At 60.5% G+C, this 57,671-nt stretch carries 52 protein-coding genes (2 of these 52 running past the window's edge); 38 read left to right on the top strand and 14 right to left on the bottom strand.

Translation table 11 applies throughout. The annotated features are described in order from the left end of the window. The 3 genes in view from EYD00_RS15435 to EYD00_RS15425 are tightly spaced (each overlapping or abutting the next) and all read right to left on the bottom strand, a layout consistent with a single transcriptional unit that may run on beyond the window. On the bottom strand, positions 1–580 hold the 5' portion of the coding sequence (locus EYD00_RS15435; RefSeq protein WP_034496879.1) for a FecCD family ABC transporter permease. It extends 485 nt beyond the left edge of the window; 580 of the gene's 1,065 nt are visible here — the first part of the coding sequence; its start codon is at positions 578–580; its stop codon lies off the left edge, out of view. After that, complete coding sequence (locus tag EYD00_RS15430; RefSeq protein WP_034496876.1) at positions 577–1,590, bottom strand: FecCD family ABC transporter permease; 1,014 nt, start codon at positions 1,588–1,590, stop codon at positions 577–579. Before EYD00_RS15430 ends, EYD00_RS15435 begins: the two co-directional genes overlap by 4 nt. Then, positions 1,587–2,387: an ABC transporter ATP-binding protein gene (locus EYD00_RS15425; protein WP_034496875.1), complete on the bottom strand. Its 801-nt coding sequence runs from the start codon at positions 2,385–2,387 to the stop codon at positions 1,587–1,589. Before EYD00_RS15425 ends, EYD00_RS15430 begins: the two co-directional genes overlap by 4 nt. A 214-nt stretch (positions 2,388–2,601) precedes the next feature. Between EYD00_RS15425 and EYD00_RS15420 the strand changes: the two genes are divergently transcribed. Continuing rightward, on the top strand, positions 2,602–3,909 hold the full coding sequence (locus tag EYD00_RS15420) for an NtaA/DmoA family FMN-dependent monooxygenase (RefSeq protein ID WP_034496872.1): 1,308 nt from the start codon (positions 2,602–2,604) through the stop codon (positions 3,907–3,909). Here EYD00_RS15420 and EYD00_RS15415 read toward each other — a convergent pair. Next, the gene (locus tag EYD00_RS15415) at positions 3,906–4,682 is read right to left on the bottom strand and encodes an IclR family transcriptional regulator (protein ID WP_034496869.1); all 777 of its coding nucleotides are present in this window, start codon (positions 4,680–4,682) and stop codon (positions 3,906–3,908) included. The genes EYD00_RS15420 and EYD00_RS15415 overlap by 4 nt on opposite strands. A gap of 293 nt (positions 4,683–4,975) precedes the next feature. Between EYD00_RS15415 and EYD00_RS15410 the strand changes: the two genes are divergently transcribed. Then, positions 4,976–7,042 (top strand): TonB-dependent receptor, encoded by a 2,067-nt coding sequence (locus EYD00_RS15410; RefSeq protein ID WP_081859425.1) that lies wholly within the window; start codon positions 4,976–4,978, stop codon positions 7,040–7,042. A gap of 87 nt (positions 7,043–7,129) precedes the next feature. Here the strand turns inward: EYD00_RS15410 and EYD00_RS15405 are convergent, their stop codons facing one another. Next, the gene (locus tag EYD00_RS15405) at positions 7,130–8,317 is read right to left on the bottom strand and encodes an acyl-CoA dehydrogenase (RefSeq protein ID WP_034496866.1); all 1,188 of its coding nucleotides are present in this window, start codon (positions 8,315–8,317) and stop codon (positions 7,130–7,132) included. A 96-nt stretch (positions 8,318–8,413) separates the two neighbouring features. Here EYD00_RS15405 and EYD00_RS15400 point away from each other — a divergent pair, with 96 nt between their 5' ends. From EYD00_RS15400 to EYD00_RS15365, 8 genes are all read left to right on the top strand, one after another. Further along, entirely contained in the window at positions 8,414–9,334 is a 921-nt protein-coding gene (locus EYD00_RS15400) for a LysR family transcriptional regulator (protein ID WP_034496864.1), read from the top strand. 133 nt (positions 9,335–9,467) lie between these two features. Further along, positions 9,468–10,529 (top strand): LacI family DNA-binding transcriptional regulator, encoded by a 1,062-nt coding sequence (locus tag EYD00_RS15395; RefSeq protein ID WP_004445307.1) that lies wholly within the window; start codon positions 9,468–9,470, stop codon positions 10,527–10,529. Continuing rightward, on the top strand, positions 10,526–11,548 hold the full coding sequence (locus tag EYD00_RS15390; RefSeq protein ID WP_034496863.1) for an ABC transporter substrate-binding protein: 1,023 nt from the start codon (positions 10,526–10,528) through the stop codon (positions 11,546–11,548). Before EYD00_RS15395 ends, EYD00_RS15390 begins: the two co-directional genes overlap by 4 nt. A 172-nt stretch (positions 11,549–11,720) precedes the next feature. After that, positions 11,721–12,548 carry an ABC transporter permease gene (locus tag EYD00_RS15385; protein ID WP_004445303.1) on the top strand — a complete coding sequence of 276 codons (828 nt, stop codon included), beginning with the start codon at positions 11,721–11,723 and terminating at the stop codon, positions 12,546–12,548. After that, positions 12,545–13,324: an ABC transporter permease gene (locus tag EYD00_RS15380; RefSeq protein ID WP_004445302.1), complete on the top strand. Its 780-nt coding sequence runs from the start codon at positions 12,545–12,547 to the stop codon at positions 13,322–13,324. Before EYD00_RS15385 ends, EYD00_RS15380 begins: the two co-directional genes overlap by 4 nt. Beyond that, positions 13,317–14,342, top strand: a complete 1,026-nt coding sequence (locus tag EYD00_RS15375) for an ABC transporter ATP-binding protein (RefSeq protein ID WP_004445301.1) — start codon at positions 13,317–13,319, stop codon at positions 14,340–14,342. The genes EYD00_RS15380 and EYD00_RS15375 overlap by 8 nt, the downstream gene beginning before the upstream one ends. A gap of 2 nt (positions 14,343–14,344) precedes the next feature. Then, positions 14,345–15,277: a nucleoside hydrolase gene (locus tag EYD00_RS15370; protein WP_034496862.1), complete on the top strand. Its 933-nt coding sequence runs from the start codon at positions 14,345–14,347 to the stop codon at positions 15,275–15,277. Then, the gene (locus EYD00_RS15365) at positions 15,274–17,070 is read left to right on the top strand and encodes an adenine deaminase (RefSeq protein ID WP_034496859.1); all 1,797 of its coding nucleotides are present in this window, start codon (positions 15,274–15,276) and stop codon (positions 17,068–17,070) included. The genes EYD00_RS15370 and EYD00_RS15365 overlap by 4 nt, the downstream gene beginning before the upstream one ends. 45 nt (positions 17,071–17,115) lie before the next feature. On the opposite strand, the gene EYD00_RS15360 is transcribed toward EYD00_RS15365, so the two are convergent. Both EYD00_RS15360 and EYD00_RS15355 read right to left on the bottom strand, forming a co-directional pair. Next, a complete protein-coding gene (locus EYD00_RS15360; protein WP_034496855.1) occupies positions 17,116–17,817 on the bottom strand; it encodes a DNA helicase in 702 nt (233 codons plus the stop codon). Between the two features lie 216 nt (positions 17,818–18,033). Then, positions 18,034–19,206, bottom strand: a complete 1,173-nt coding sequence (locus tag EYD00_RS15355; protein ID WP_034497568.1) for a M20 aminoacylase family protein — start codon at positions 19,204–19,206, stop codon at positions 18,034–18,036. A gap of 209 nt (positions 19,207–19,415) precedes the next feature. Between EYD00_RS15355 and EYD00_RS15350 the strand changes: the two genes are divergently transcribed. The 14 genes from EYD00_RS15350 (at position 19,416) to EYD00_RS15285 (ending at position 34,075) form a co-directional block, all read left to right on the top strand. Further along, a complete protein-coding gene (locus tag EYD00_RS15350; RefSeq protein WP_034496852.1) occupies positions 19,416–20,126 on the top strand; it encodes a phosphoribosyltransferase in 711 nt (236 codons plus the stop codon). A 204-nt stretch (positions 20,127–20,330) separates the two neighbouring features. Continuing rightward, entirely contained in the window at positions 20,331–21,386 is a 1,056-nt protein-coding gene (locus EYD00_RS15345) for a dipeptidase (protein WP_034496850.1), read from the top strand. 50 nt (positions 21,387–21,436) lie between these two features. Next, positions 21,437–23,077: an ABC transporter substrate-binding protein gene (locus EYD00_RS15340; RefSeq protein ID WP_004445293.1), complete on the top strand. Its 1,641-nt coding sequence runs from the start codon at positions 21,437–21,439 to the stop codon at positions 23,075–23,077. An 18-nt stretch (positions 23,078–23,095) separates the two neighbouring features. Then, positions 23,096–24,163 carry an ABC transporter permease gene (locus EYD00_RS15335; RefSeq protein ID WP_004445291.1) on the top strand — a complete coding sequence of 356 codons (1,068 nt, stop codon included), beginning with the start codon at positions 23,096–23,098 and terminating at the stop codon, positions 24,161–24,163. Further along, positions 24,160–25,092: an ABC transporter permease gene (locus EYD00_RS15330; RefSeq protein WP_004445289.1), complete on the top strand. Its 933-nt coding sequence runs from the start codon at positions 24,160–24,162 to the stop codon at positions 25,090–25,092. The genes EYD00_RS15335 and EYD00_RS15330 overlap by 4 nt, the downstream gene beginning before the upstream one ends. Next, positions 25,089–25,925: an ABC transporter ATP-binding protein gene (locus EYD00_RS15325; protein WP_034496847.1), complete on the top strand. Its 837-nt coding sequence runs from the start codon at positions 25,089–25,091 to the stop codon at positions 25,923–25,925. The genes EYD00_RS15330 and EYD00_RS15325 overlap by 4 nt, the downstream gene beginning before the upstream one ends. Next, on the top strand, positions 25,922–26,671 hold the full coding sequence (locus EYD00_RS15320) for an ABC transporter ATP-binding protein (protein ID WP_034496845.1): 750 nt from the start codon (positions 25,922–25,924) through the stop codon (positions 26,669–26,671). The genes EYD00_RS15325 and EYD00_RS15320 overlap by 4 nt, the downstream gene beginning before the upstream one ends. A gap of 259 nt (positions 26,672–26,930) precedes the next feature. Continuing rightward, positions 26,931–27,833 (top strand): LysR family transcriptional regulator, encoded by a 903-nt coding sequence (locus tag EYD00_RS15315; protein ID WP_034496843.1) that lies wholly within the window; start codon positions 26,931–26,933, stop codon positions 27,831–27,833. A 211-nt stretch (positions 27,834–28,044) separates the two neighbouring features. Beyond that, complete coding sequence (locus tag EYD00_RS15310; RefSeq protein ID WP_034496840.1) at positions 28,045–29,580, top strand: ABC transporter substrate-binding protein; 1,536 nt, start codon at positions 28,045–28,047, stop codon at positions 29,578–29,580. 194 nt (positions 29,581–29,774) lie between these two features. Then, the gene (locus EYD00_RS15305) at positions 29,775–30,725 is read left to right on the top strand and encodes an ABC transporter permease (RefSeq protein ID WP_004445279.1); all 951 of its coding nucleotides are present in this window, start codon (positions 29,775–29,777) and stop codon (positions 30,723–30,725) included. Next, positions 30,722–31,543, top strand: coding sequence for an ABC transporter permease (locus EYD00_RS15300; RefSeq protein WP_034496838.1), 822 nt, complete (start codon positions 30,722–30,724; stop codon positions 31,541–31,543). The genes EYD00_RS15305 and EYD00_RS15300 overlap by 4 nt, the downstream gene beginning before the upstream one ends. A 53-nt stretch (positions 31,544–31,596) precedes the next feature. Beyond that, a complete protein-coding gene (locus tag EYD00_RS15295) occupies positions 31,597–32,991 on the top strand; it encodes an amidase (RefSeq protein ID WP_034496836.1) in 1,395 nt (464 codons plus the stop codon). Positions 32,992–33,088: 97 nt separating this feature from the next. Continuing rightward, entirely contained in the window at positions 33,089–33,655 is a 567-nt protein-coding gene (locus tag EYD00_RS15290) for a DJ-1/PfpI family protein (RefSeq protein ID WP_004445273.1), read from the top strand. 69 nt (positions 33,656–33,724) lie between these two features. Next, positions 33,725–34,075 (top strand): ribbon-helix-helix domain-containing protein, encoded by a 351-nt coding sequence (locus EYD00_RS15285; RefSeq protein ID WP_004445271.1) that lies wholly within the window; start codon positions 33,725–33,727, stop codon positions 34,073–34,075. Between the two features lie 163 nt (positions 34,076–34,238). Here the strand turns inward: EYD00_RS15285 and EYD00_RS15280 are convergent, their stop codons facing one another. From EYD00_RS15280 to EYD00_RS15270, 3 genes are all read right to left on the bottom strand, one after another. Further along, on the bottom strand, positions 34,239–35,159 hold the full coding sequence (locus tag EYD00_RS15280; protein ID WP_004445269.1) for an ABC transporter permease: 921 nt from the start codon (positions 35,157–35,159) through the stop codon (positions 34,239–34,241). Beyond that, positions 35,152–36,162, bottom strand: a complete 1,011-nt coding sequence (locus EYD00_RS15275; RefSeq protein ID WP_034496833.1) for an ABC transporter permease — start codon at positions 36,160–36,162, stop codon at positions 35,152–35,154. The genes EYD00_RS15280 and EYD00_RS15275 overlap by 8 nt, the downstream gene beginning before the upstream one ends. Before the next feature lie 142 nt (positions 36,163–36,304). Continuing rightward, on the bottom strand, positions 36,305–38,014 hold the full coding sequence (locus tag EYD00_RS15270; RefSeq protein WP_004445265.1) for a peptide ABC transporter substrate-binding protein: 1,710 nt from the start codon (positions 38,012–38,014) through the stop codon (positions 36,305–36,307). Positions 38,015–38,319: 305 nt separating this feature from the next. Here EYD00_RS15270 and EYD00_RS15265 point away from each other — a divergent pair, with 305 nt between their 5' ends. The 10 genes from EYD00_RS15265 (at position 38,320) to EYD00_RS15220 (ending at position 50,934) form a co-directional block, all read left to right on the top strand. Continuing rightward, a complete protein-coding gene (locus tag EYD00_RS15265; RefSeq protein WP_004445263.1) occupies positions 38,320–39,483 on the top strand; it encodes a M20 aminoacylase family protein in 1,164 nt (387 codons plus the stop codon). 49 nt (positions 39,484–39,532) lie between these two features. Then, positions 39,533–41,383: an ABC transporter ATP-binding protein gene (locus EYD00_RS15260; protein WP_022562770.1), complete on the top strand. Its 1,851-nt coding sequence runs from the start codon at positions 39,533–39,535 to the stop codon at positions 41,381–41,383. Positions 41,384–41,666: 283 nt separating this feature from the next. Continuing rightward, positions 41,667–42,620: a sugar-binding transcriptional regulator gene (locus EYD00_RS15255; protein ID WP_034496830.1), complete on the top strand. Its 954-nt coding sequence runs from the start codon at positions 41,667–41,669 to the stop codon at positions 42,618–42,620. A gap of 144 nt (positions 42,621–42,764) precedes the next feature. Next, positions 42,765–44,078, top strand: coding sequence for an ABC transporter substrate-binding protein (locus EYD00_RS15250; protein WP_034496827.1), 1,314 nt, complete (start codon positions 42,765–42,767; stop codon positions 44,076–44,078). 166 nt (positions 44,079–44,244) lie between these two features. Then, on the top strand, positions 44,245–45,117 hold the full coding sequence (locus EYD00_RS15245) for a carbohydrate ABC transporter permease (RefSeq protein WP_034496826.1): 873 nt from the start codon (positions 44,245–44,247) through the stop codon (positions 45,115–45,117). 12 nt (positions 45,118–45,129) lie between these two features. After that, complete coding sequence (locus EYD00_RS15240; RefSeq protein ID WP_004445255.1) at positions 45,130–45,954, top strand: carbohydrate ABC transporter permease; 825 nt, start codon at positions 45,130–45,132, stop codon at positions 45,952–45,954. A 12-nt stretch (positions 45,955–45,966) separates the two neighbouring features. Beyond that, complete coding sequence (locus tag EYD00_RS15235; protein WP_006698332.1) at positions 45,967–46,965, top strand: ABC transporter ATP-binding protein; 999 nt, start codon at positions 45,967–45,969, stop codon at positions 46,963–46,965. A gap of 119 nt (positions 46,966–47,084) precedes the next feature. Continuing rightward, a complete protein-coding gene (locus EYD00_RS15230) occupies positions 47,085–48,569 on the top strand; it encodes a mannitol dehydrogenase family protein (RefSeq protein WP_034496824.1) in 1,485 nt (494 codons plus the stop codon). Between the two features lie 7 nt (positions 48,570–48,576). Then, complete coding sequence (locus tag EYD00_RS15225; protein ID WP_034496821.1) at positions 48,577–49,296, top strand: HAD family hydrolase; 720 nt, start codon at positions 48,577–48,579, stop codon at positions 49,294–49,296. 60 nt (positions 49,297–49,356) lie between these two features. Beyond that, on the top strand, positions 49,357–50,934 hold the full coding sequence (locus EYD00_RS15220) for an FGGY-family carbohydrate kinase (RefSeq protein ID WP_034496819.1): 1,578 nt from the start codon (positions 49,357–49,359) through the stop codon (positions 50,932–50,934). Positions 50,935–51,037: 103 nt separating this feature from the next. On the opposite strand, the gene EYD00_RS15215 is transcribed toward EYD00_RS15220, so the two are convergent. Further along, positions 51,038–51,871: a MurR/RpiR family transcriptional regulator gene (locus EYD00_RS15215; protein ID WP_045531793.1), complete on the bottom strand. Its 834-nt coding sequence runs from the start codon at positions 51,869–51,871 to the stop codon at positions 51,038–51,040. Between the two features lie 295 nt (positions 51,872–52,166). Here EYD00_RS15215 and EYD00_RS15210 point away from each other — a divergent pair, with 295 nt between their 5' ends. Then, on the top strand, positions 52,167–52,904 hold the full coding sequence (locus tag EYD00_RS15210; protein ID WP_004445244.1) for a sulfate transporter family protein: 738 nt from the start codon (positions 52,167–52,169) through the stop codon (positions 52,902–52,904). Here the strand turns inward: EYD00_RS15210 and nth are convergent. After that, positions 52,866–53,648, bottom strand: coding sequence for an endonuclease III (gene nth, locus EYD00_RS15205; protein ID WP_006698327.1), 783 nt, complete (start codon positions 53,646–53,648; stop codon positions 52,866–52,868). The genes EYD00_RS15210 and nth overlap by 39 nt on opposite strands. A gap of 37 nt (positions 53,649–53,685) precedes the next feature. Here nth and EYD00_RS15200 point away from each other — a divergent pair, with 37 nt between their 5' ends. Further along, positions 53,686–54,165 carry a DUF2244 domain-containing protein gene (locus EYD00_RS15200; RefSeq protein ID WP_004445240.1) on the top strand — a complete coding sequence of 160 codons (480 nt, stop codon included), beginning with the start codon at positions 53,686–53,688 and terminating at the stop codon, positions 54,163–54,165. 217 nt (positions 54,166–54,382) lie between these two features. After that, positions 54,383–55,255 (top strand): methylated-DNA--[protein]-cysteine S-methyltransferase, encoded by an 873-nt coding sequence (locus EYD00_RS15195; protein ID WP_034496818.1) that lies wholly within the window; start codon positions 54,383–54,385, stop codon positions 55,253–55,255. A 68-nt stretch (positions 55,256–55,323) separates the two neighbouring features. On the opposite strand, the gene EYD00_RS15190 is transcribed toward EYD00_RS15195, so the two are convergent. After that, a complete protein-coding gene (locus EYD00_RS15190) occupies positions 55,324–56,298 on the bottom strand; it encodes a sugar-binding transcriptional regulator (RefSeq protein WP_034497564.1) in 975 nt (324 codons plus the stop codon). Positions 56,299–56,503: 205 nt separating this feature from the next. Between EYD00_RS15190 and tal the strand changes: the two genes are divergently transcribed. Beyond that, the gene (gene tal, locus EYD00_RS15185) at positions 56,504–57,469 is read left to right on the top strand and encodes a transaldolase (RefSeq protein WP_034496814.1); all 966 of its coding nucleotides are present in this window, start codon (positions 56,504–56,506) and stop codon (positions 57,467–57,469) included. A 103-nt stretch (positions 57,470–57,572) separates the two neighbouring features. Here the strand turns inward: tal and EYD00_RS15180 are convergent, their stop codons facing one another. Then, positions 57,573–57,671 carry the end of an IclR family transcriptional regulator gene (locus tag EYD00_RS15180; protein WP_034496812.1) on the bottom strand. It continues 669 nt past the right edge of the window, so 99 of the gene's 768 nt are visible here — the last part of the coding sequence; its start codon lies beyond the right edge, outside the window; it ends in the stop codon at positions 57,573–57,575.

Raw genomic sequence — 57,671 nt, 5'->3', positions numbered from 1 at the left:
GCGAGGTTTCGGCTGGCGTATAGAGCAGAAGCACCGATGAGACAGAGGAAAGCGCCGCCTCAATTGCGATGCCCATCAGCAATATGGCAAGGCCGCTCGAGCGTTCGCGCCCTACAAGCGCGATCAAAAGGAAGGCCACGGCCAGGCCTCCGCCGACAGCCGCAAAAGCCACCAGCGTCTTGGGGGCCGTTGGCACCAGCACCAGAAGCAGCATGATGGTGGTCATCGACCCCTGGCTCAGGCCGAACAGGCCGGGATCGGCGAGCGGATTGCGCGCGACGGATTGCAGCATCGCGCCTGCCAGCGCCACACTCCAGCCAGCCATGAAGCCGAGCAGGATGCGCGGCAGCCGTACCGTCCACAGCGCATAGGCCTGATCATCGCCGAGATGCCCGCCGGCAAACCCGTGCAGGAGATCAATAAGGCCCGTTTCGGTATTGCCGAGGCTGACGGACACGGCGGCGATCGTCAACGCCAGCGCAACCAGCGTCAGGCCGGCCGTCAGATTGCCAATACCGATCTGCAGCCCGCCGGGCAACCTGAGAACGGCTTTCCCGTCCGTGGCAAAATCCCGTTTCACGATAGCCCCCTTGCCGAAGGCGACAGATAGAAACGCTTGACGATGACGATGAAAACGAGGCCGCCAAGCAGGTCCATGAACAGCCCGGTATTGACCACGTAGGGCGCAAACAGGGTTTCCGCGCCAAGATCGGCGAGCACGCAGATGCTCGCGCCGACAAGCGCGGAGGCCGGCAAAGCAAGCGTGAAATTCACGCCGACCAGCGGCCGGATCATATGTGGCACGATAAGGCCGACGAAACCGATCGGGCCGCAGATCGCTACCGCCGAGCCTGACGCCAGCATGGTGGCAAACAGTGCGAGCCGGGAAATACGCGTGACATTCACGCCGGCGGAAGCGGCTTTTTCCGCGCCCAGCAGAACGAGCGTCAGCGGCCGCGCGACCGATAGCAAAATCACCATTGCAATGGCGCCGATCCACCAGAAATCGGTGAGCCGTTCGATATAGACATGGTTGATATTGCCGCCAACCCAGCTCAGGAATTCGGCCCGACGCGTTGGGTTGGAAAGAAGCAGGGCGTTTGTCACGCCGATCAGCAGCATGGAAACCAGCGCTCCGGAAAGGATGAGCGACAGACCGCGCGGATCGTTCACCCGCCCGGCAAGACGCGCGACAACGAAGCAGGCGGCAAAACCGAAGCCGGCGCCCGCAAGCGCGGCAAGGCCCTGTGCCTCAGCAGAGAGATCGAACAGCAGCGCGCCGGCGATCACGAAAAGCGTCGCTCCGGCATTCAGCCCAAGGGTCGAGGGCGAGGCGAGGGGATTGCGGGCAAGCCCCTGCAGCACGCAGCCGCTGACGGCGGTTGTGGCGCCCACATGGATGGCAATCAGCGACCGTGGAATTTGCTGATAGAGGAGCACCGATTGTTCATAGCTATCGGCCTCCCCGCGCCAGAGCGTCGCCATGACTTCGGCAGGCGGCATGTCGCCGGACATGACGAACAGATTGACGGCGAGGATGGCGGCCAGCAACAGCGCCGCGGCAACGATCAGCGTTGTTTTCGCGATCATGCCGGAATGGCCTGTTCCTGTCGTTCCAGCCGGGGCACGCAGATGAGACGCCCCTGTCTGGAAAATATATCGGCTTCGAGGTCGAAGATTTCAGCGACATTTTCGGGTGTGACCGTGTCTGCTACCGGCCCTGATGCCAGAACCTGCCCGGCCTTCAGCATGATGACGTCGTCGGCGAAAGTGGCGGCGAGATTGAGATCGTGCAGCACGACGATAACGGTCTTGCCGTGCCTGTCGGTCAGCTCGCGCACAAGGCCAAGAACGGCATATTGATATTTCATGTCGAGATGGTTGACCGGCTCGTCCATCAGGATCACGTCCGTATCCTGCGCCAGCACCATGGCGATGAAGGCGCGCTGGCGCTGCCCGCCGGAAAGCGTGTTGACCTGCGCTCTCGCCTTGTCCTCCAGCCCGACCGTCTTCAGCGCCCCGGCGAAAAGCGCCCGGTCACGCTCGCTCGGGCCGCCGGCAAGGCCGTAGCGTGCATAACCGGCAAGCTCGATCAACTCGCCGAGCGTCATATAGTCGGGGCAATGGCATTCCTGCGGCAGATAGGCGATGCGGCGCGCGAGATCCCTGCGTCCGATGTCGCCCAGCGAACGCTCGCCAAGCCTTATCGCGCCCGATGACAAAGGCACGAAACCCATGATGGTTTTCAACAGCGTCGACTTGCCACAGCCATTGGGGCCGACCAGTGCCGTGACGCGACCGCTGTGGAAGCGGCAAGAAAGCCCACGCAGGACGGGAACGTGGCCATAGCTGGCGTGAAGGTCCGTGGCGTCAAGCACCGGATACAACTCCTGTTAGTCATGCGCTCATGCGTCGAGACGCCACATGAGGATTATAAGTCTTTGAATCTTAACATCGAACCTGCGGGAAATGGGCTCCTTCCCGACGGGCGCGACACTCTGGTCTTGAAGCGACACTAAACTATAGTAAAACTCTCCACAAATCGAAATTTGCCGATTCAACGCGCGGTTTTCTTCCCGGATATTTCAGTCGAGGTGCATCATGTCAGTCGCAGCCAAACTTCATGTGGGCATGTCGCTGGCCCCAACCTGGCTCAGCGGTGAAGCATGGCGTCGAGCCGACAGCGATATAAATCGGGTATTTTCCAGCGATTATTTCGTCGATCTGGCACAGCGCGCGGAAGCTGCGCATGTGGATTTCGTGTTCCGGCCGGATACGCTTTTCCTCCGCACCGAGGGGCTGGAAACCGGCGGCGGATTTGCCAGCATGGACCCGACCATGCTTCTTTCGGCCATTGCGCGGGAAACGAGCCATGTCGGCCTGTTGTCCACCGTATCGACCACATTTCTGCCGCCCTATGTGGTGGCCCGCCAGCTTCAGTCGTTGAACTGGCTCAGCAATGGCAGGGCCGGGTGGAACATCGTCACGGCACTGGAGGGGCACGAAAATTTCGGGCTGAGAGAAATGCCGTCACCGCAGGAGCGTTATGGACGCGCCGCCGAATTCACGCAGGTCGTGCAGCAGCTCTGGGCGAGTTTTCCAAATGAAGCCCTTAAACTCGACAGGGAAAGCGGGCGATTTGCCGATTCCTCGCTGGTGCGCCCGGTAGCGCATGAGGGCAGGCATTTCAGTGTGAAAGGGCCGCTCAACCTGCCAGCCCACGCCAGCCGCATTCCGCTGGTGCAGGCCGGTGCGTCTCCCGAGGGGCGCGATTTCGCCTCTTCGGTGGCGGATGCAGTCTTTGCTTCCACGCCGGACATGCAGGCAGCCATCGAACTGAGGGCGGACTTACGGCGGCGCGCCGAAGGACACGGCCGTGAGCCTGACGGGGTGAAGCTGATGCCGGGCCTCAGCCTATATCTGGCGGATAGCGGCAAGGAGGCGCTTGAACTCTTTTCTGAGACCCATGCCCGCGCTAACCGCGCCCGCACCCTGGCGTCGGTTCTCGACATGACGGGCCTCGACCTCACCGACTGGCCGCTCACGCGGGTGGTCACCGCTTCCGACCTGCCGCCGCCGCCCGAAAAACCGCGAAGCCGCACCCATGCCGGACTGCTGCGCAGGCTGATTGAGCGGGAGACGCTAAGTGTCGCGGAATTACTGCGGCGGCCGGAGGTGATGGGATCCGGCCATTGGCAGATCGTCGGCACCGTTGAAGATGCCTTTAAAGGCATCCGTGAATGGGCGGCCGCAGGGGCAATCGACGGTTTTGTCGCGGTGCCCGGCGGCTCGGTGGCATCCATGCGGCTGGTGCTGGAGCGGCTGTTGCCGAAACTTGCCGATGCCGGGCTCTTCCGCACCGCCTATTCCGGCCGCACCTTTGCGGAGCATCTGGCCGAAGGTGTCTAGCCGCCACCGGATTCGGCGGTTGCCTGCCGGGCGGCCTCGATCAGTCGCGAAAAATGCCGTTCCGCTTCGGCGGTAGCCACGAAAGAGACGGTGGTGACGACACAACAGAGTTCGCCCTGGGCATCGAAAACCGGCGCCGCCTTGCCCGTCAGGGCGGAGAACAGATGTTCATTGAGTTCGGCGCCGCCCGTCTCGCGGATGGTTTCGAGAATGCCGGCAGCAGGAGGAGAGCCGCGAAAGGCGGGTGGTTGCAGCCTGCGCACGGCAGCCACCCTGTCCGGTGGCAGATAGGCCTGAAAAACCAGACCGCAGGCGCTGTTGTCCAGCGGCAGAACATCGCCAAGAGCGACGGTGCTGATGGAAAAGCTGGCGCTTCGCGCCCACCGCACCACGGTCGGGCCGCGCTCGGTCCAGATCGCCACGCCGCAGCTGGCGCCGATTTGCGCGGCAAGCGCCTTCATCTCACGTCCGGCGGTTTCGACCGGGTTGATTCGTCGGAGGGCGCTGATGCCGATGCCCAGCGCTGCGGGGCCGAGATCGTAACTGCCGCTTGCGGGGTCCTGTATCACCAGTCCCTCCCGCACGAGGCTTTGCATGTAACGATGCGCGGTGGAGCGACCGGTGCCGGCGCGTTTAGCAAGTTCGCCAAGCGCAAGCCCCGTATCGGATCTGGAGAGAAGATTAAGAAACCGCGCCGCAATCGATACGGATTGAATAAGCGCCGAGCGCTTTTCACCTTCGTTTTCCGGCCGTTCTTCGGTTTCGTCATCCATGGCGTTCAAGGTCGTGCCCCACTCTTTCGAGAATGCCTAACGCATTGCGACGAAAATCGGAATGGCTGTCTTCAGCCTTTTCAATGACTTCTCCGGCCGGGCTGCCATGGCGGAAAAGGCGGCCCCTAAACTTTGTTGTAAATATGACACATCCCGTTACGGAAGCCTGCTTGTCCGCAATACGGAACGCATTCTCTATTGCGAAACGGATAACGCTTCCGTTACTTGAATATGACTTTAATACTCATGTTTATTTGGGGTGTATGATGGGGTTTAGCTCTAACGGCCGTTTGATGAGCGGGGTCAGTGTTCTGACGTTGGCGACATTGTTCGTGACGCCGGTTGTCGGTCAGGATCAGCAGGCTGATACAGCAGGGACGACCGTGTTGAAGCCGATTGTCGTGACCGGTGAAAAAGTGGCGCGCGACATGAAGAACACGGCCTCGTCGGTGTCAGTCAAAACCGCCGAGGAGATCAAAAAGGAAAAGACCGGCGATCCGACCGTATCCGAAGCGATCAAGGATATTCCGAACGTCGTCTACACCGACAATGTCAGTGCCCCCATCATTCGCGGACAGGACACGCAGGGCCCGAATACCGGCTCCATCGCCTTCTTCACCGGTACGGTGCCGCGCGCGACGATCAATGTGGACGGTCACTATCTCGGGTATAACGAGTTCATCTACGGGGCGACGTCCATATGGGATGTCGACACCATCGAGGTGTTCCGCGGGCCCCAGACGACCTCACAGGGCGCCAACGCCATTGCCGGCGCCATCCTTGTCAACACCAAGGACCCGACCTTTACGCCGGAAGCCAGCTATCAGGCGGAAATCGGCAACTATCACCAGAAGCGCGGTTCCTTCGCCTTTTCCGGCCCGCTGATCGAAGACGAGCTGGCGGCGCGCATGGCGATCGATTATTCCGGCCGCGATACCTTCATCGATTACATCAATTCCGCCTTTGCGCATGAGGGAACGGACCAAAACTTCAAGGAATTCAACGGCCGCTTCAAGCTTCTTTGGGAACCGTCTGAAATTCCCGGTCTTTCCACAAAGCTGACCTATTCCTACAACGCCTCCAACCGGCCGAGCCAGGAAGCGGCGTCGCGTCCCTTCGAAGATCTCAACCACATCACCACGACTATGCCGAATTTCAGCCAGTATACCAATACGGGCATTCTCGACATCAATTACGATTTCGAGAACGGCGTGAAACTGTTCAACCAGACCCAGTTTTCCGACTCCACCGCCAAACGCCGGGTCGGCATCGCCAACAACGGCGACGCCGATGTCGATCTCAGGAACACGTCGCATGAAACGCGCGTCACCTTCGGCGATCAGGAGGATGTTCTGAGCGGTGTCGCCGGCATTTTTTATGCGCACACGAAAGCCGACGAGGTGCTTTATCTGCGCGGCACCTCTCGCTTCAGCGACACCAAGGACAATCTCGGCCTCTTCAGCGAGCTGAGCTATCGGCTGACCGACCAGTGGACCCTGACGGGTGGCCTGCGCTACCAGCGGGACCAGATTCAGCGCGCCGGTTACCGGACGCTCAGCGCCACCAGCAGAAGTTCGGTCAATTATGACGAAACCTTCTCTGAAATCCTGCCTAAGGCGTCTCTCGCCTATGCCATCAATGATGATTGGACTGTCGGCGGTCTTGTCAGCCGCGGTTACAATCCCGGCGGCGTCGCATTCGACCTGACCACCAGCAAATGGCGGAGCTTCGACAAGGAAACCATCTGGAACTACGAAGTGTTCACCCGCGCCAGCCTGCTCGATGACACACTGACGGTAAACGGCAATCTGTTCTACATGGACATGAAGAACGCCCAGTTTAACGTACCCGTCGTCGTCTCCACCGGCATCAGCGAATCCTACACCGTTAACGCCGAAGAAGCCCATGCCTATGGTCTGGAAATTGGCGCGGATTATCGGGTGCTCGACAATCTCACGCTGAAAGCCAGCGCCGGTCTGCTGAAGACGAAGATCGACGAGATTTCCAGCAATGCCGCCTATGTCGGCAAGGAGTTCGCCAAGTCGCCGGGATACAGCTTCACCGTCGGCGCAAGCTGGGACGTGACGGAAAAGTTCACCGTGTCCGGGCAGGTCCGCCATCTCGACGGCTATTATTCCGATACGGACAACAAGGCCGTCTATGCGATCGATCCCTACACGATCGCGGATGTGCGGGCGAGCTACAAGTTCCAGGACGAACTCGAGTTCTACGCTTACGTCAAGAACGTCTTCGACGAGCGCGCGCCGACCCTTATGAAGGAAAACCGCGGCATCGGCGGCATCGAGGCGAGCATGACCGAACCGCGCATGTTCGGCATCGGGGTGCGCGGCACATTCTGAGCCTTCACCTGAGCCCGAAAAGAAAAAGGCCTTCAAAGCAATCTTCGAAGGCCTCTTTCTTGACGGAACCGCTACGGTCCATACCCCTCAGAAAAACGCCTGAATGCCCGTCTGGGCCCGGCCGAGGATCAGCGCGTGCACGTCATGCGTGCCTTCATACGTGTTGACCGTTTCGAGGTTCTGCGCGTGGCGCATGACGTGATATTCGATCTGGATGCCGTTGCCGCCATGCATGTCGCGGGCCTGGCGGGCGATATCCAGCGCCTTGCCGCAATTGTTGCGCTTGACGATGGAAATCATTTCCGGCGCCATCCTGTGCTCGTCCATCAGCTGGCCGACGCGCAGCGATGCCTGAAGGCCGAGCGCGATCTCGGTCTGCATGTCGGCGAGCTTCTTCTGGTAAAGCTGCATGCCGGCAAGCGGCTTGCCGAACTGCTTGCGGTCGAGACCATATTGCAGGGCACGGAACCAGCAATCTTCGGCAGCGCCCATGACGCCCCAGGAAATGCCGTAGCGGGCGCGGTTGAGGCAGCCGAAGGGGCCCTTCAGGCCGGACACGTTGGGCAGCAGTGCGTTTTCGCCGACTTCGACGCCATCCATGACGATTTCGCCTGTTATGGAGGCGCGCAGCGAAAGCTTGCCGCCGATTTTCGGTGCTGAGAGGCCTTTCATGCCCTTTTCGAGCACGAAACCGCGGATCTGGTTGTCATGGGCTTCGGATTTGGCCCAGACCACGAAGACATCGGCGATCGGTGCGTTGGAAATCCACATTTTCGAACCGCGCAGACGATAACCGCCCTCGATCTTTTCAGCGCGGGTCTTCATGCCGCCCGGATCGGAGCCGGCATCCGGCTCGGTGAGGCCGAAACAGCCGATCAGTTCGCCCGAGACGAGGCCGGGCAGGTATTTCTTCTTCTGCTCATCCGAACCGTAAGCGAAGATCGGGTGAATGACGAGCGAGGACTGCACGCTCATCATCGAGCGGTAACCGCTGTCGATCCGCTCCACCTCGCGGGCGACGAGACCATAGGCCACATAGCTCGCATTCGCCGCGCCATATTCTTCCGGCAGGGTAACGCCGAGAAGGCCTTGCCGGCCCATCAGGCGGAACAGTTCCGGCTCGGTGGTTTCAGAAAGATAGGCTTCGGAGATACGCGGCAAAAGCTCCGATTTGCCGAAGGCGGCCGCGGCGTCGCGTATCATCCGCTCGTCGTCAGTCAGTTGGTCTTCGAGCAGGAAAGGATCCTGCCAATTGAATGCTGCGCGTTCGCTCACTTTATGCCTCCGGATTTGCTGGCCGGATTATTCGTATTCAGCCCGGATGGCACAAGCCATGTTTACTCATTTTTGCATTACATATAGTAATGGCTCATGACATCTCTCAGCCGCAAACTCCTGCCATCCACAAGTGCGCTTGCCGCTTTCGATTCCGTTGCCCGTCTCGGCAGCTTTTCCGCCGCCGCAGATGAGCTGGCGCTGACGCAGGGGGCAATCAGCCGGCAGGTTATGTCACTGGAAGAACAGCTTGGCGTGCGGCTCTTCGACCGCGGCGCACGCGGCGTGGCGCTGACGGCGGAGGGGCAGATCTACGCAAAATCGATCGCGGCAGCGCTCGGCGAGATACGCTCAGCTTCGCTGCAGATCATGACCAAAACGCATGGCAATACGCTCAACCTCGCCATGCTGCCCACCTTCGGCACCCGCTGGCTTCTGCCGCGTATACCGGATTTCGTGGCGAACCACCCGGAGATCACCATCAATTTTGCGACCCGCATCGGCCAGTTCGATTTCGAGCGTGAGCAGCTGGATATGGCAATCCATATCGGCCAGGCCGATTGGCCAGGCGCGGAAAGCACCTTTCTGATGCATGAAATGGTGGCGCCGGTGTGCAGCCCGCAGTTCCTCAGCGCCCATCCGGTGGAAAAGGGAGAAGACATCGCTGCCCTGCCATTGCTGCACATGGCCTCGCGGCCGGGCGCATGGGGCCACTGGTTCGAAAGCCTCGGCCTGTCACTCGTCTTGCCGCAGGGCATGCGCTTCGAACAGTTTTCCAGCGTTGCGCAGGCCTGCATCGCCGGCCTCGGCGTCGCGCTGATGCCGCTCTTCCTCATCGATAACGAGTTGAAATCGAAGCAGCTGATCAAAGCCTTCGATCATCAGGCCAGAAGCCCGAGCTCGTATTACGCGGTGGCCCCGCTTTCACGCGCCAACCACGTCCCGGTCGTCCTGTTTCGGGATTGGCTGGTGCGTCAGGTGGAGGCTTATCGCGCAGCCATTACCCAGAGCGCGTAAAAATAATCGCTCTTTTTTCGGGCATTTAACCTTTGTGCCCAGCTTTTCGCCCTATTTTGCCAGCGCAGGACTCGACAGCGGTTCGCGCCTCGATTATCGTGATTAAACGTTTAATCAGCCCTTCCGGACCATTATGGCGTCGTCACGACCTGCCACCAATCTGAGCGCGATAGCAGCGGCACTCGGCGTGTCGGTGGCAACCGTGTCCAATGCGCTGTCCGGCAAGGGCCGCGTTTCGCCCGAACTGGTGGAACGTATCCGCAAGACGGCGAGCGAGCTGGGCTATGTGCCGAGTTCGGCGGGCAGGGCGCTTCGCACCGGCAGATCGGGCGTTCTCGGGCTCGTCCTGCCCGATATTGCCAATCCTCTCTTTCCACAGATTGCGCAGGCCATCGAGAAGGCGGCTGTCAACGCGGGTTATGGCGTGCTGATCGCCGATGCGCGCGGTGAGATCGCCATGCAGACGGATGCGATCGACCGGCTGATCGAGCGCGGGGTGGACGGCATGGTGGTCGTTCCCCGACGTGGCACACGCATTTCCGGCGTTGATTGCCCGGTGGCCGTCATCGACAGCCCGTCGACACCGGGAAATACCGTTGCTGCCGACCATTGGGATGGCGGCCGGCAGGTGGGTGAATATCTTGCGAGCCTCGGCCATCGCAAAGTGGTGCTAGTCGGCAAGAACAGGGATTCCAATGTTCAGAATGACCGTCTCGGCGGCATTCGCGATGGTCTCGGCAAAACATGCCTGGCCCAAACGCTCTGGATCGATGGCATTGAAAAGGCCGGTGGCGCGGGCTGCCGGCTGGGCCTTGCGGAGAAAGTTGCCGAAGGTTTCACGGCCTTTGCTGCCGTATCCGATCTGCACGCGCTGCGCGTGCTGACCGAATTGCAGCGCGCGGGAATCGAGGTGCCGGAAGAGGCGAGTGTCACCGGCTTCGACGATCTTATCTTTTCTGCCGTGGTCACCCCGCCCTTGACGACCATGCGCATGGATATGGGCCGCATCGCCGATCTCGCCGTTGGCGCGCTTTTGCGCGCGATCGATGGCGCCGGAGAAAACGGGGGCGCCGTCGACGTCACGGCGGATGTTTCGAAAGTACCGATGGCGCTGATCATGCGCGGCTCCACCGGCAAGACAAAGCATGATGCGATTGAAGCCAAGAACACGACAGCAGGAGAACTCACACCATGAAAAAGATCATTCTCGCATCGGGCGCCGCCCTGATGCTGACGATGGGAGCCGCTGAGGCCCAGGACAAGACGTTGACGATCTCGGTCTACGCCTTCGCGCAGGATGAATTCAAGGAACTGGTCTATACGCCCTTCGAGCAGAAATGCGGCTGCAAGCTCGTCGTCGAGACCGGCAACAGCGTCGAGCGTCTGGCCAAGATGGAGGCCAACAAGGCCAGCCCGGTCGTCGATGTCGCCATCGTCTCCATGGCCGATGCGCTGTCGGCCACCCGCAAGGACCTGATCCAGAAGATCGATGCTTCCAGGGTTCCGAATATTGAAAAGCTCTATGACATCGCCAAGGACCCGAATGGCGATGGCATGAGCGTCGGCGTCAATTTCTACGCCACGTCGATTGTCTACCGCACCGACAAGATGAAGATCGACAGCTGGGCCGATCTTTTGAAGGACGGTATCGTCGACCACGTCGCCTTCCCGAATGTCACCACCAACCAGGGCCCGCCGGCGCTTTACATGCTGGGCAAGGCCATCGGCAAGGACACGCCCGATCTTGCCGGCGCCATCGAGGCCGTGGGCGAAAAGAAGGACGATATCGTCACCTTCTACGTCAAGTCCTCGCAGCTGGTGCAGCTCATGCAGCAGGAGGAAATCTGGGCAGCGCCGATCGGCCGCTTCTCCTGGGCGCCTTTCACCAAGCTCGACCTGCCGCTCGCCTGGGCAACGCCCAAGGAAGGCCAAACCGGCGGCATGAACGTGCTCGTTGTACCGAAGGGCACGAAGAACGAGGACCTTGCGCTGCAATTCATGGATTTCTGGCTCTCGACCGACGTCCAGAAGGCGCTGGCGGAAAAGCTGGTGGACAGCCCGACCAACAGGGAAGTCAAGGTTTCCGACGAGGTGGCGAACAACATCACCTATGGCGATGAAACCGCCCGCAGCCTGCAGCTCATTCCTTCCGACGTAACGCTCGATAACCGCGACAAGTGGCTGTCGGAGTGGAACGCCAAGGTGGGGCAGTAACAAGCTCGAAGGGGCGGGAATGGGTTACGTGCTGGCGCACGTCACCCCCCTCTGTCCTGCCGGACATCTCGCCCACAAGGGGGGAGATCGATATGCCGGCACCCACTGACGCCAAATGAACAAGTCCTCCGCCAAACGTAGCCGGCGGAATTTCAAGACCGGAGAATGCCATATGTTTCAGAACCGGGCCGAAGCGCTGGCGCTTGCCTTGCCCGCCGCAATTTTCGCGGCGGCGGTCTTTCTCGTGCCGGTCTTCATGCTTTTGTCGGAAGGCTTTCGCACCGCTGACGGCTGGACATTGTCGGCCTATGGCGCTTTCTTTTCCGATCCGCTGAACCAGACGGTTTTCCTGCGCACGCTGAAGCTCGGCGCGCTCGTCACCGTCGTTTCGGCGGTGGTGGGCTACGCGGCGGCTTTCGCCATCGTCAACCTGTCGCCGGCCAGGAAGGGCCATGTGGTCAACCTCGTCGTGCTGCCGCTGATGATTTCGCCGGTCGCCCGCACCTATGCCTGGATCGTCATTCTCGGCAGAACCGGCATCGTCAACCAGGCGCTGCAGGCGGTGGGCCTCAGCGACGGGCCAATCCGCATCCTGTTTTCCGAAACGGCCGTCTTCATCGGCCTTCTGCAACTGTTCCTGCCATTGATGATCATCTCGCTCATCAGCGCGCTGGAGAACATGCCGAAGGATACGATCGCTGCTGCCCGCGTTCTCGGCGCCAACTGGTTTCAGGTGTTCTGGAAGGTCATCCTGCCGCTCACCCGGGAAGGGCTCGTCGTCGGCGGCACGCTGGTCTTCACCGGTTCGCTGACCGCCTATATCACGCCCGCCATTCTCGGCGGGTCCAAGGTGCTGATGCTGGAAACCCTGCTTTACCAGCAGGTCACGGTTTCCAATAATTTCGTCGCCGCCAGCGTCATCGCCTTCATCCTGATTGTCATGAGCTTTGCCGCCAATATCCTCTTGAAGCGCATCGCCACTGCGAGGAACAAGAAATGACCCGGCAGCTCTTCATTCCGCTCACGCTTCTGCTTGTCGTCGGCTTCCTCATCGGGCCGTTTCTCATCATCGTTGCGGCCTCGTTTTCGGCCGGGGATACGCTCGCCTTTCCGCCGCAGGGCTTTTCGCTGAAGTGGATCGCCAAGGTCTTCACGGTCGAAAGCTTCCGCGAGAGCTTTGCGATGTCGATGTTCCTTGCCATCGGCGGCACGTTTACGGCGCTCATTCTCGGCATTCCCGCTTCCTACGCCATGTCGCGCTACAAACTGCCCTTTAGCGAGACGGTGCGCACCATCGTGTCCGCGCCGATCATCGTGCCGGGCATTATCGTGGGTCTTGCGCTGCTGCGTTACTTCGTCGTGCCCTTCGGCATCGGCATCACGCTTGCTTTGTTTCTCGCCCACACCGCGCTCATCCTGCCCTATGCGGTGCGCGTGGTTTCGGCCAGCCTCAACAATCTGCGCTCCGATATCGAGGAGGCGGCGGTGCTGCTCGGCTCGTCGCGGCTTGGCGCATTTTTCCGCGTTGTGCTGCCGAATATCCGCGGCGGCATCCTGTCGGCCTTCATTCTCGGTTTCGTGACGAGTTTCAACCAGGTGCCTGTGTCGCTGTTCCTGTCCGGTCCCGGCGTGCGCACGCTGCCTATCGACATGCTGGGCTACATGGAAATCGTCTTTGATCCTTCCGTGGCCGCCCTTTCCTCGCTGCTCGCCTTCCTTTCCATCGGCATCGTTTTCATGGCCGAACGTTTCCTGGGGTTCTCCCGTTATGTCTGACGCAAATTATCTTTCACTGCAAAAAATCTCGCTCGCCTATGGCGGCAATGTCGCCGTCAAGGATCTCGATCTCGATATCCGCAAGGGCGAATTGCTCGCGCTTCTCGGACCATCAGGCTGTGGCAAGACCACGACGATGCGCGCCATCGCCGGGCTGATGCCGGTGGCTGCCGGGCGGATCAATCTCGATGGCGCCGATATTACCCGCGTGGCGGCCAACAAACGCGCCGTCGGGCTGGTGTTCCAGTCCTACGCGCTCTTCCCGCATCTGACGGTCTATGAAAACGTCGCCTTCGGCCTGAAACTCAAGGGAATGAGCGGCAAGGCGCTGGAGGACAAGGTCGCCTCCGGCCTGAAGTCGGTCGGCCTGTCCAATTTCGCCTCACGCAAGCCGGCGGAACTATCGGGCGGCCAGCAGCAACGCGTGGCATTGGCACGCTCCATGGTCATGGAGCCGAAAGTGCTGCTTCTCGACGAGCCGCTCTCCAATCTCGACGCCCGCCTGCGTCTTGAAATGCGGACCGAACTGCAGCGCGTGCAGAAGGAGACGGGTGTCACGATGATCTTCGTCACCCATGACCAGATCGAGGCGCTCGCGCTTGCCGACCGCATTGTCGTCATGAAGGGCGGCAAGATTGAGCAGATCGGCACGCCGGAAGAGATTTACAATGCGCCGGTTTCCGCCTTCGTGGCCGACTTCGTCGGCTTCGAAAACATCTTCGCCCTTCAAGGCGGGGCTTTGAAAACCGCCAACGGCACAACACCGCTTCCCGGACCAGTCCTTTCAGCATCCGGACTGGCCTGGCGGCCGCGCATGGTCACCCTCGGTTCAGGTCCTTTCCAGGGAACCGTGCGCGGCACATCCTTCGCCGGCAACAGCCGCGAATATCTGCTCGACACACCGCTCGGGCCCATCAAGGCTGAAACCGACGCGGCCCTGACCTCCCACGCAATCGGCGATACGCTTGCCTTCGACCTGCCGGTCGAAAAGGCGGCGAGCCTCAAGGTATTCAACTGATCATGGGTGTTTGGATCGATACCGATATGGGCTTTGACGATATCGCCGCCATCTTGGTGGTGCAATCGTCGGGTCTCGCCATAGACGGCATCTCGCTGGTCTTCGGCAATGCGACGCTTCAGGCCGTCTGCGGCAATGCCGCGGGTGCGGTTGCCGCTTTTGGCTGGTCGATGCCGATCCATCAGGGCCGCGCCATGCCGGTGTTGGGTGCACTTGAAACGGCGCAGTGCATTCTGGGCGAAAACGGCATCCCGACCGTCGGCCAAAGCTTGCCGGATGCCGCGGCCTTGCCGAAAAGCGATGCCTTCGCCGCTCTCTGCGCCTGGCTGGAGGGGGAGGGCGAGAGGCGCATTCTCGCGCTTGGTCCGCTCACCAATATTGCCGCCCTGTGCCTCGCCCGGCCTGATCTTGCCACGAGAATTTCCGACCTCACCTGGATGGGCGGCGGCGTGACGAGCGGCAATCACACGGCCTCGGCCGAATTCAACGCCTTTGCCGATCCGGAAGCGCTGGCCATCGTGCTTTCCCATGGCCTGCCGTTGCGTATGGTCGATCTGGACGCCTGCCGCAAGGTTACCGCTTCGCCCGCCGATGTGCTGCCGATCCGCAAAGCGGGCGGCAGGAATGCCTGGCTGATCGCCGATCTGCTTGATGGTTTCATCGGCATCGCCACCCGTCGCGGCAGACCAGGCATGGCGCTTTACGATCCCGTCGCTGCCGTTGCCTTCGCCTCGGGCTCCGCCTCTGGCCTAATCGGCTGGCGTCACGCGCGGATAGATGTCGAGCTTCAGGCGACGCTGACGCGGGGCAGAACGGTGGTCGAACCGCGTGCGGAGAAAGCGCAAACATTCAACGCGCATTTTGCTGAGACGCTGGATGCCGACGGTGCGAGGACGGTTATTCTTGAGGCGCTGCGCCGGGAGGCCGCCCGATGAACGCGAACCTCACCACATGCGAACCTGCCGATCTCGGCGATGATGCGCTCCGCGCCCGCGCCGTTGCCGCCGCACGCGGCGATGCGCCTTTCGACATCCTCATCACCGGTGGAACATTGGTGGATGTGGTAACCGGTGAGCTGCGCCCTGCCGATATCGGAATTGTCGGTGCGCTGATCGCCAGCGTGCACGAACGGGCGAGCCGGAGCGACGCCGCGCAGGTCATCGATGCGGCCGGCGGGTATGTCTCGCCGGGTCTGATCGACACGCATATGCATATCGAGAGCTCGATGGTCACACCGGCCGCCTATGCGGCAGCGGTTGTCGCCCGCGGCGTTACCACCATCGTCTGGGATCCGCATGAGTTCGGCAATGTGCATGGCGTCGAAGGGGTGCGCTGGGCGGCGAAGGCCATCGAAAGCCTGCCTCTGCGCGCCGTTCTCCTGGCGCCCTCATGCGTGCCTTCCGCACCGGGGCTGGAACGTGGCGGAGCCGATTTCGACGCCGCCATTCTCGCCGATATCCTGTCATGGCACCAGGTCGGCGGTGTCGCGGAAATCATGAACATGCGCGGCGTCATCGAGCGCGATCCGCGCATGAGCGGCATCGTGCAGGCCGGGCTTGCCTCGGAGAAACTGGTCTGCGGCCATGCGCGCGGCCTCAAGGACGCCGATCTCAATGCCTTCATGGCGGCTGGCGTCTCGTCCGATCACGAGCTGGTCTCGGGCGAAGACCTCATGGCGAAACTGCGGGCCGGCATGACCATCGAGCTGCGCGGCTCGCATGACCACCTGCTGCCGGAATTCGTGGAAGCGCTGAACGCGCTGGGCCACCTGCCGCAGACCGTGACGCTGTGCACGGACGATGTCTTCCCGGACGACCTGTTAAATGGCGGCGGGCTGGATGATGTGGTGCGCCGCCTTGTCCGTTATGGCCTGAAAGCCGAATGGGCACTGCGCGCCGCAACGCTCAATGCCGCCCAAAGGCTTGGGCGTCCTGACCTCGGGCTCATCGCCGCCGGCCGTCGCGCCGATATCGTTATCTTCGAGGACCTGAGCGGTTTTGCCGCCCGTTACGTCCTTGCCGGGGGCAGGACGGTTGCGGAAGGCGGACATATGCTTGTGGACGTGCCCGCCTGTGATACTTCGGCGCTCGAAGGCTCGATGAAGCTGCCGCTGCGCGTGACCGAAGATTTTCGGGTTGCTGCCGAAGGCGCGAGGGTGCGCCTTGCCACCATCGACCGCCCGCGCTTCACGCAATGGGGCGAGGTGGAGGCCGAGGTGAGAGATGGTTTCGTCGTTCCGCCCGAAGGTGCGACGATGATCTCCGTCACTCACCGCCACGGCAAGTCCGAACCGGTCACCCGTACTGGCTTCCTCACCGGCTGGGGAGACTGGAACGGCGCCTTCGCCACAACGGTCTCGCATGACAGCCATAACCTCACCGTTTTCGGCGGCAATGAAGAAGACATGGCGCTCGCCGCCAATGCGGTGATAGCGGCAGGCGGTGGTATGGCCGTCGCCTCCGAAGGTAAGGTAACTGCACTTCTGCCGCTGCCGCTCTCCGGCCTCGTTTCCGATGCGGCACTTGAAGAAGTTGCAAAGGCTTTCGAGGAACTGCGCGAAGCCGTTGGCAGGGTGGTGGAATGGCAGCCGCCCTATCTCGTCTTCAAGGCCTGCTTCGGGGCCACGCTCGCCTGCAATATCGGCCCGCACCAGACGGATATGGGCATTGCCGACGTGCTGACGGGACAGGTGATGGAGAGCCCCGTGATAGCGGTTTTAGGGTACTAACGCCACGGGCTACCGCGACGGCAACGTCGCAGCAGCCCGTGCGTCTCAGTTCACATTGTGAAGTTGCGCTTCGCCCTTATGCAGAAAGCAGGCTTTGGTGAACAGGCCCAGATCAAGCAGGTTGGGAAGGCGGATATCGCGCATATCGGGAACTCGTTTGATTTGCGGATCAAATGAGCGGTCAATCTGCGAGATGAAAGCGAAAATAACGCCAGTCTTTTTTGCGAATTCTGCAAGAACGGTGACTTGTTGCGACAGGTCCGGCTTATGGCGCTGCTGGTCGAGTAACTGCAGATAATCGATTACGGCGAAGGTGCCGGATTTGGCTGGCGAGAGGTAACGGATCATATAGTCCGCGCATATCTCGTACGATGTCACGATCTCGATTTCTCTTTGAGCGCCTGCGTGTTGCCCGTTGCGTTTTCGTACCTGTTGCTCGGTCATTTCGAGCGTGAATAAAATGGACTGCCGTCCGTCTTCGGCTGCCGCCCGCAGAAGCTCAAAAGCAAGCGCTGTCTTGCCCTGGCCCGGGCGGCCGGCGAGCAGGAGCATGTCGCCATTCACGATGCGCGAGAACAGGTCTTTGGACAAAGAGCCAGCCGCAACGTGAGCGGAAAGCAGGCTCCAGGCTGCAAATCCTTCCTCGCACGCGATCTGGTCCAGCGCTTCGTGAAGGGGGATGGCATTATTCCGGACCATAAGTTTGGCCCGTCGCTTCAATTGGAAAATCGGAGTGGAAAGCTTCATCACAAAACCTCTATTGCGGGTTCAAAACGCAATCCCTCCTTATGCGAATGCCCGAACAGATGGTTCGATGATGAGATTACCCGGCATGTCGAATGCTTCCCCGAAAGGAGGGGGGAGGCGTGGGTCCAGCCTATGTCTGAAAGCTACCGCGCCCGATGATTCGCCACAAGTGTCTGAGATGTTGCCGGTCGAAAAACAGCAGGGAACAAAATGGATTTACTCCGCCGCCAGTTCCTGCTCCACCAGCGTCGCCCAGAAAGCTACGCCCGGCACGATGGCCGCATCGTTGAAGTCGTAGGAGGTGTTGTGGTGCAGTGCGCCGTCCACCGCCGGGCCGTTGCCGAGCCAGACATAGCAGCCTGGGGCTTCGCCCGCGAAAAAGGCGAAATCGTCGCCGGCGGTCGAGGGCGGAAAGGCGGTGCGCGCTTTGTTGCCGAAGACGGTTTTGGCTGCCCGGAGCGCCCGTTTCGTCGCGTCCGTGTCGTTGATGACGGGCGGAATGCGGCGGATGAATTCGTAATTTGCCTCGATGCCGAACATTGCCGCCGTGCCCTTGGCCAGCCTGCCGATTTCCGCCTCCAGCTGGTCTCGCACTTGAGGCGCATAGGCGCGCGCGGTACCGCCGATTTCGACGAGATCTGGGATCACATTGAGTGCCTTGGGGTCGCCTGCCTGCACCGAACAGGCACTGACCACGGCCGGCTGCAATGGGTCGACCACGCGGCCGACGATAGTTTGCAGCGAGGCGAGGAAGGTGCCGGCCGCCGTTACAGGATCGCGACCAAGATGCGGCTTTGCGCCGTGGGTGCCGACGCCCTTGAAGGTGACGCGCCAGCTGTCCGACGAGGCAAGCTGCGGTCCTTCCACCACCGCCATTTCGTCGATGCCCAGCCCCGGCATGTTGTGCAGGCCATAGACCGCATCGCAGGGGAACAGCTCGAAAAGCCCGTCCTCGACCATTTTTTTTGCGCCGCCACGGCCTTCTTCGGCCGGCTGGAAGATGAAATGCACGGTGCCGGAAAAATCGCGGGTCTTTGCGAGGTAACGCGCCGCACCCAGCAGTATGGCGGTGTGGCCGTCATGGCCGCAGGCATGCATCTTGCCGGGGAATTTCGATTTGTAGGGGCGGTCTGGGACCTCAGGCATGGCAAGGGCATCCATGTCTGCGCGAAGACCAATGCTGCGCGTGCCGTTGCCCACCTGCAGCGTGCCGACGACGCCGGTGCCGCCGAGACCGCGGTGCACCTTCAGCCCGGCGCGCTCAAGCAGATCGGCGACGATGGCGCTCGTTCTTTCCTCTTCGAAACCCAGTTCCGGATGCGCGTGCAGATCATGACGGAGTTCCGTCAGGAATGGCAGGTCCTCGCCGATCCGGTCCAGGAGTCTCATGGGAAGCTTGTCCTTGAATGTGGGAAAAACCCGCGTCATAGGTGGGTTTGTCCAAATGCCTGTTGCTTTTTTCTCTTCTAACGGAAAAAGCCAATGAAATGAACCCGCAGCGTCTCTGTGGTTGCTAAAATGATAAATCTGCCGAACGGGATTGGCGTGGCTGAAAACCGTCTCCGCCATGCGCCATCTCCGTTCTGAAAGGAAAACAGATGCCATCACCAGCATCGCCCGCCATCGCCCCGTCTCCCGCAACGCCGCATGAGTTCTGGCAGCAGATCCATCCGCCCCGGAGCTTCGAAACAGCAGGCGCATATTCCACATTCTTTCCGGCGGAACTGGATGATGGAAGGCAGATCTGTCTGCCCATACGGCCGCTTGCGGACGGAGAGCACGCACTCGCTTCGCTCATCGTCAACCAGGCTTCCTTTGAGGTTCTGGAGGCGCTGGCCGCCGATCTTGCCGCAAAGCTTCTTCCCTTCGAGCCGGATGTCGTTATCGGCCTGCCGACGCTCGGCCTGACGCTTGCGGCCGCCGTTGCCCGCCATCTGGGTCACTCCCGTTACGTGCCGCTCGGCACCTCGCGCAAATTCTGGTATCTGGAGGAGCTGTCGGTGCCGATGTCCTCCATCACCACGAGCCAGGAAAAAAGGCTTTATGTCGATCCGCGCATGCTGCCGCTCATCGAGGGTAGACGGGTGGCGCTGGTGGATGACGTGATCTCCAGCGGCAGTTCCATCCTGTCGGGCCTTGCGCTACTCACCGCCTCCGGCATCAACCCCGCCGTCATCGGCGCAGCCATGCTGCAATCGGATCGCTGGCGGGAAAAAATCGCCGCTTTCGGGCCGGAATGGCCGGAGCGGGTGAGGGGTGTTTTCGCGACGCCGCTGCTGACCAAAGCGGAAGATGGCTGGCGCGCCTGACGAAGCGCAAATTCCGTCAAAAGGCAAGTGGTGATAAATTCACCGCTGCCTAATTTGTATCTTGCGAAGCTCGAATAGATCGTCCTAAGATCGCGGCTGACAGACAATAGCGGTCGGCTGATAATGCGCCGGCTTGCTTTCGCGCGGTGTCATCCCGGCGTCTGCCTGCCCCGTTTATTGTTTCGATGACTGGAATTTCTTCCCATGCATGCAGTGTTTGACGGTCATAATGATGTGCTGCTTCGGTTGTGGCGCAACAGCAAGGCCGGTGCCGATCCCGTGGCCGAATTCACAAACGGCACTCGGGAAGGTCATATCGATGGTCCGCGCGCACGGGCAGGCGGGCTCGGCGGCGGTATCTGCGCCATCTATATCCCGTCCGGCGATCTGATTCTGCAGGAACCGGACGAGAACGGCCATTACGATACGCCGCTCGCCACGCCGCTCGAGCGACTGCCTTCGCTCGATATCGCGATGGAAAAGGCGGCGATTGCGCTGAGGCTCGATCGCGCTGGAGCGTGGCGGCTCTGCCGCTCCACGGCGGATATCCGCAAGGCCTTTGCCGAGGATATCTTCGCCGCCGTGCTGCATATGGAAGGCTGCGAGGCGATCGGCGCCGATCTCGATGCGCTGGAAGTATTTTATGCCGCGGGTCTGCGTTCGCTCGGCCCGGTGTGGAGCCGGCACAATATTTTCGGCCATGGCGTTCCTTTCTCCTATCCCATGTCGCCCGATACCGCGCCCGGTCTCACCGATGCCGGTTTTGCGCTGGTGAAGGAATGCAACCGCCTCGGCATTCTCATCGATCTCGCGCATATCACCGAAAAAGGCTTCTGGGATGTGGCCAAGACCACCAACCAGCCGCTGATCGCCAGCCATTCCAATGCGCATGCGCTCACTCCGGTCGCCCGCAATCTCACTGACAGGCAGATGGATGCCATCAAGGAAAGCGGCGGGCTGGTTGGCCTCAACTACGCCGTGACCATGCTGCGTGCCGATGCGCGTGATATCGCCGATACGCCGCTCTCCGATATGGTGCGCCATATCGACTACATGGTCGAGCGTATGGGCATCGACTGTGTGGCGCTCGGATCGGATTTCGACGGTGCGACGGTACCTGTCGGAATTGCTGATGCCAGCGGCAACCACAATCTGGTTGCGGCGCTGAAATCGGCGGGCTACGGTGATGGAGAACTTGCTAAAATATGCCGGGAAAACTGGCTGCGCGTCTTGTCCCAGGCTTGGCACGAAGCGGCCTGATAAACAGTTTAAGCGAACTAAATCAATCTCATAACAAAAGGGGAGATCCTATGATCAAATCGCTCAACAAATCCATGCGTATCCTCAGCACCAGCGCTGCCCTGTCGCTGATGATGCTGTCTGCCCCGCATGCTTTTGCCGCCACGCCGGCCGATACGCTGGTGGAAGGTTTCGCCATCGACGACATCATCACGCTCGATCCGGGTGAGGCTTTCGAACTGTCTGCCGCCGAAGTCACCGGCAACACCTATAGCAAGCTCGTTTCCATCGATCTCAACGACACGTCCAAGGTTGTCGGTGATCTCGCCGAAAGCTGGACGACCTCCGAGGATGGCTTGACCTATACGTTCAAGCTGAAATCCGGCCTGAAATTCGCCTCCGGCAATCCTGTCACCGCTGATGACGTTGCCTTCTCCTTCGAACGCGCCGTCAAGCTCGACAAGTCGCCGGCATTCCTGTTGACGCAGTTCGGCCTGAAGGGCGACAACGTTACCGAAAAGGCGAAGGCAACGGACGCGAACACCTTCGTACTGACCGTCGACAAGCCCTATGCGCCGAGCTTCGTGCTGAACGTGCTCACCGCAACCGTCGCTTCGGTGGTGGACAAGAAGCTCATCACCGAAAAGGCGAAGTCGGTCACACCGAGCGCCGATTACAAATACGACACGGATTTCGGCAACGAGTTCCTGAAGACCGGTTATGCCGGTTCCGGCCCTTACAAGATCCTTGGCTGGAAGGCCAACGAAGCCGTGATTCTGGAGGCCAACCCGAACTATTACGGTGAGAAGCCGAAGCTGAAGCGGGTCGTCTATCGTCACATGAAGGAAAGCTCCGGCCAGCGTCTGGCGCTTGAAAACGGCGATATCGATGTTGCCCGTAACCTTGAGCCCGGCGATATGGAAGCCGTTTCCAAGAAGGAAGGCCTTGCCGTTACCTCCGCGCCCAAGGGCACCGTTTATTATTTCAGCCTCAACCAGAAGAACGAGAACCTGAAGAAGCCTGAGGTCATCGAAGCGTTCAAATATCTCGTCGATTATGACGCGATCGGCGCGACGATCATCAAGGGCATTGGCGAAGTCCATCAGACCTTCCTGCCGAAGGGCCAGCTTGGTGCGCTTGATGAGAACCCCTACAAGCTTGACGTCGCCAAGGCCAAGGAACTTCTCGCCAAGGCCGGTCTGAAGGACGGCTTCACCGTCACCATGGATGTGCGCAACACCCAGCCGGTGACGGGCATTGCCGAAAGCGTGCAGCAGACGCTGGCACAGGCCGGCATCAAGCTCGAAATCATCCCCGGCGACGGTAAGCAGACGCTGACCAAATATCGCGCCCGCACGCATGATATCTACATCGGCCAGTGGGGTTCGGACTATTTCGACCCGAACTCGAATGCGGAAACCTTCACCATCAACTACGACAATTCGGATGAAGGCAAGAACAAGACGCTGGCCTGGCGCAATGCCTGGGATGTTCCTGATCTGACCAAGGAAACCCAGTCTGCTCTCTTGGAAAAGGACAGCGCCAAGCGCGCCGCCATCTATGAAAACCTGCAGAAGGAAGTTCTGGCGAAGGGTCCCTTCGTCATCATCTTCCAGCAGACGGAAGTGGCCGGTTATTCCGCCAAGCTCAAGGGCCTGAAGCTCGGACCGAGCTTTGACACCAACTATGTCTATCCGATCTCCAAGGAATGATCCGGAAGGATCGGTCTCTTGAGCATCGTTGAAGCAAACAGCCGGGCGAGGCAGGGCAAACGCCGTGCCAACGCCCGCGCGAAGGCCATTCTCGGCTTCGCCGTCACCGTCATCACCACCTTTCTGGGGCTGATGGCGGTCACATTTTTCATTGGCCGCGTGGTGCCGATCGATCCCGCACTGGCGATCGTCGGCGACCGCGCGCCTGCGCATGTGGTCGAGCGCGTCCGTGAGCAGCTCGGCCTCAACCTGCCGCTCTGGCAGCAGTTCTTTATCTATCTGAAGCAGGCGCTTTCGGGCGATTTCGGCACCTCCGTCCTCACCACCAATCCCGTGATGGAGGACATCAAGCGGGTGTTTCCGGCGACGATCGAACTTGCCACGATCGGCACGATCATCGGCGCCGTTTTCGGCATTCCGCTTGGCGTTCTGGCCGCCGTCAAGCGCGGCAGCTTTGCCGATCAGGTGGTGCGTGTCATCGGCCTCATCGGCTATTCCGTGCCGATCTTCTGGCTCGGCCTGCTGGCGCTGCTGGTGTTTTACGCCCGGCTGCAATGGGTGGCTTATCCTGGGCGAATGGACATCGTCTATGAATTCACCTTCACGCCGGTCACTGGCTTCTTCCTGATCGACGCCATCTGGCAGCGGCAATGGGACGTGTTGTGGGATCTTTTCCGCCACATCATCCTGCCGGCCTCGCTGCTCGGTTATTTCTCGCTGGCCTATATCAGTCGCATGACGCGCTCCTTCATGCTGAACGAGCTCGCCCAGGAATATGTCGTTGCGGCCCGCGCCAAGGGGCTTTCGGAAACGCGCATCATCTGGTTCCACGCGCTGCGCAACGCCGCCGTGCCGCTGGTGACTGTGATTGCGCTCTCCTATGCCGGTCTGCTGGAAGGTTCGGTGCTGACCGAAACCATCTTTGCCTGGCCGGGGCTTGGCCTCTACATCACCAATTCCCTGCAGAATGCGGATATGAACGCCGTTCTTGGCGGCACGATCGTGATCGGCGCCATCTTCGTCGGCATCAATCTCTTTTCCGATCTGCTTTACCGGACGCTCGATCCAAGGACGCGCAGCCGATGACGATTTCGACCGATACACTCAAACCCTATAGCCGCGAATGGCTGCTCTCCGACCGGCCGGCCTCGCGCAGGCAGGCGCGGCTTGGCCGCGCCTATGTGATCTGGCGGCGCTTTTCGGAAAACCGGCTGGCGCTGCTCGGCCTTGGTATCATCATCGCGCTGCTGTTCGTGGCGATTTTTGCCAATGTGCTGGCGCCACATAATCCGGTGCAGGGCGATCTGCGCAATGCCCGGCTTCTGCCGCCCGGCACTGCCGGTTATCTGCTCGGCACCGACGATCAGGGCCGTGATATTCTCTCGCGTCTCATCCACGGTTCGCGCCTGACCCTGTTCGTCGTGCTTTTGGTGGCCATCATCGCCGCACCCATCGGGCTCATCGTGGGCACCGTTTCGGGTTATGCCGGTGGCTGGGTGGATGCGGTTCTGATGCGCATCACCGATATTTTCCTCGCTTTTCCGAAGCTCGTTCTGGCGCTGGCGCTGGTAGCGGCCCTGGGGCCTGGCATCGAAAATGCGGTGCTCGCCATCGCGGTCACCTCATGGCCGCCCTATGCGCGCATCGCGCGTGCCGAAACCATGACCTTCCGCAATTCCGATTTTATCGCCGCAGTGAAGCTCATGGGCGCGTCGCCCTTCCGCATCGTCTTGAAACACGTCATGCCGCTTTGCATGTCGTCGCTGATCGTGCGTGTCACGCTCGATATGGCGGGCATCATCCTCACCGCCGCAGGCCTCGGTTTCCTCGGTCTCGGCGCGCAGCCGCCGCTGCCGGAGTGGGGCGCGATGATTGCGTCGGGCCGCCGTTTCATTCTCGATCAATGGTGGGTGGCTGCCATGCCGGGTATTGCGATCCTGATCGTCAGCCTCGGTTTTAACCTTCTGGGAGATGGTCTGCGCGATGCGCTTGATCCCAAGGAGGCGGGCCAATGAGTGCGTCTCTTCTGACGGTTGAAAACCTGCGCGTTTCCTTCCCGACCCGCACCGGGTTGGTGGAGGCGGTGCGCGGCGTGTCCTTCACGCTGGGGCGTGAGCGCCTCGGCATCGTCGGCGAATCCGGCTCCGGAAAGTCGCAGACTGGCCGCGCCATCATGGGTCTGACGCCGAAAAATGCCCGGATCGAGGCCGATACGTTGCGGTTTGGCGATATTGACCTGCTCAAGGCGTCGGCAAAAGAGCGGCGGCTCATGCGCGGCAAGCGTATGGCCATGATCCTGCAGGATCCGAAATATTCGCTGAACCCGGTCATGACCATTGGCCGCCAGATCATGGAAACGCTGCGTACCCACGAAAAGATTGGCTCCAGCGAAGCGCGCCAGCGGACGCTTGCCATGCTGGAGGCGGTGCAGATCCGTGATCCCGAGCGCGTCTTCGATCTCTTTCCACACGAAGTTTCCGGCGGCATGGGCCAGCGCGTCATGATCGCCATGATGCTCGTCTGCGGTCCGGAATTGCTGATCGCCGACGAGCCGACCTCGGCGCTCGATGTGACAGTGCAGCTGGAAGTGCTCGACATTCTCGACAAGCTGGTGCGCGATCGCGGCATGGGGCTGATCTTCGTCAGCCACGATCTCAGGCTCGTCTCCTCCTTCTGCGACCGGGTTCTCGTCATGTATGCCGGCAAGGTGGTGGAAGAGCTTGCTTCCGCTAACCTCAAGGAAGCGAAACATCCCTATACGCAGGGCCTGTTGAACTGTCTGCCGCAAATTGGCGGCCACCGGCATCCGCTGCCCGTTCTGGAACGCAAGCCGGAGTGGCGCGCATGAGCACAGTTCTTTCCATCAGAGACATGGTGGTGGATTTCGACGGTTACATCGCGCTCGACAGCGTCAGCGTCGATGTGGCTGAGGGTGAATCCTTCGGTATCGTCGGTGAATCCGGTTCCGGCAAGTCGACCCTTCTACGCGCCATTGCCGGCCTCAACCATTTCGATGAAGGTTCGTTGATGGTGGCCGGGCGCTCCTATTCGGGCAAGCACCGCGACAAGAGCTTTTACCGCGATGTGCAGATGGTGTTTCAGGACCCGTACGGTTCACTGCACCCGCGCCAGACGGTGGATGCGCTGCTGCTCGAGCCGCTGGTCATCCATGGTCTCGACAATCGCGAACAGCGCATTGCCCGCGCTTTGGACGAAGTCGGCCTCGGTTCCGGGTTCCGCTTCCGTTATTCACACCAGCTGTCCGGCGGCCAGCGCCAGCGCATCGCCATTGCCCGCGCACTGATCGTCGAGCCGAAAATCCTGCTGCTCGATGAGCCGACCTCGGCGCTTGATGCGTCTATTCAAGCTGAAATCCTGAACCTCCTGGAACAGGCCCGCAAGGACCGCAACCTCACCTTCGTCATGGTCAGCCACGATCTCGGCGTCATCAGCCACATGTGCGACCGTCTGGCGGTGATGAAAAGCGGCAAGGTGGTGGAAATGCTGGAGGCCGAGGCGCTGGAAAGCCGCGAATTCAGCGCGGATTATACGAGGCAGCTGCTGGTGGCGAGCGAGGGTTTCAAGCGTCCGTAAAGGCGTGAGGGTGCGGGCCGTTTCTTCTCCCTGAGGGGGAGAAGATGCCCCGAACGGGGCAGATGAGGGGGCAAGCTCTCCGTATATCTCCACCGTCGCCCCCTCATCCGGCGCTGCGCGCCACCTTCTCCCCGGCGGGGAGAAGAAACAAGCGGCGAGCTTTACTTTCACGAGCGATCTTTCCGGGTGAAGTATTCTCTCGCGACGCTGCGATGATATGGTGAGCCGCACACCAGCCCACCCGAACAAGGTACCACCCATGCAATTGCGCGCCTTGATGTATTTCGATGAACTCGTCCGCACCAATTCCATGCGCGCCGCGGCGGAAAACCTGAATGTGGCGCCGACGGCAGTGAGCCGGCAGATCGAAAATCTCGAGTATTATTTCGGCTCGCCTCTGGTAGAGCGTTCCAGCCGTGGCGTGAAGCTGACGGCGGCGGGCGAGCTGCTGGCCGCTCGCGCCGGCAAGACGCTGCGCGAACTCGACCATGTGCACCAGCTGATCGACGATCTGAAAGGCCTGCAGCGCGGTAGGGTGACGATTTACGCCAATGGCGCGACAGTAGCCAACCTTCTGGCGCCGGTGCTGGCGCAGTTCAGCCTCAAATATCCGAAGCTGCGTTTCGAGGTCCATATCACAAGTGCGCGCCAAGCCATGGAAGCGCTGGGGGCTGCGGAAGCAGACCTCGTCGTCAGCCTGTTTGCGCCAAAGGTTTCCGGGGTCAAGGTGCGCTCGCGCACGCGCATCAATTACGATGCGATCTTTCCCGCCGGTCATGTCCTTGCCGGTCAGCCGGAGGTGTCGCTAAAGGAACTGGCCGGGTTGCCACTTGCCTTGCCGGACAAGAGTTTTGCCGCGCGTCAGGCCTTCGATATGCTTTTTGCCGAGGCGGATATCGAACTTGACCCCGTTTTCATCACCAGTTCGCTGGAAATGCTGAAAGAGCTGGTGCTGGGCCACGCCGCGGCCACGCTGCTGCCGGCGCTTTCGGTGGCGCGCGAAATCCGTAGCGGCCAGATGGTCGCCGTTCCGCTCTCGGGCAAGAAGGGTATCCACACCCAGATTGACCTCTGTGTAGCGCCCGACAGGCAATTGTCCTTCGCAGCTTCCAAGCTTGCCGATTTCATCGAGCGTTTCATGCGTGAGGCGACGGCAGGGTAGTTTCTTCTCCTCGGCGGGGCGAGGAACCGGAGACGTTCCCGGAATTGCCCACCAAGGTTGATTTTCACCCACATTCCCGTGTAGCCATTTCAGCTACACGGAGCACACAAAAATCATGATTGTGTGTGCGCCTGCAACATGACACTCTTTTTGCAACGGGTGGTCTTTGGAAGGGCAAAAATGCCCCGGCCGCCAGACAGGGGACTAAAGGATGCCACGTACCTATCTTTCGCAGGCAGCGAAGCTCTCGCGCCGTACCGCGCTGGCGCTTGCTCTCGGCACGGCGCTCTTTCTGCCGCTCTCGATTGCTGAGGCCGAAGCTGCGGCGAAAACCGCTTTGACGCTCGGCATGACGGTAGAGCCGACCGGTCTCGATCCGACCATTGCCGCTCCCGTCGCCATCGGTCAGGTCACCTGGCAGAATATTTTTGAAGGTCTCGTCACCATCGACAGCAAGGGCAAGGTGAAGCCGCAGCTCGCCGAAAGCTGGGAAATTTCCCCTGATGGCAAGACCTACACCTTCAAGCTGCGCAAGGGTGTCACCTTCCATGACGGCGAGGCGTTCGATTCCTCCGTCGCGAAGTTCTCGCTGGACCGGGCGCGTGGTGAAGCTTCCGTCAATCCGCAGAAACGCTTCTTTGCGGCGATCGACAGTATCGAGACCCCGAATGCCGACACGCTGGTGCTGAAGCTGAAGCAGCCCGCCGGCAGCCTCATCTACTGGCTCGGCTGGCCGGCCTCCGTCATGGTCGCGCCCAAGAGCGCAGAGACCAACCGCACCACGCCCGTCGGCACCGGCCCGTTCAAATTCGTGAACTGGGCCAAGGGCGACAAGGTGGAGTTGCAGAAGAACGCCGCCTATTGGGACAAGGCCGTGTCGGTAAAGCTGGAAAAGGCGACGTTCCGTTTCGTCTCCGATCCGCAGGCGCAGGCGGCGGCGCTGAAATCCGGCGATATCGACGCCTTCCCGGAATTCGGTGCGCCGGAATTGATGAGCTCGTTTGAGGGCGATGCGCGCCTCGGCACCTTCGTCGGCAATACCGAGTTGAAGGTCGTGGCGGGCATGAACAGCGCCCGCAAGCCCTTCAGCGACAAGCGCGTGCGCCAGGCGCTGATGATGGCGGTGGATCGTGGCACCGTCATCGAGGGTGCATGGTCCGGTTTCGGAACGGCCATCGGCAGTCACTATACGCCGAATGATCGCGGATACATCGATACGACGGGCGTTCATCCCTATGATATCGATAAGGCCAAGGCGCTGCTTGCCGAAGCGGGGTATGCGGACGGTTTCAGCTTCACCATCAAGGCCCCGCAGATGGCCTATGCCCAGCGCACCTCGCAAATCCTGCAGGCGATGCTGGCTGAAATCGGCGTGACCATGACCATCGAGACCACGGAATTTCCGGCCAAATGGGTGGCGGACGTCCTGAAGGGTGCGGATTACGACATGACCATTGTCGCCCATGCCGAGCCGATGGATATCGATATCTACTCCCGTGATCCCTATTATTTCAACTACAAGAACCCGGCCTTCAACGAGGTCATCGCCAGCGTCGAAAAGACGGCGGATGCGGTTGAGCAGGAAAAGCTTTATGGCGACGCCCAGAAAATCCTCGCCGAAGATGTGCCGGCGCTGTTCCTGTTCGTAATGCCGAAGCTCGGGGTCTGGGACAAAAAGGTGAAAGGGCTGTGGGAAAACGAGCCCATTCCCTCGAATGTGCTGACGGATGTGCATTGGGAAGAGTGACGTTTGACGATACTCATGTCTTCCGTCATGCCGGACTTGATCCGGCATCCAGCCAGCCCAAGTCCTTGGGCTGAAAAGGCTCCCTCCGCCGCGCAGACGCGCGTCGGCTGGATGCCGGATCAAGTCCGGCATGACGGGAGAGTGTGGAGCTTTCCAGCCGTCGCGGGTAAAGTATCGCAAGGAGCAGATGCCAGATGTTAGCCGTCCTCATCCGGCGTCTCGTAAGCCTCGTCATCACGCTGTTTGCCGTCTCGCTCATCATCTATCTTGTCATGGGCCTGCTGCCGGGTGATCCGGCCGCCATCATGCTGGGAACCTCGGCCAGTCCGGATACGCTGGCCGCACTGCAAAAGCAGATGGGTCTCGATCAGCCGCTGCTGCTGCGCTACATCCACTGGCTTGCTGGCGTCTTCCGCGGCGATCTCGGACAATCCTATACCTATGGCGTGCCGGTGGCGGGCCTGATCGTCGAGCGGTTGGCCGTGACGCTGCCGCTTGCGCTGCTGGCCGTTTGCCTGTCCGTCACTATCGCCATCCCGCTCGGCGTAGCGGCGGCGAGGAACCGCAACGGGGCGCTGGATTTCGCGGCCGGGCTGTTTTCCCATGTGGGCATTGCCGTGCCGGGCTTCTGGGTCGGGCTGCTGCTCATCATCGTCTTTTCCACCACGCTCGGCTGGATGCCGGCGGGCGGTTTTCCCGGCTGGTCGCCAAGCTTTGCAGCGGGTCTCACGGCGCTCATCCTGCCGGCGGTCGCCTTGGCACTGTCGCAGGCCGGCGTTCTTACCCGAGTCTGCCGTTCCGCCGTGCTTGAAGTGATGAACGAGGATTTCGTGCGCACCGCCCGGGCCAAGGGCCTGAGCGAGCGAGTGGCGCTGTGGCGGCATGCGGTGCCGAACGCGATGATACCCGTCGTCACCATGATCGGCCTGCAATTCACCTTCCTCATTGCGGGTGCGGTGCTGGTGGAAAACGTTTTCAACCTGCCGGGCCTTGGCCGGCTTGCCTATCAGGCGCTGACCCAGCGGGATATCGTCGTCATGCAGTCCGTCGTGCTGTTCTTCTCGGCGCTGGTCATCATCATGAATTTCGTGGTCGATATAGCCTATCTCTTCATCGACCCGAGACTGCGGGCAGGTGCGCGATGATGCGATTTATCCGCCGCCGCCCGGCCTTCGTTATCGGTATTGCCGTCACGGCCTTTCTCGTCGCCGTCGCGCTGTTGTCGCTGGTCTGGACACCGGTTTCGCCCACCAAGATGCAGATCGTCCAAAAGCTGAAATCGCCCTTCGTCTACGGTGGTCTCGGTACCGACCATTTCGGCCGCGATGTGCTCTCCATGCTGATGGCCGGTGCGTGGAACTCACTTTCCACCGCCATTGCCGCCGTCGCCATTGGCGCCTTTATCGGCACGGCGATCGGCGTCACGGTCGCGGCGCTGCGCGGCTTTACCGAAACCGTCGTCATGCGCATCTGCGATATCATCTTCGCCGTGCCGCCCATCCTGTCGGCCATGATGCTCGGTGCTTTCATCGGCACGGGACGCTTTACCGCCATCATCGCCATCGCCACCTTCATGGTGCCGGTGTTTGCGCGACTGACGCTGGGGGCGGCCTTACAAATCTGGGCGCGGGAATACATCACCGCCGCCACCAGCATCGGCCAGAACCGCGCCAAGATCACGATGTTGCACGTCGTGCCGAATATTTCCAACCAGATCATCGTGCAGGTGACGATCCAGCTGGGCCTGGCAATACTGACGGAGGCAGGCCTTTCCTTCCTCGGTCTCGGCATGCCGCCGCCGGCCCCCACCTGGGGGCGGATGCTGGCGGACGCCCAGACCTATCTCGGCGCGGCGCCCTGGCTTGCCATCATGCCCGGCCTTGCCATTGCGCTCGCCGTCTTCGGCCTCAATCTTCTCGGCGATGGCCTGCGCGACCTGCTGGACCCGCGCGATACAAGCTGACCGCTTCACGCCGATATCGCCGCTATTTCCTGTTTTTCTGACGAGACGATGCCATGACCGATCTCATACACCTCAACACGCTCGAAATTCTGGCGCTTTACCGGGAAAAGAAACTCTCGCCATCGGAATATTGGCAGGCGGTGGAGGCGCGTATCGAGGCATTCGAGCCGGTTGTGAACGCCCTTTACGCTTATGATCCGGAGGATGCGCGCAGGCAGGCGCTGGCCTCGACGGAGCGCTGGCAAAAGCGTGAAACGCTGGGAGCCCTCGATGGAATTCCGGTCTCGCTGAAGGAACTCATCGCCACGAAAGGCCATCCTGTGCCGCTCGGCACCAGGGCGGTGGAGCTTGTGCCCGCGGTTGAAGACGCGCCGGTGGCCGCCCGTTGCCGTGAGGATGGCGCGATTATCTATGCCAAGACGACCTGCCCGGATTACGGCATGCTCTCTTCCGGCCTTTCCAGCTTCCATAAGCTCAGCCGCAACCCGTGGGACCCCACCCAGAATCCCGGCGGCTCCAGCGCCGGTGCTGCTTCGGCCGGTGCTGCGGGTTACGGCACCTTGCATATCGGCACGGATATTGGCGGCTCGGTAAGATTGCCGGCGGGGTGGACGGGCCTCTTCGGCTTCAAGCCGAGCCAGGGTCGTATCCCGGTTGATCCCTATTATACCGGCCGCTGTGCCGGGCCGATGACGCGCACGGTCGTTGATGCGGCTTATGCCATGGCAACGCTTTCGCGGCCGGACTGGCGCGACGGCACATCGCTGCCGCCGAACAGCATCGACTGGATGGACCTCGATATTGATGTGAAAGGCCTGAAAATCGGACTGATGCTGGATGCGGGCTGCGGCCTGCCGCTGGACGAAGAGGTGCGCGACGCCGTTGTCGCGGCTGCAAAACTGTTCGAGGCGGCCGGCGCCATTGTCATCCCGGTCGAGCCGGTGCTGACGCGTGAGATGCTCGACGGGCTGGATGATTTCTGGCGGGCGAAGTTCTGGGGCGACATGGTGGCGTTGAGCGCGGATCGTCGTGCCGCGATCCTTCCCTATATTCACGAATGGGCGGAAAAGGGCGCTGATGTTTCCGGCGCGCGTGCCGTTTTCGGTTTCAACCAGACCATGGAAATGCGTAAAGTTTGCGGGAGGTTGATGCAGTCCGTTGATGTGGTGATTTCACCCGTTAACCCCATCGTCTCCTATCCTGCCGACTGGGCTTCTCCCACCAACGATCCTGCACGCCCCTTCGAGCATATCGCTTTCACCGTGCCGTGGAACATGTCGGAACAGCCGGCATCCTCGATCAATTGCGGTTTCTCGGCATCCGGCATGCCCATCGGATTGCAGATCGTCGGTCCGCGTTATCAGGATCTATTCGTGCTCAAATTGTCCAAGTCTTTCGAGGATTGGGGTGGTGGCGTCCGGCGCTGGCCGGAGCCGCCGGCCGGCTGATATCACCTTTATCGGGCATGTAGTATTGCCATAATACCCGCATCTCGATCCCTCCTGTTAGGGTGCCCAAAGGCATTCGAAAACGGGAGGAGCAGACATGCCGAAGAAGATTTTGATGATCACCGGTGATTTCGCCGAGGATTACGAGACCATGGTGCCGTTCCAGACGCTGCTCGCTGTCGGCCACACGGTGCACGCCGTCTGCCCCGGCAAGAAGGCGGGCCAGACCATCGCCACGGCCATCCACGATTTTGAGGGCGACCAGACCTACTCGGAAAAACGCGGCCATAATTTCGCGCTCAACGCCACCTTCGCCGATATCAAACCGGCGGATTACGATGCGCTGGTCATTCCTGGTGGCCGTGCGCCGGAATATCTGCGGCTCAATGCGGACGTGCTGGCGGCGGTGAAACATTTCTTCGAGGCAGACAAGCCTGTCGCGGCCGTCTGCCATGGCGCGCAATTGCTGGCGGCTGCGGGTGTGCTCAAGGGCCGCACCTGCTCGGCCTATCCCGCCTGCCGCCCGGAGGTGGAGCTGGCAGGTGGCACCTATGCCGATATCGCCATCGATGCGGCGGTGACCGACGGCAAGCTGGTGACGGCGCCCGCATGGCCCGCCCATCCCGCCTGGCTTTCGCAGTTCATGGCGGTGCTCGGTAAATAAGACCGGCGAACGGGGCTTTTTCCGGCCCCGTTTTCCGCCTATATCTCAGGCGTGGTGAGGGAGGAAACCATGTGCAAGCTCTTCATCAAGGCAGACCCAGCGCTCTGGGAAAGCCATACGCGGTCGCTCCGCATCGATGGCATGGTCACCAGTGTCCGGCTAGAGAACTTTTTCTGGACGACGCTGGACGAGATCGCGCGGCGCGACGGCATGAACAGCGTGCAGCTCATCGCCAAGCTTTATAATGAATCGATCGATGCCGGGCACGATCTCGGCAATTTCACCTCGTTCCTGCGGGTCTGCTGCGGGCGTTATCTCGCGCTTCAGCTTTCTGGCGATATTCCGGCGCGGAACGATATCCCGATTGCCGCGCTGGATGCGGACAGCATTCTGGATGCAGAAAAGGTGAATTATCACTAGGACGCGTCCCGCTTCTGTGCCGCGATACCCTCAACCTCGTTCCTGTGCTTGTCACGGGAATCCAGCCGACGCGCGCCTGCGCGACGGGTAGAATCCTTTCAGCCCAAGCACTTGGGCTGGCTGAATCCCTGTGACAAGCACAGGGATAAGGGAAGGGAAGCGTTCAGCTCTTCAGCGCCCGCGGATCAAGCGCATCGCGCACGGCATCGCCGATGTAATTCACGCTCAGAACCGTCAGCGAAATCGCCAGCCCCGGCCACAACACGCGCGAGGGCGTCAGTTGCAGGAAGTTCGCGCCGTCGAACAGCAGCCGTCCCCAGGTCGGAAAGTCGGAGGGGAAGCCGAGACCGAGGAAGGAGAGGGCGGATTCCGTGATGATGGCGGCAGCGATGCCGAGCGTGGCGGAGACCATGATCGAGCTCAGCACATTCGGCAGAATATGCCTGAGGATGATGCGGTATTCGCGCATGCCGCTCGATTTCGCAGCCATGATGAATTCCTGGCTTTTGATCGTCAGCACATCACCGCGCACGATGCGGGCTGTATGCATCCAGCTGGTTATCCCGATCACGAAGACGATCAGGATGAAGATGCCAGTCTCCGGCCCAAAGGCCGCACGCAGCGTGTCGCGAAACAGCATCAGGATGACGAGCAGCAGTGGCAGAAGCGGTAGGGCCAGGAACAGGTCGGTGAGGCGCATCAAGGGTCCGTCCAGCCTGCGGAAATAACCTGATAGAACACCCACCAGCGTGCCGAGGAACAGAGCCAGCAGCATGGCGGTGATGCCGACGGCAAGCGAAATGCGCCCGCCGGCCAGGACCTGCGCCAGCATGTCCTTGCCAAGATTATCGGTGCCGAAGGGATGCGCCAGCGACGGCCACTGGTTGCGCGCCTTCACATTGATGGCGTTCGGAGCAACGGTGTGAATATAAGGCCCGACATAGACCGCGAGCAGGATGAAGATAAAGACGAAGAGCCCCGCCACGCCGCCCTTGTGAACGCGAAACTGTTTCCAGATATCGGCAAGGGCGGATTGCGTGGGGGTGGCCGCAACCGTCGGTGCTGTAATGGTGGCGTCAGTCATAGCGAATCCTCGGGTCGAGAGTGCCGTAAAGTACGTCGGCAATCAGGTTGAAGAGCACGATCAGCACCGCAAAGATGAAGGTCAGCGTCTGAACCAGCGGAATATCCGCCCCCTGAACGGCTGTTATCAGCAATTGGCCAAGCCCGTTCACGCGGAAAATCTGCTCGGTGATGATGGCGCCGGAGAAGATGGTCGGCACCCCAAGCGCAATAACCGTTACGACCGGGATGAGGCTGTTGCGCAGCACGTGGATGAGCAGCACGGATTTTTCCTTCACGCCCTTGGCGCGTGCGGTGCGCACGTAATCCTGATGCAGATTGTCGAGCATGGAGGCGCGCACGAAGCGGCTGATCTGCGAGACGTTATAGAGCGTCAGGACCAGCACCGGCAGGAACATCTGCTTCACCTGCGCCACGAAGCTCGCCCAGTCCGTGACCCTCAGATTGGTGTCGTAGACTGAAGGGAACCATTGCAGGTAAGAGCTGAAGATGACGACCAGCAGCACGCCGGTGAAAAAGGTCGGCACCGAATAACCGACCATGGAGACGAAAGTGCCGATCTGGTCGAAGATCGAATATTGCTTGTATGCGGAGATCACCCCGATCGGGATCGCCAGCAGCGCACCGAAGAGATAGGCAAGGCCCACCACCCACAGTGTCTGCGGCATGCGCTGGATGACGAGATCGACCACCGGGCTGCGTGTCGCCCAGGAAAGCACCCGCATACGGCTGCCATCGCCGATCTGCCAGCCGGTCAGCTTTTCGAAGAGGTTCAGCGGCTCGTTGATGAAGAATTGCTGCAGCCACATCAGGTAACGGATGAAGAAGGGCTGGTCGAGGCCAAGCGAGGCGCGGATTTGCTCACGCACTTCAGGCGGGATGGTGAGGGGAAGGTCGCCGGTCGGATCGTTGGGCGCGAGATCAAGCAGCGCGAAGATGACGAAGCTGATGACGAGCAACGTCGGAACGGCAAAGGCTAGCCGCCGGAGCGTAAAGGTAAACATCTGAAACTCTCCAGACCCAGAGCGCGGCAGAGCGAAAATTGGGAGCTATTTCGCCTTAACGCGGCAAATGTGTCTTCAGAACATGGTCCAGGGGCATGCAGAAGGCCGGCCTCTCCGGGGGAGAAGCCGGCGCATCTGCGTGTTACTTCTTGCGGGACCAGTCCGCGACGTTCCAGAGTTCCGAGTCCCAGGCATTCATGCGCACGCCCTCAAGCGTTAGCGAATGCGAGGAAACGCTGCCGCGGTGGATGAGCGGAATATGCGCGCCTTCCTCCGTCAGCATGTCGTTGAGCTGCTTGGAAATCTCCGCACGCTTGGCAAGGTCGGCGGTCTTGGAGAGTTCACCCACAAGCTTGTCGAATTCCGGGTTGCAGTAACGCGGAATATTCTGCCCCTGCCAGCCGTTTTCAGGGGCCGGAATCTTGTCGCACAGCCATTCCGCCAGATATTTTTCCGGGTCCGTACCGTCGAAATTGTTGGTGTACATTTCGACGTCGGCATAAAATTTCTGGAAGGTATCCGGGCTCGCCGGGTCACCGCCGAAGAAGACCGAGGCGCTGACATTGCGCAGTTCGGAAGCGACGCCGATCTGCGACCACATGTCCTTCACCAGTTCCTGCGTGGCCTGGCGAACCGAGTTTGTGGACGTCTGGTAAAGGAAGGAAAGTTTCACGCCATTCTTGGCGCGAATGCCATCGGCACCCTTCACCCATCCGGCATCGTCCAATAGCTTGTTTGCGCCTTCCACATCCTGCTTCAGGCACCAGCTGTCATTCTTGGTGGAAGCGACGGCTTCCGGAGCCGGTACGATGTTGCAGGTCGGCTTGCCCGCTTCTCCGTAACCTGCTTCATCGATGACCTCACGGTCGATGGCGAGCGAAAGCGCGCGACGCACGGCGGGATCGGAAATGGCCGGATGGGGACCGGCCTGTTTGGTGGAGCGCTTGTCGCCCAGCGAAGGATCGGCATTGTACCAGTTGAGATTGATACGCTCGACCTGCGTGCCGAAGGCGGTTTCCAGCTTGCCCTTGCCGGCCGCCACCATGGTGGCGAGGATTTCCGGCTCTACCTGCATGTTCCAGGCATAGTCGAATTCCCCGGTTTCCAGCACGGCGCGCGCGGCGGAAGCGGCATCGCCGCCGCCCTTCAGGGTCGCCGTGGCGAAGGCAGGCTTGGCGGGGTCACGGTAATTGGGGTTGGCAACGAAGCTGATGACGTCGTTCGGCTTGAAATCCTTGACGACGAAGGGGCCGGTGCCGATGGGGCCGAAATTGGCGGAGGTGCAGCCGGGAGCTGCCGCGCCGACGCATTTTTCAAACTGCTTCTTCTGGATGACCGGCGACTGTGCGCCCACGAATGCCGAATAGGGGTAGGGTTTCGGCTCCGTGAAGCTGACCTTGACGGTGTGTGCGTCGATGGCCTCGACGTTCTTCACGCCCTCATATTGTGCCGCCTGCGCGCAGCCGCCATCGGGTGCGGTGCAATATTTCCAGGTGAAGATCACATCCTCTGCGGTGAAGGGCGTGCCGTCAGACCACTTCACGTCGGTCTTCAGCTTCCACGTCATGCTGAGCAGATCCTTCGCGACGCCGCCATTGTCGATCGTCGGAATCTCGGTCACCAGCATCGGCACCAGCTCGCCCTTTTCGTCATACCGCGCCAGCGGCTCGATAACCATGGACGAGCTGTAGACTTCCTTCGTGCCACCCGAAAGATAGGGATTAAGCGTCGACACGGCCTGCCAGAACAGGATTTTCAGTTCGCCGTCACTGCCGCGCTCGGCGTGGGCGGCAGAGCCCGCGAGAGCCATGGCCGCCACCGTGCCGGCAAAGAGAACGCTGCGCTTCTTCATTGTGGTTTTCCCCTTTTTGGATTTTATCTGTTTGAATGTTTGACGCTTTTCCCGTCGTCATGTGCAAGGTCTGTTGTTCTAACTATTTGACTTTGCTAAGGAATATTCCTCCATTCCAGATGATGCTATTGTCAGTTTTTTTGAAAAGCAAGTCCCAATGTTTCATTGATGAACAAATTTTGAGCCATTTAGTTTTGGGCCTATTTTTCGCTCATGCAGCAAATTTCATGCTTGCAAAAGAGGAAATTCCAAACTCAATATGGCGTCCGACAACCCGGCGGGGAACAAAAAAAGGGAAAAAGAGAATGCCGATATTGAACCGTGTGGCTGAAATGCAGGAAGAAGTTGCCGGCTGGAGGCGCCATCTGCATGAACACCCGGAACTGCTCTACGATGTCTACGAAACATCGAAATTCGTTGCCGAAAAACTGAAATCCTTCGGCTGCGACGTGGTCGAAACGGGCATTGGCAAAACAGGCGTGGTCGGCATCATCAAGGGCCGGCACGGGGATGGTCCGACCATCGGTTTCCGATCCGACATGGATGCGCTGCCGATCCTTGAGACGAGCGGCAAGCCATGGGCCTCGAAGACGCCGGGCAAGGCCCATTCCTGCGGTCATGACGGGCATACCGCCATGCTTTTGGGTGCGGCGCAATATCTGGCCGAGACGCGCAATTTCAAGGGGTCGGTGGCCGTGATCTTCCAGCCGGCGGAAGAAGGTGGCGCGGGAGCGCTTGCCATGTTGAATGACGGCATGATGGAGAAATTCGGCATCTCGCAGGTCTATGGCATGCATAACGAGCCGGGCATCCCCGTCGGGCAGTTCGCCATCCGCAAGGGTTCCACCATGGCGGCTGCGGACAGTTTCGAAATCACCATCACCGGCAAGGGCAGCCATGCGGCGGCACCGCATCTTTCCATCGATCCGGTGCTGACTTCGGCGCATATCATCATCGCCCTGCAATCCATTGTCTCGCGCGAGACGGATCCGTTGAAATCACTCGTCGTCACCGTGGCCACCACCCATGGCGGCACGGCGTCCAACGTCATTCCCGGTGCAGTGACGCTGACCGGCACCGTGCGCACGCTGCTGCCGGAGACCCGCGATTTCGCCGAAAAGCGCCTCAAGGAAGTGGCCGCCGCCACCGCCATGGCCCATGGCGCGACGGTGGAGGTGAAATACGATCGCGGTTATCCCGTCACGTTCAACCACAGTGACGAGACAGAATTCGCGACCGGCGTGGCGATGGGTGTGGCCGGCGCCAACGCCGTCAACACCAATCCCAATCCGCATATGGGCGCCGAGGATTTCTCCTACATGCTGGAAGCGCGCCCCGGCGCCTTCATCTTCATCGGCAATGGCGATACCGCCGGACTGCACAATGCCGCCTATGATTTCAACGACGACGCGCTGCCTTACGGCATCAGCTACTGGGTTTCGATGGCCGAAACTGCACTTGCTGCATGAGACATCCGGCGGCCCCTCGTGGCCGCCTTCTGCTTTTCAGGAGATCGGCATGCTTTTGGCAGCGACATCAATGGAACAGACCGGCGGTTCGGTCAGCCCGGTTTTATCGGTTCAAAATCTCACCACCTCCTTCCGCGTCGATGGCGGCTGGAAATCCGTGGTGCGCAATATGAGTTTCGAGATCGCGCCGCGTGAGACGGTGGCGATCGTCGGCGAGAGCGGCTCGGGCAAGAGCGTCACCTCGCTCTCCATCATGCGGCTGCTCGATAAAAAGACGAGCCGCATCGAAGGCAAGGTCATGCTCGGCGGGCGCGATCTGCTGGCACTGCCGGAAGAAGAGATGCGCAAGGTCCGCGGCAAGGACATTTCGATGATCTTCCAGGAGCCGATGACCAGCCTCAACCCGATCTTTCCGATCGGCAAGCAGATCGCCGAAGCGCTGACCGTGCATCAGGATATTTCCTCCTCTGCCGCAAAGGCCGAGGTCATCCGGCTTCTGGAAAAAGTCCGCATTCCCAATGCGAAGAACCGTTTCGACGATTATCCTCACCAGTTTTCCGGCGGCATGCGCCAGCGCGTGATGATCGCCATGGCGCTTGCCTCCAAACCGAAGCTGCTGATCGCCGACGAGCCGACGACGGCGCTCGACGTGACCATCCAGGGCCAGATTCTCGACCTCATCAAGACATTGCAGGAAGAGGAGGGCATGTCGGTTCTCTTCATCACCCACGATATGGGCGTGGTGGCGGAAGTCTCTGACCGCACCATCGTCATGTTCCGTGGCGATGTGGTGGAAACCGGCACCACCGACGACATTTTCCATCGTGGCCGCCACCCATATACGCGAGCCCTGCTTTCCGCGGTGCCGAAGCTGGGTTCGATGAAGGAAAGGCTGCTGCCGGCCCGTTTCCCGATCATCGATATCAAGACCGGCGAAAGTCAGCCTGTCGCGGACGTGAAGGATACTGTCTCCGGCGGCCGCACGCCCATCCTTTCGGTCAAGGATCTGACCACCCGTTTCGACATCCGCTCCGGCCTATTCGGCCGCAAATCCGGCGCCGTGCATGCGGTGGAAAAGGTTTCCTTCGATCTCGCCGAGGGCGAAACCCTCTCGCTGGTGGGTGAATCGGGCTGCGGCAAGTCCACCACGGGCCGCTCCATCACCCGGCTGATCGAGCCGACGTCAGGCGATGTCATGCTCGATGGCTACGAGGTGCTGAAGCTCGACAAGACGACGCTGCGAACCATGCGCCGCAGCGTGCAGATGATCTTCCAGGACCCCTTCGCCTCGCTCGACCCGCGCATGAGCGTCGGCACGGCGATCATGGAGCCCTTTATCGAACATCGCCTCGGAACCAAACAGCAGGCCCGGGAAAAGGCTGCCGATCTTCTGGAAAAAGTGGGCCTGAGCCCGGATATGATGCGGCGCTTCCCGCATGAATTTTCCGGCGGCCAGCGCCAGCGCATCGCCATTGCCCGCTCGCTGATGCTCGATCCCAAGGTCATCGTCGCCGATGAGGCGGTATCGGCGCTCGATGTCTCGATCAAGGCGCAGGTCTGCAACCTGCTGCTCGACCTGCAGCAAAACCTCAACCTCGCCTTCCTGTTCATCAGCCATGACATGGCGGTGGTGGAACGCGTCAGTCACCGGGTGGCGGTGATGTATCTTGGCGAGATCGTCGAGATCGGCCCGCGCGCGGCCGTTTTCGATAATCCCCAGCACCCCTATACGAAGAAGCTGATGTCCGCCGTTCCGGTGCCTGATCCCGCGCGACGGCAGATCAAGCGCAACATGGCGACCGACGAGATCAGAAGCCCAATCCGGCCGGTGGACTATGTGCCGCCGCAGCGGCTTTATCGTGAGGTTTCGGCGGGGCATCTGGTCCAGGAAGCGGCTTGATTGAGCAGTGCTGGCTTCGGGCTGAGCGCCGGTAGGGAATCGGGCGGCGGCCACTTGTTTCTTCTCCCCGAGGGGGGAGAAGTCCGCGGCAGCGGGATGAGTGGGCAAGCTCCCCGCATATCGCTGGCGTTGCCCCCTCATCTGACCCTTCGGGCCACCTTCTCCCCGGCGGGGAGAAGAATTACGCCGCACCGCCCAGCGTTCTCTTCCGCATCCCCCGTTTGACAGCCGCTGCAAAAAAATGCCAGCAAATGCGCAGACGTAATTCTCAGAGGGCAGCGGCATGGCCAGACGAAACGACGCACATGGACGGCTGGATGATGCGGCCCGTGCCGGCTGGCTTTATTATGTCGCCGGTCGCACGCAGGACGAGATCGCCGCCGCCATGGGCATTTCCCGGCAGTCGGCGCAGCGGCTGGTGTCGCTGGCCGTTGCCGAGCGGCTGATCAAGGTTCGGCTCGACCACCCCATCGCCGCCTGTCTCGAAAAAGCCGAACGTCTCAAGGAGAAATTCGGCCTTGGATATATCGAAGTCGTGCCGAGCGATCCTGCCGGGATTTCTTCCACGGTGGGTATCGCCGAGGCCGGAGCGGCGGAAATCGAGCGCTGGCTGAGAAATGTCGATCCCATCGTGCTCGCCATCGGCACCGGCCGTACATTGAAGGCCGCCGTGGACCAGCTGCCGCCGATGGAATGCCCGCAGCACCGCATCGTCTCGCTGACGGGCAATATCGGCCCAGACGGATCGGCCGCCTATTACAACGTCATCTTCAGCATGGCCGATGCCATCAAGGCAAGGCATTTCCCGATGCCGCTGCCGGTGCTCTGCTCATCGGCGGAAGAACGCGAATTGCTGCACGATCAATCCATGGTGCGCTCCACGCTGGCGCTGGGGGCCGCTGCCAATGTTACCTTCATCGGTATCGGTGAGCTCGGCGAAAATGCACCGCTCTGCGTCGATGGGTTTCTTGATGTCGACGAGATGAAGGCACTGATGGCGAGCGGGGCGGTGGGAGAGATTTGTGGGTGGATTTATGATGCCAACGGCCACATCCTCGATCACGCTGTCAACGAGCGCGTCGCCTCCGTTCCTATTCCCTCACGAGACACCTGCACCGTCATCGGCATGGCGCAGGGTGCCCGCAAGAACGCATCGATTCTGGCGGCGCTGAAGGGTGGCCTGTTGAACGGCCTCATCACCGATGAAGCGACAAGTGAATATTTGCTCACACGCTGAGCAAAAATTAATTAAGTAAAATCAAGAGCTTGGTTTTTCCCTGTGCGTCGCAGCACAGGATGTCGCTTGACATTTTTGGTCTCCGGGTGAGTAAATGCCCCAGAGCAAAGCGAATGCTCATCATTTTTCTTCTGGGAGGAAGATATGACATTGAAGACCATTTTGCTGGGCGCATGCTCGGCACTCGCCTTTTCGACCCTTGCTTCCGCTGAGACGCTGACCATTGCCACCGTGAACAACGGCGACATGATCCGCATGCAGGGTCTCACCTCGGACTTCACCGCCAAGAACCCGGATATCAAGGTCGAATGGGTAACGCTTGAAGAAAACGTCCTGCGCGAGCGCGTGACGACCGATATCGCCACCAATGGCGGTCAATATGACATCATGACCATCGGCAACTACGAAGTGCCGATCTGGGCCAAGCAGGGCTGGCTGCTGCCGCTCGAAAAGCTCGGCGACAAATATGACGTCGACGACATTCTGCCGGCGATCCGTGGCGGCCTTTCCGCTGATGGCAAGCTTTACGCAGCCCCCTTCTACGGCGAATCCGCCATGATCATGTATCGCAAGGACCTGTTTGAAAAAGCCGGCCTGAAGATGCCTGATAACCCCACATGGGAATTCATCGGCGATGCGGCCCGCAAGATCACCGACCGCAAGGCCGATATCAACGGCATCTGCCTGCGCGGCAAGGCCGGCTGGGGCGAGAACATGGCCTTCATCAGCGCGCTCACCAACTCCTTCGGTGGCCGCTGGTTCGATGAAAACTGGAAGCCGCAGTTCGATCAGCCGGAATGGAAGAGCTCGCTGCAGTTCTACGTCGATCTGATGAAGGATGCCGGCCCGTCCGGCGCCTCCTCCAACGGTTTCAATGAAAACCTGACGCTGTTCCAGCAGGGCAAATGCGGCATGTGGATTGACGCCACTGTGGCTGCCTCCTTCGTGTCCAACCCGAAGGATTCCACCGTTGCCGACAAGGTGGGTTACGCGCTCTTCCCGACCCATGGCGAGCTGAAGAACCACGGCAACTGGCTGTGGTCCTGGAACCTTGCTATCCCGAAGAGCTCGCAGAAGGCCGAAGCCGCTGAGAAGTTCATCTCCTGGGCAACCAGCAAGGACTACACCGCACTCGTCGCTTCCAAGGAAGGCTGGGCAAACGTGCCTCCGGGCACGCGCACCTCGCTTTACAAGAACGCCGACTATGAAAAGGCAGCCGCCTTCGCCAAGCCGACGCTTGCCGCCATGGATGCCGCCGACATCACCAAGCCGACTGTAAAGCCCGTGCCTTACACCGGTGGCCAGTTCGTGGCGATCCCTGAATTCCAGGCGCTCGGCACCACGGTTGGTCAGCTGTTCTCGGCGGTCGTTGCCGGCCAGTCCAGCGTCGATGATGCGCTTGCCAGCGCCCAGTCGACGGCGACGCGTGAAATGACCCGCGCCGGTTACATCAAGTAATCCTCCCGAAGATCGCTGTCCGGCGCCAATGCCGGGCAGCGAGACTGCGGGCTGAAGACCGCCATGCGGCTTCGATAGCTTTCAAATCAAAACAAGAATGAGCCGGTTCTTCCGGATATGCCGGGCGCATCTCTTGATGCCCGAGCCCAAGGGGAGGTGAGTGCAAATGGCAACACGAAACACAAGCGGTCTTGCGCGGGTGATGCTTGCGCCTTCGGTTCTGCTGCTTCTGGTCTGGATGATCGTGCCTCTGGCAATGACCCTGTGGTTCTCGTTCCAGAACTACAACCTCCTGAACCCGGCCAATGTCAGCTTCGCCGGCCTGTTCAATTATCAGTATTTCTACACCGACCCCGCCTTTTTCCAGTCGATCTGGAACACGCTGCTGATCGTCGGCGGGGTGCTTTTGATCACCGTCATCGGCGGCATTGCCATTGCTCTGTTGCTTGACAACGACATTTTCGGCCAGGGCATCGTGCGCATCATGATCATCTCGCCCTTCTTCGTCATGCCGCCGGTTGCCGCGCTGGTGTGGAAGAACATGATCATGCATCCCGGCTACGGCGTGCTTGCCGATCTCTCGCGCTTTTTCGGTTTCCAGCCTGTGGACTGGTTTGCACAGTTTCCGCTGCTGTCCATCATCATCATCGTCGCCTGGCAATGGTTGCCCTTTGCGACGCTGATCCTGCTCACCGCGCTGCAATCGCTCGATGGTGAACAGAAGGAAGCGGCCGAGATGGATGGCGCCAACTTCGCCAACCGCTTCATCTATCTGACGCTGCCGCATCTTTCCCGCGCCATCACCGTCGTTATTCTGATCCAGACAATCTTCCTGCTCGGTGTCTACGCGGAAATCCTCGTCACCACCAATGGCGGCCCAGGCTACGCTTCCACCAACCTTGCCTTCCTGATCTATCGCACCGCGCTTCTGGGTTACGACGTGGGTGGCGCTTCGGCCGGCGGTATCATCGCCGTCATCCTCGCCAATATCGTCGCCATCTTCCTGATGCGCGCGGTCGGCAAGAACCTCGACCGGTAAAGGGGAAACATCATGGCCCGCAAGACAACCACTCGCGCAAAGATCGGCTTCTCCATCGCTGCATGGATCGTCGCGCTCCTGCTGTTCTTCCCGATCCTTTACGCCTTCCTCACTTCGATCAAGACCGAGCCGGAGGCGATCGCCGGCTTCAGCCTCATTCCCTCGGGCACGCTTGAGAATTACGTGACGGTCCAGACCCAGCGCGATTACTTCAAGCCCTTCATGAACTCGGTCGTGCTGTCGCTCGGCTCGACAATCATCGCGCTGATCATCGCCATTCCTGCCGCCTGGGCCATGGCGTTCTCGCCGACCAAGCGCACCAAGGACATTTTGATGTGGATGCTTTCCACCAAGATGATGCCGGCGGTGGCCGTGCTGGTGCCGATCTATCTGATATTCCGCAATGCCGGTCTGCTCGACACACGCATTGGCCTCACCATCATGCTGACTTTCATCAACCTGCCGATCGTCATCTGGATGCTCTACACCTATTTCCGGGAAATTCCCGGCGAGATCCTGGAAGCCGCGCGCATGGATGGCGCATCGCTGTGGAACGAGATCGTGCATGTGCTGACGCCGATGGCGGTGCCCGGCATTGCTTCGACGCTGCTCTTGAACGTCATCCTCGCCTGGAATGAATCCTTCTGGACCATCCGGTTGACCACCACCAATGCCGCGCCGTTGACAGCCTTCATCGCCTCCTTCTCCTCGCCGCAGGGGCTGTTCTGGGCAAAACTTTCGGCCGCCTCGATGATGGCGATCGCCCCCATTCTCGTCATTGGCTGGTTCTCGCAGAAGCAACTCGTGCGTGGCCTGACCTTCGGCGCCGTGAAATAAGGAACGACAATCATGGGCAGCATTTCCCTTCAGAACGTGTCCAAGGTCTTCGGTGAGGCAAAGGTCATTCCGTCGATCGATCTCGATATCCACGATGGCGAATTCGTCGTCTTCGTCGGTCCCTCCGGTTGCGGCAAGTCCACGCTTTTGCGCCTGATCGCCGGGCTGGAGGATGTCTCCGGCGGCAAGATCGTCATCGACGGCAAGGATGTGACCGAGCGTGCGCCGGCCGAACGTGGCCTTGCCATGGTGTTCCAGTCCTATGCGCTTTATCCGCATATGAGCGTCAGAAACAACATCGCCTTCCCGCTGAAGATGGCCAAGCTCGACAAGGCGGTTATCGACAAGAAGGTGGAGGATGCGGCACGGGTGCTGAACCTCACCGATTATCTCGAACGCCGGCCCTCACAGCTCTCGGGCGGCCAGCGCCAGCGCGTGGCCATCGGCCGCGCCATCGTGCGCGAGCCTTCCGCGTTCCTGTTTGATGAGCCGCTCTCCAACCTCGATGCGGCGCTGCGCGGCACCATGCGGCTGGAAATCTCCGAGCTGCACAACACGCTGAAAACGACGATGATCTACGTTACCCACGACCAGGTGGAGGCCATGACCATGGCCGACAAGATCGTGGTGCTGAACCGTGGCAATATCGAGCAGGTCGGTTCCCCGATGGAGCTCTATCGCTCTCCCGCCAACCTCTTCGTCGCCGGCTTCATCGGCTCGCCGCGCATGAACCTCATCACCGGTGACTTCGCCCGCCAAAAGGGTGCCGCCACAGCCGGGGTTCGGCCGGAACATTTGGTGCTGTCGAAGGAAAGCGGTCTCTGGCAGGGCAAGGTCACCGTCGCCGAACATCTCGGCTCCGACACATTTCTGCATATCGATGTCCCAGGCATCGGCCCGATTACCGCCCGCGCGGACGGCGAATTCGCCTGCAAGCACGGCGACACTGTCTTCATCACGCCCGACGATACCAAAATCCACAGGTTCGATGACAAGGGCAAGGCAATCTAGGCGGGGCTGGCCCTAAAGACGCAGCGGCTCGCCATTCGGTGGTGGCCGTTTGCAGATAGTCCGAATGCCCGCGACAGGGCGATTGGCAAGACCACCGTTTTCCCTTCGAGGATCATGACATGACATGCAAACTTTCCCTCGCAACGCTTGACGAAGCAAAAAAGACCGCGGCCGTTCCGTCCTACAGCCGGGACGATCTTTCTGCCGGCATCGTGCATTTCGGCGTTGGCAATTTCCACCGCGCCCATCAGGCGGTTTATCTCGACGACCTGTTCAACACCGGAGCGGACCATGACTTCGCGATCATCGGCGCGGGTGTCCTGCCGTCGGATACGGTGATGCGCGAAAAACTCGCCGCACAGGATTTCCTGACGACCGTTGTGGAGCAGGACAATAACCGCACCGGTGCGCGTGTCACCGGGCCGATGATCGATATTCTGCCGGTCGGAGACAGCGAGGCGATCGTCGAAAAACTGGCCGATCCGAAGATTCGCATCGTCTCCATGACGATCACGGAAGGCGGTTACTTCATTGACGCCTCCGGCTCCTTCAATCCGCAGCATCCAGCGATTGCCGAAGACGGCAGAAATCCGGCTTCGCCGAAAACCGTGTTCGGGCTGATCGTCGCCGGGCTGAAGGTGCGGCGCGACAGAGGCGTGCAGCCTTTCACCGTCATGTCCTGCGACAACATTCCGCATAATGGCAAGGTCACGAAAAATGCCGTGGTCGGGCTGGCGGCCCTGTCCGATCCTGCCTTTGCCAACTGGATTGGCGAAAACGTTGCCTTCCCCAATTCGATGGTCGACCGCATCACGCCAGCCACCGGCGAGCGCGAACGCAACATCGCCCAAGACGATTTTGGCATCGAAGACAATTGGCCGGTGTTCTGCGAAGAATTCAAGCAATGGGTGATGGAGGATAATTTCCCGGCGGGCCGCCCGGCGCTCGAGAAAGCGGGCGTGCAGTTCGTATCCGATGTTGCGCCCTATGAGCATATGAAAATCCGCATCCTCAATGGCGGCCATGCGGCAATCGCCTATCCGGCGGCGCTGCTCGACATCCACTTTGTCCACGAGGCGATGGAGCATCCGCTGATCCGGGCGTTTCTGGCAAAGCTCGAAAAGGAAGAGATCATACCGGTCATTCCGCCGGTGCCGGATACGGACCTCAATGAGTATTTCTCGCTGATCGAGCGGCGCTTCCTCAATCCGAAGATTGGCGACACCATTCCGCGTCTGGCGCAGGACGGTTCCAACCGCCAGCCGAAATTCATCCTGCCTTCCACCGCCGACCGGCTGGAGCGCGGAGAGGATATCACCGGTCTTTCGCTGGTTTCGGCCTTGTGGTGCCGTTATTTTCAGGGCACCTCGGACAGCGGCAAGGAAATCGTCTTCAACGATGCCAGCGCCGAGCGCCTGCAGGCGGCGGCCATCAAGGCCAAGGACGATCCCATGGCCTTCCTCGCGCTTAACGATATTTTCGGAGCAGTTGCCGAATCGGAACTTTTCCGTAAACGCTTCGCCCACGCGCTGAAGACGCTGTGGCAAGAGGGTACAGCGAAGACCTTGCAGCTTTATCTGGATGACAAGCTGACCGAAAAGTGACGATGAGATGGAAGACGACACCGGCCCCCTTTTGATTTTCGACTGCGACGGCGTTCTCGTCGATAGCGAGCCGGTTTCCATCTCCGTCCTCCTCGACATGCTCTCCCATCTGGGTGTGACGATGGGGGAGGAGGAAGCCTATGAGCGCTTTCTCGGCCGAAGCGTCGCCAGCATGACAAGGACGTTGTTCGAGGATTACGGAGTCGAGACGGATATCGATTTTCTCGATCATATGCGGGCGACGCTGTTCGAGCGCTTCAAAAGCGAGTTGCAGCCGATCGACGGCATTGCGCAGACGCTCGACAGGCTTATGCCATTCAGGCGCTGTGTTGCTTCCTCCAGTCAGCCGGAACGTATCCGTTATTCACTGGGGCTGACCGGCCTGATCGACAAATTCGAACCGCATGTCTTCAGCGCCACCATGGTGAAGAACGGCAAGCCGGCGCCTGATCTCTTCCTGCACGCGGCACGCCAGATGGGCGTCGATCCGCGTCACTGCATCGTGATCGAGGACAGCCCGGCCGGTATTGCCGCGGCAAAGGCCGCCGGCATGGGCGTTTTTGCTTTTACCGGTGGTTCGCATGCCCGTTTTCCCGCATTCCGTGAAAAGATCGCCGGGCTTGGCGCGGATGCCGTGTTTGACGCGATGCCGGATTTGGTCCAACTTGTCGGCAGCTATGTGGGGAAGGGCGGTTTGGGCGGCCAAGCGGAACGTGATGCAGGCTAAAACGGATTTCGCCTGCCGCCGCTGTCGCCGGGCCGTTGCGCAAGGGATGGAATTGCAGTCTTGAAGCGTCAAAATCTCGTCGCTGTCGATGTCGGCACCGCCAGCGCCCGGGCCGGCATTTTCGATGCGGCCGGCCGGCTGCTTGCCCGCGCCACCCATCCGATCCTGATGCAGAGACCGCAGGAAAACCACGCCGAACATGATTCCACCGACATATGGAAGGCAGTCTGCATCGTGGTAAGGGCAGCGCTTGCCGAGGCGGGTGTTGCGCCGGAAAGCATTGCTGCAATCGGTTTCGATGCCACCTGTTCGCTCGTCATCCGCGATGGGCGGGGTGAGCCGGTTTCGGTATCCGTGACCGGGGAAGACCGGTTCGACACCATCGTCTGGCTCGATCACCGGGCGATATCGGAGGCCGACCGGCTGACGGCATCGGGACACCGGGTGCTGGATTTCGCCGGCAACAGCGTCTCGCCGGAAATGCAGATGCCGAAGCTGATGTGGCTGAAGCAGCATATGCCCGGGAGCTGGTCGCGCATGTCCTTAGCCTTCGATCTGGCGGATTTCCTGACGTGGAAAGCGACCGGTTCAGCAAAACGTTCTAATTGCACGCAGACGGCGAAGTGGAATTTTCTTGCGCAGGAAAATCCCGGCTGGCAGGCGGATTATCTCGAACTGGCGGGGCTTGCCGACTTGAGAGAGCGGGCGGGGCTCCCCGAAACCACCGTGATGCCGGGAGAAAGCATCGGTCCGCTTTCGCCCGAAGCTGCAGCCGAGCTTGGGCTGGATACCGGTTGTCAGGTCGCTGCGGGCATGATCGACGCCTATGCCGGCGCGCTGGGGGCGCTGGGCGGATGCCTGTCTGCCGATGTTGGCCGCCATGTTGCGCTGATCGCCGGGACTTCGAGCTGCCTTGTCGCTGTGTCGGAGCGGCAGATGCCCGGCCATAGCCTCTGGGGCCCCTATTGGCAGGCGATCCTGCCCGGGCACTGGTTGGTGGAGGGCGGGCAATCGGCCACCGGCGCGCTGCTCGATCATATGGTACGCATGCATGCAGCGGGCGGGGAGCCGGATACGGCGCTGCATGCCCGCATCGTTGCGCGGGTAACGGAATTGCGGGCGCTTGAGGGCGAGGCCTTTGCCGAGCGGCTGCATGTGCTGCCGGATTTTCACGGCAACCGCTCCCCGCTTGCCGATCCGCACGCCGTCGGCGTCATCAGCGGGCTGACATTGGATACGTCTTTCGACAGCCTCTGCCGTCTCTATTGGCGCACCGCCGTGGCGATTGCGCTCGGCGCGCGCCATGTGCTCGATGCGATGGAGCGTTTCGGTTATGCCGTGGAGAGCCTGCATGTCACTGGCGGACACGTGAAAAACCCGCTGCTGATGGAGCTTTATGCCGATGTGACCGGCAAGCGCATCGTGGTTCCCGCCACTGCCGATGCGGTGTTACTGGGCACGGCAATGACAGCGGCAACCGCCGGCGGGGTGCATGCAAGCCTCGCGGCTGCTGGCGCCGCCATGTATCCCGGCAACGCGGAAATATCAGGCGATCCGGCGCGGGGACCATGTTATGAGCGGGATTATCGCCGTTTTCTCGCCATGTACCGGCATCGTCAGGAGCTGGAAAGCCTTTGACTTATCAGCGTGGAATTTTTGCTGACGGATGCCGCGCGATTCTTCTCCGGCGGGAGAAGAAACAGGTGGTGGCCACTCGATCCTGCCGCCTGCCAAGCGCAGATCAGCCGCGTAGCGAGCGCTTCAGCGCGGCAAAGTTTTTCGCCCGCGCTTTTGTTGCGTCATCGGCCCCGGCGCTTAGCGCGCAGAGGGTGAATTCCAGCAGGGAAATCAGTTGCAGCAAGCCTTGGCCGCCATTTTGCGCCTGCGGCATGGCGAGACAGAGGTCGGCACTTTCCGGACCCCATTCGTAAAAGCGCGTGGTGATCAGCAATGTGCGATAGCCGCTCTTGCGCGCCATTGCAGCCAAGCGCTGCAGCGGTGACAGGCTGCCGCCGCAATCCATGATGACGAGCAGGGTCTTCGCGGCGTCGAAATCCCACAGGGCAACATAGGCGGCGCTGTCGCTACCGAGATAATGGATGTGCCCCCGGCTTTCGAGAAGACGCGCGTAGAAATGCCGCCCGGCATCGAGACCTTCCGGTGAGGTTGCCAGAAAGACATCGCCCGCCGTGGCGATCTCGTTCATGGCAAGCCGCCAGATTGACTGGGACGTCATGTCGAAGGCGGTCTGGACGGCCTGGATCTGCTGCGAAAGAAGCTGTGAAAACGGGTTGGACTGGCGTTCGCCGCCTTCCGCCGTTTCGGGCTGGTCCGCGCCGGCGGTTTCTTCGGCATGGCGCAGATCGGCGCGGATATCGCTGAACTGCCGGTATCCCAGCGAGCGCAGGAAACGTCCGACCGTCATCGGGCTGAGGCCGAGCTTCGCAGCCAGCGTCTGCGCCGTCTCGAACGGTAATTCGTCGAGATGTTCGATCAGATATTTGGCGATCTTGCGCTCGGAAGGGGTGCCTGCCTTCATGGCGCGCGTAAGGTTCAACAGCAGCTTTTCCACCAACGCCTCATTCTTATCTTTATTGAACGATGATGCATGCGCGCGCGCAGACAAGCGTGCGAACCGCAATTTGACGGTGGGGGATAGCTTTTCCGGCCTTGTCCTCCACCGGACCGGAATGCGAATTATGATAGGTATATTATTATATTTTAGAGATACCTTTTATTCAAGAGAAATTCCATCTCCGGTTTAGATCGCGCTAATCTACCTTTTGGGTCCCCGTCTTGCGCAGGATGGGGTCATCGCCTATCTCCTCCTGAGAGAGTGCCCCAACCCGAGAAGCTTCAAGGAGTTCCGAATGATTTTTGATGCGGCGCGGCTCGCCTTCCAAAATCTCTTTGCCGCCGAAACCCGGTCGGTGTTCTGGAAGGTACTGGGGCTCACCCTTCTCGTGCTCGCGGCCCTGTGGTTCGCCATCCGCTCGATCTTCATCTATTTCGCCCTGCCATGGATAGATGCGCTGATTCCCGGCGTGCCGGACTGGGCGGGCTGGCTGAGCTTCGTTTTCGCCATTTTCGCCGGAATAGGGCTGGCTTTGGCACTGGCGCTGCTCATCTCGCCGGTCACTGCCGTCATCGCCGGCCTGTTTCTCGACGATGTTGCCGAAGTGGTTGAGAAAAAGAGCTATCCGGACGATCCGCCCGGCAAGGCGATGCCGATGGGCGAGGCCGTGCTCTCCTCCATCAAGTTTTTCGGCGTTGTCATTGCCGGCAACCTCATTGCGCTTTTTCTGCTGCTTGTTCCCGGTATCAACCTCATCGCGTTTTTTCTGGTGAACGGTTACCTGCTCGGCCGGGAATTCTTCGAATTCGCGGCGATGCGTTTCCGCTCGCCCGCTGACGCCCGGCTGTTCCGGGTAAAACACCGCACCACCGTCTTCATGGCCGGGCTGGTCATTGCGGCCTTTCTGGCGGTTCCATTCCTCAACCTGCTGACGCCGCTTTTTGCGGCCTCCATGATGGTGCATCTGCACAAGGCTGTCAGCCGCCGCGACCCTTCATTCGCCGCCAGCCGAACCGAACAGCTGCGCGGGTAATTCCACCAGCGGCGCCGGAATATCGAAGGTCTTTTCCGGCGATTTGCAGATATCGGCGATCACGCAGCGCTCGCATTCCGGCTTGCGTGCCTTGCAGCAGTAACGCCCGTGCAGGATCAGCCAGTGATGGGCATGGAACAGATATTCTTCGGGAATGATGCGGATCAGCCGGTCTTCAACCTCGTCAGGGGTCTTGCCCGGCGCAAGACAGAGCCGGTTGGCGATGCGGAACACATGTGTGTCCACCGCAAGCGTGGGCACGCCGAAGGCCATCGACATCACCACATTGGCCGTCTTGCGGCCCACACCGGGAAGAGTCACCAGTTCGTCGCGGGTCTTCGGCACCTCGCCGCCGAAATTGTCGATCAGCATCTGCGACAGGGCAATGACGTTCTTCGCCTTGTTACGGTAAAGCCCGATGGTCTTGATGTAACCGATCAGTTCTTCCTCGCCGAGCGCCAGCATCTTTTCCGGCGTATCGGCCACCTTGAACAGCGCACGGGTGGCCCGGTTCACGCCCACATCGGTCGCCTGTGCGGACAGCGCCACAGCCACCAGCAGGGTAAAGGGATTGGTATGTTCCAGCTCGCCTTTCGGTTCCGGCCGCTGGATGGAAAAGCGGCGGAAGATTTCGCTGAGCTCCTCCCTGGAATAGGCCGTCTTCACCCGCGCCGGCCTGCGCGCGGCTGCCGGATTTGACTTTTTCAAGGTTTGGGTGCTGGATCGTTTCTTGGCGATTGTCATGGATTATCTATAGCCAGCCCGCCCAAAGGAAAGCAACGTGGATACGCTCAACGACCAGCCGATTTTCGCGGCGGAACTCGTTCCGCACCGTTCGCTTGGCCGCCGCGGTTTCCGGCTGCTTCTCATCCTGTCGGGATTTGCCTGCCTGATCTATGGCGGCTTTTTCTTCGCCACTGGAGCGTGGCCGATCGGCCTGTTTTTCGGACTGGATTTTCTGCTGCTTTATATCGCTTTCCGCGCCAATTACCGGGCGGCCAAGGCGCGGGAGGAGGTCAGCGTCTCGCGCACCAGCCTGTCGATCCGAAAATTCTCCCCTGCCGGACGAATGGTGGAGCATCGCTTCAATCCGTTCTGGGCGCGTTTCAGGGTGAGGCGGCATGACGAGATCGGCATCGTCTCGATGCATGTGACGGGCGAGGGCCGGGCGACCGACATCGGCTCGTTCCTCAATCCGGATGATCGGGAAAGCTTTGCCAAGGCGTTTGGCGGTGCCCTGGCGACAGTGCGGCGGATGTAAGAGGATAATCCAGCTCTCCCTCCGTCATTCCGGCCCTGAGCCGGAATCCAGCCGACGCGCGTCGGCGCGGCGGAAAAGACTCCTTTCAGCCCAAGGACTTGGGCTGGCTGGATACCCGCTCGAGGCCGGTATGACGGTAGAAATGGAACAGGGCGCAAGAAACGGGTGGAGACGACCACGCTTTAATGGTTTTCTCTTACCCGTTAGGAGATTTGCGATGAACGCCAATATTGCGCTGAACGAAGACATCACCCCCATCGGATCCGATTACGACACGGTGCGCGGGGTCATCGAGCTTTTGACGCTGGATTATCGCGAGCAGCCCTCCCTCGAAGCCATTGCCGCAAGGCTCGGCCAGTCACCGACGCAATTGCAGAAGACTTTCACCCGCTGGGCCGGCCTTTCGCCCAAGGCATTCCTTCAGGCTGTAACGCTCGATCATGCCAAGCGGCTTTTGCGCGAGGAGGATCTGCCGCTGCTCGAAACCTCGATCGAGGTCGGCATGTCGGGGCCGGGACGCCTGCACGACCTCTTCGTCACGCATGAAGCCATGTCGCCCGGCGAATGGAAGGCGAAGGGCGGCGGGCTGACGATCCGTTACGGGTTCCACGCCTCGCCCTTCGGTCTTGCGCTGGTCATGGTGACCGATCGTGGCCTTGCCGGCTGCGCTTTTGCCGATCCGGGTGAGGAGAGGGCCTGTTTTGAGGACATGGCCGGCCGCTGGCCGAATGCGGATTATGTCGAGGATCGCGAAGCGACCGCGCCTTATGCCGCCCGTATCTTCGATCCGTCCATGTGGTCGGCGGACAGGCCGCTGCGTGTTGTGCTGCTTGGCACGGATTTTCAGGTGCGGGTATGGGAAAGCCTCCTCAAAATCCCGATGGGCCGCGCGGTCACCTATTCGCACATCGCCTGTGATATCGGCCAGCCCACCGCCTCCCGTGCCGTGGGTGCCGCAGTGGGGGCAAACCCGGTGTCCTTCGTCGTTCCCTGCCATCGCGCTGTCGGCAAAAGCGGGGCTCTAACGGGTTACCATTGGGGCCTCACCCGCAAGCGGGCGATGCTGGGTTGGGAAACGGGGAAGGTGTGAGGCTGTCTCTCTCATCCCTGTGCTTGTCACAGGAAAGAGGGGTGTCTGAGTAGGCTGCCTGACAACGCCTAAACCAGCTCCATCAACGCCCGCGCCGCCGCCTCGTCCGTTATCAGCGTATTGCAGCCGATCCGCTTGATCGTGGCGCGGATGGCGATGGCGCGGTGGGCGCCGCCGGAGGCAAGCACGATGTGTTTGGCCTTGCGCAGCGTATCGAGATCGATCGCCATGGCGCGCTGGTTGATTGGGTGATCGACCGAGCGGCCCTCGGCATCGATGAAGTTGAACATGGTGTCGCAGACGCAGCCGGCGTCAATGAGTTCGCGCAGCGTCTCCCTGGAGATGAAACCTTCCGACAAAGATGTGGAGTGCGGGCCGATATCGCCGCAGGAGACGATGGCAAGATCGAGCGTTTCGGCGAGATCGTACAGCGTTGCAAGCCCGCATTTTTCGATCAGCGCCCGTTTGGTCTCAACCGAATCCACCAGCAGCGGTGCGAGGAACATGTAACATTCAGCGCCGAGCGCGCTCGCCAGCCGCCAGGTGTAATCGAGCGGGTTGGTCTGGTGCACGGCGACGATACCGCCGAGCAGCGAAACGACCTTGCAGTTCTCCCGGCGCGGCGGGCGGAAGCTGGAAAGCGAGGCGGTCATGGTGCGACCCCAGCCAACGCCGATGGTGGCGCCATTCGGCACCGCTTCGGAGAGAAATTGCCCGAGCGCCAGCCCGACGGCCTTGGCGGTGCCTTCGGCACTGGCTTTGTCTGGAGAGGGGATGATCACGGCCTCGTCCAGCCCGTAAGCCGCCTCAAGCTGGCCGGCCAGCGAGACGAAATCTTCGATGCCCTCATTGATCCATATCTGCACTTCGGAGCGCTTCATCGCTTCGTCCAGCAGGCGGATGACGGTGGAGCGGCTGATACCCAGTTTTTCGGCGACGTCCTTCTGCGTCATGCCCTGATTATAATAGAGCCATGCCGCCCGCAGCCGCAGCGAAGCCGCTTCCGAATAGGCCGTATGGGTTTCTCTTCTCAGTTTTGCCACGGTTTCCGCCATTCATTGTGTTCGCCGAGTATCGCAGGCATGAAACTTATGTCAATTGCGATGCGCAAATGTCTTGACTTTCGACCGTGACGCTTGCGATAGTCAAAGCCGACGAAACCGCGATTTCGGCCTTGGGCGCACCCATGGTGCGGGAACGAAATGACGGCTGAGCAAGTTTTCAAGAGATCATGAAGGATCATTCGATATGACATCCAAACTCGAACAACTTCGCGCCATCACCACGGTCGTTGCCGACACCGGCGATATCGAGGCGGTTGCCCGCCTGAAGCCGGTGGATTGCACCACCAACCCGACCATCGTTCTGAAGGCGCTTGGCACGCCGGCATTTGCCGATGCGGTCAAGGAAGCCGTCGCCTGGGGCAAGAAGCAGGGCGGTCAGTCCGACGCCGTTGTTGCCGCCGTTGCCGATCGACTGGCCATCTCCGTGGGGGCAGCGCTTGCCGGCCTCGTGCCGGGCCGCGTATCGACCGAAGTCGATGCCGACCTTTCATTCGATACCGAAGCCTCCATCACGAAGGCCCGCCACATCATTGCCGCCTACAAGGAGCGCGGCATCGAGCGTGAACGCATCCTCATCAAGCTTGCTTCCACCTGGGAAGGCATCAAGGCTGCCGAAGTGCTGCAGTCCGAAGGCATCGACTGCAACCTGACGCTCCTTTTCTCGCAGGCTCAGGCGATTGCCTGCGCCGAAGCCAAGGTCTTCCTCATTTCGCCCTTCGTCGGCCGTATCCTTGACTGGTACAAGAAGTCGACCGGCGAAAACTACACCGCCGAGACCGATCCGGGCGTCGTTTCCGTGCGCAGCATCTACAACTACTACAAGGCCAATGGCATCAGCACCGTCGTCATGGGCGCGTCCTTCCGCAACGTCGGCGAAATCGAAGCGCTTGCCGGTTGCGACCGCCTGACGATCAGCCCGGCGCTGCTGGAAGAGCTGGACAAGGATACCGGCAAGCTGGAGCGCAAGCTTTCGGCAGAAAACGTCAAGGCCGAGCCGCTGCAGTCGCTGGACGAGAAGGCATTCCGCTGGGCGCTGAACGAAGACGCAATGGCCACCGAGAAGCTCTCGGAAGGTATCCGCCTCTTCGCCAAGGATCTGGTGACGCTGCGCGAAATGGTGCGCAAGGAACTGACGGCCGCCGCCGCCTGACGAAAAAAGGGGGAACCATCCACGTTCCCCCGACGTTTACGAGACATAAATCTCCAGTCAACTGAAACGCGATCGGGTCCCTGCCGGTCGCGTTTTTTTGTGCTCAGATAGTGCCCGTCACGATCTCGGAGATACGTTTTGCTGCCTCGCGGATCAACACCTCGCAGGCCTCGCGTGTGGGCGCCTTGCCGCCAAGAGGGGT

It is taken from the genome of Agrobacterium sp. 33MFTa1.1 (assembly GCF_004328495.1).
Classification (GTDB): Bacteria; Pseudomonadota; Alphaproteobacteria; order Rhizobiales; family Rhizobiaceae; genus Agrobacterium; species Agrobacterium pusense.
Note: the sequence above shows the minus strand (reverse complement) of the source record. Positions and strands in the feature narration are given on the sequence as shown.

Excerpts from the sequence above, each read along its gene's own strand:
- EYD00_RS15430 (WP_034496876.1), bottom strand. The coding sequence starts at position 1,590 with ATGATCGCGAAAACAACGCTGATCGTTGCCGCGGCGCTGTTGCTGGCC.
- EYD00_RS15420 (WP_034496872.1), top strand. The coding sequence starts at position 2,602 with ATGTCAGTCGCAGCCAAACTTCATGTGGGCATGTCGCTGGCCCCAACC.
- EYD00_RS15415 (WP_034496869.1), bottom strand. The coding sequence starts at position 4,682 with ATGGATGACGAAACCGAAGAACGGCCGGAAAACGAAGGTGAAAAGCGC.
- EYD00_RS15410 (WP_081859425.1), top strand. The coding sequence starts at position 4,976 with ATGAGCGGGGTCAGTGTTCTGACGTTGGCGACATTGTTCGTGACGCCG.
- EYD00_RS15400 (WP_034496864.1), top strand. The coding sequence starts at position 8,414 with ATGACATCTCTCAGCCGCAAACTCCTGCCATCCACAAGTGCGCTTGCC.
- EYD00_RS15395 (WP_004445307.1), top strand. The coding sequence starts at position 9,468 with ATGGCGTCGTCACGACCTGCCACCAATCTGAGCGCGATAGCAGCGGCA.
- EYD00_RS15390 (WP_034496863.1), top strand. The coding sequence starts at position 10,526 with ATGAAAAAGATCATTCTCGCATCGGGCGCCGCCCTGATGCTGACGATG.
- EYD00_RS15385 (WP_004445303.1), top strand. The coding sequence starts at position 11,721 with ATGTTTCAGAACCGGGCCGAAGCGCTGGCGCTTGCCTTGCCCGCCGCA.
- EYD00_RS15380 (WP_004445302.1), top strand. The coding sequence starts at position 12,545 with ATGACCCGGCAGCTCTTCATTCCGCTCACGCTTCTGCTTGTCGTCGGC.
- EYD00_RS15375 (WP_004445301.1), top strand. The coding sequence starts at position 13,317 with ATGTCTGACGCAAATTATCTTTCACTGCAAAAAATCTCGCTCGCCTAT.
- EYD00_RS15370 (WP_034496862.1), top strand. The coding sequence starts at position 14,345 with ATGGGTGTTTGGATCGATACCGATATGGGCTTTGACGATATCGCCGCC.
- EYD00_RS15365 (WP_034496859.1), top strand. The coding sequence starts at position 15,274 with ATGAACGCGAACCTCACCACATGCGAACCTGCCGATCTCGGCGATGAT.
- EYD00_RS15360 (WP_034496855.1), bottom strand. The coding sequence starts at position 17,817 with ATGAAGCTTTCCACTCCGATTTTCCAATTGAAGCGACGGGCCAAACTT.
- EYD00_RS15355 (WP_034497568.1), bottom strand. The coding sequence starts at position 19,206 with ATGAGACTCCTGGACCGGATCGGCGAGGACCTGCCATTCCTGACGGAA.
- EYD00_RS15350 (WP_034496852.1), top strand. The coding sequence starts at position 19,416 with ATGCCATCACCAGCATCGCCCGCCATCGCCCCGTCTCCCGCAACGCCG.
- EYD00_RS15345 (WP_034496850.1), top strand. The coding sequence starts at position 20,331 with ATGCATGCAGTGTTTGACGGTCATAATGATGTGCTGCTTCGGTTGTGG.
- EYD00_RS15340 (WP_004445293.1), top strand. The coding sequence starts at position 21,437 with ATGATCAAATCGCTCAACAAATCCATGCGTATCCTCAGCACCAGCGCT.
- EYD00_RS15330 (WP_004445289.1), top strand. The coding sequence starts at position 24,160 with ATGACGATTTCGACCGATACACTCAAACCCTATAGCCGCGAATGGCTG.
- EYD00_RS15325 (WP_034496847.1), top strand. The coding sequence starts at position 25,089 with ATGAGTGCGTCTCTTCTGACGGTTGAAAACCTGCGCGTTTCCTTCCCG.
- EYD00_RS15320 (WP_034496845.1), top strand. The coding sequence starts at position 25,922 with ATGAGCACAGTTCTTTCCATCAGAGACATGGTGGTGGATTTCGACGGT.
- EYD00_RS15315 (WP_034496843.1), top strand. The coding sequence starts at position 26,931 with ATGCAATTGCGCGCCTTGATGTATTTCGATGAACTCGTCCGCACCAAT.
- EYD00_RS15310 (WP_034496840.1), top strand. The coding sequence starts at position 28,045 with ATGCCACGTACCTATCTTTCGCAGGCAGCGAAGCTCTCGCGCCGTACC.
- EYD00_RS15305 (WP_004445279.1), top strand. The coding sequence starts at position 29,775 with ATGTTAGCCGTCCTCATCCGGCGTCTCGTAAGCCTCGTCATCACGCTG.
- EYD00_RS15300 (WP_034496838.1), top strand. The coding sequence starts at position 30,722 with ATGATGCGATTTATCCGCCGCCGCCCGGCCTTCGTTATCGGTATTGCC.
- EYD00_RS15295 (WP_034496836.1), top strand. The coding sequence starts at position 31,597 with ATGACCGATCTCATACACCTCAACACGCTCGAAATTCTGGCGCTTTAC.
- EYD00_RS15290 (WP_004445273.1), top strand. The coding sequence starts at position 33,089 with ATGCCGAAGAAGATTTTGATGATCACCGGTGATTTCGCCGAGGATTAC.
- EYD00_RS15285 (WP_004445271.1), top strand. The coding sequence starts at position 33,725 with ATGTGCAAGCTCTTCATCAAGGCAGACCCAGCGCTCTGGGAAAGCCAT.
- EYD00_RS15280 (WP_004445269.1), bottom strand. The coding sequence starts at position 35,159 with ATGACTGACGCCACCATTACAGCACCGACGGTTGCGGCCACCCCCACG.
- EYD00_RS15275 (WP_034496833.1), bottom strand. The coding sequence starts at position 36,162 with ATGTTTACCTTTACGCTCCGGCGGCTAGCCTTTGCCGTTCCGACGTTG.
- EYD00_RS15270 (WP_004445265.1), bottom strand. The coding sequence starts at position 38,014 with ATGAAGAAGCGCAGCGTTCTCTTTGCCGGCACGGTGGCGGCCATGGCT.
- EYD00_RS15265 (WP_004445263.1), top strand. The coding sequence starts at position 38,320 with ATGCCGATATTGAACCGTGTGGCTGAAATGCAGGAAGAAGTTGCCGGC.
- EYD00_RS15260 (WP_022562770.1), top strand. The coding sequence starts at position 39,533 with ATGCTTTTGGCAGCGACATCAATGGAACAGACCGGCGGTTCGGTCAGC.
- EYD00_RS15255 (WP_034496830.1), top strand. The coding sequence starts at position 41,667 with ATGGCCAGACGAAACGACGCACATGGACGGCTGGATGATGCGGCCCGT.
- EYD00_RS15250 (WP_034496827.1), top strand. The coding sequence starts at position 42,765 with ATGACATTGAAGACCATTTTGCTGGGCGCATGCTCGGCACTCGCCTTT.
- EYD00_RS15245 (WP_034496826.1), top strand. The coding sequence starts at position 44,245 with ATGGCAACACGAAACACAAGCGGTCTTGCGCGGGTGATGCTTGCGCCT.
- EYD00_RS15240 (WP_004445255.1), top strand. The coding sequence starts at position 45,130 with ATGGCCCGCAAGACAACCACTCGCGCAAAGATCGGCTTCTCCATCGCT.
- EYD00_RS15235 (WP_006698332.1), top strand. The coding sequence starts at position 45,967 with ATGGGCAGCATTTCCCTTCAGAACGTGTCCAAGGTCTTCGGTGAGGCA.
- EYD00_RS15230 (WP_034496824.1), top strand. The coding sequence starts at position 47,085 with ATGACATGCAAACTTTCCCTCGCAACGCTTGACGAAGCAAAAAAGACC.
- EYD00_RS15225 (WP_034496821.1), top strand. The coding sequence starts at position 48,577 with ATGGAAGACGACACCGGCCCCCTTTTGATTTTCGACTGCGACGGCGTT.
- EYD00_RS15210 (WP_004445244.1), top strand. The coding sequence starts at position 52,167 with ATGATTTTTGATGCGGCGCGGCTCGCCTTCCAAAATCTCTTTGCCGCC.
- nth (WP_006698327.1), bottom strand. The coding sequence starts at position 53,648 with ATGACAATCGCCAAGAAACGATCCAGCACCCAAACCTTGAAAAAGTCA.
- EYD00_RS15195 (WP_034496818.1), top strand. The coding sequence starts at position 54,383 with ATGAACGCCAATATTGCGCTGAACGAAGACATCACCCCCATCGGATCC.
- tal (WP_034496814.1), top strand. The coding sequence starts at position 56,504 with ATGACATCCAAACTCGAACAACTTCGCGCCATCACCACGGTCGTTGCC.